General features: G+C 66.6%; 58 protein-coding genes and 1 pseudogene (2 of these 59 running past the window's edge). 21 read left to right on the forward strand and 38 right to left on the reverse strand.

All coding sequences use genetic code 11. The features are described from left to right. The 6 genes from AzCIB_RS04225 to AzCIB_RS04250 form a co-directional block, all read right to left on the reverse strand. Nucleotides 1-205, reverse strand: partial view of a phosphoglycerate kinase gene (locus AzCIB_RS04225; RefSeq protein ID WP_050414741.1) — the 5' end (the start) only. Its footprint begins 980 nt before the window's first position; the window shows 205 of its 1,185 coding nt (coding positions 1-205); it begins with the start codon at nt 203-205; its stop codon lies beyond the left edge, outside the window. Nucleotides 206-271: 66 nt separating this feature from the next. Next, nucleotides 272-1,288: a type I glyceraldehyde-3-phosphate dehydrogenase gene (gene gap / locus AzCIB_RS04230; protein ID WP_050414742.1), complete on the reverse strand. Its 1,017-nt coding sequence runs from the start codon at nt 1,286-1,288 to the stop codon at nt 272-274. Between the two features lie 97 nt (nt 1,289-1,385). Then, nucleotides 1,386-3,431, reverse strand: a complete 2,046-nt coding sequence (gene tkt, locus AzCIB_RS04235; RefSeq protein ID WP_050414743.1) for a transketolase — start codon at nt 3,429-3,431, stop codon at nt 1,386-1,388. 149 nt (nt 3,432-3,580) lie between these two features. After that, nucleotides 3,581-4,456, reverse strand: coding sequence for a phosphoribulokinase (locus AzCIB_RS04240; RefSeq protein WP_050414744.1), 876 nt, complete (start codon nt 4,454-4,456; stop codon nt 3,581-3,583). A gap of 46 nt (nt 4,457-4,502) precedes the next feature. Next, the gene (locus AzCIB_RS04245; RefSeq protein ID WP_050414745.1) at nt 4,503-4,772 is read right to left on the reverse strand and encodes a hypothetical protein; all 270 of its coding nucleotides are present in this window, start codon (nt 4,770-4,772) and stop codon (nt 4,503-4,505) included. Nucleotides 4,773-4,851: 79 nt separating this feature from the next. Continuing rightward, nucleotides 4,852-5,661 carry an inositol monophosphatase family protein gene (locus AzCIB_RS04250; RefSeq protein WP_050418214.1) on the reverse strand — a complete coding sequence of 270 codons (810 nt, stop codon included), beginning with the start codon at nt 5,659-5,661 and terminating at the stop codon, nt 4,852-4,854. 179 nt (nt 5,662-5,840) lie between these two features. On the opposite strand from AzCIB_RS04250, the gene AzCIB_RS04255 reads away from it, so the two are divergent. From AzCIB_RS04255 to AzCIB_RS04275, 5 genes are all read left to right on the forward strand, one after another. Beyond that, complete coding sequence (locus AzCIB_RS04255) at nt 5,841-6,563, forward strand: 16S rRNA (uracil(1498)-N(3))-methyltransferase (RefSeq protein WP_050414746.1); 723 nt, start codon at nt 5,841-5,843, stop codon at nt 6,561-6,563. A 12-nt stretch (nt 6,564-6,575) separates the two neighbouring features. Further along, nucleotides 6,576-8,063, forward strand: a complete 1,488-nt coding sequence (gene pap, locus AzCIB_RS04260) for a polyphosphate:AMP phosphotransferase (RefSeq protein WP_050414747.1) — start codon at nt 6,576-6,578, stop codon at nt 8,061-8,063. Between the two features lie 195 nt (nt 8,064-8,258). Beyond that, a complete protein-coding gene (argA, locus tag AzCIB_RS04265; RefSeq protein ID WP_050418215.1) occupies nt 8,259-9,575 on the forward strand; it encodes an amino-acid N-acetyltransferase in 1,317 nt (438 codons plus the stop codon). 58 nt (nt 9,576-9,633) lie between these two features. Further along, a complete protein-coding gene (locus AzCIB_RS04270; protein WP_198149611.1) occupies nt 9,634-11,364 on the forward strand; it encodes a sensor domain-containing diguanylate cyclase in 1,731 nt (576 codons plus the stop codon). Nucleotides 11,365-11,367: 3 nt separating this feature from the next. Next, complete coding sequence (locus AzCIB_RS04275; RefSeq protein WP_050414748.1) at nt 11,368-11,640, forward strand: oxidative damage protection protein; 273 nt, start codon at nt 11,368-11,370, stop codon at nt 11,638-11,640. A gap of 103 nt (nt 11,641-11,743) precedes the next feature. Here the strand turns inward: AzCIB_RS04275 and phoU are convergent, their stop codons facing one another. From phoU to AzCIB_RS04295, 4 genes are all read right to left on the reverse strand, one after another. Then, nucleotides 11,744-12,445, reverse strand: a complete 702-nt coding sequence (gene phoU, locus AzCIB_RS04280) for a phosphate signaling complex protein PhoU (RefSeq protein ID WP_050414749.1) — start codon at nt 12,443-12,445, stop codon at nt 11,744-11,746. Nucleotides 12,446-12,520: 75 nt separating this feature from the next. Continuing rightward, a complete protein-coding gene (gene rpiA / locus AzCIB_RS04285) occupies nt 12,521-13,189 on the reverse strand; it encodes a ribose-5-phosphate isomerase RpiA (protein WP_050414750.1) in 669 nt (222 codons plus the stop codon). A 22-nt stretch (nt 13,190-13,211) separates the two neighbouring features. After that, a complete protein-coding gene (moeA, locus tag AzCIB_RS04290) occupies nt 13,212-14,465 on the reverse strand; it encodes a molybdopterin molybdotransferase MoeA (protein WP_050414751.1) in 1,254 nt (417 codons plus the stop codon). 178 nt (nt 14,466-14,643) lie between these two features. Continuing rightward, nucleotides 14,644-15,270: a c-type cytochrome gene (locus AzCIB_RS04295; RefSeq protein WP_050414752.1), complete on the reverse strand. Its 627-nt coding sequence runs from the start codon at nt 15,268-15,270 to the stop codon at nt 14,644-14,646. 121 nt (nt 15,271-15,391) lie between these two features. Here AzCIB_RS04295 and yihA point away from each other — a divergent pair, with 121 nt between their 5' ends. Further along, the gene (gene yihA, locus AzCIB_RS04300) at nt 15,392-16,042 is read left to right on the forward strand and encodes a ribosome biogenesis GTP-binding protein YihA/YsxC (RefSeq protein ID WP_050414753.1); all 651 of its coding nucleotides are present in this window, start codon (nt 15,392-15,394) and stop codon (nt 16,040-16,042) included. 195 nt (nt 16,043-16,237) lie between these two features. Continuing rightward, nucleotides 16,238-17,254, forward strand: a complete 1,017-nt coding sequence (hemB, locus tag AzCIB_RS04305) for a porphobilinogen synthase (protein ID WP_050414754.1) — start codon at nt 16,238-16,240, stop codon at nt 17,252-17,254. Between the two features lie 27 nt (nt 17,255-17,281). On the opposite strand, the gene AzCIB_RS04310 is transcribed toward hemB, so the two are convergent. The 3 genes and pseudogenes from AzCIB_RS04310 to bioB form a co-directional block, all read right to left on the reverse strand. Then, nucleotides 17,282-17,941, reverse strand: a complete 660-nt coding sequence (locus tag AzCIB_RS04310) for a pyrimidine 5'-nucleotidase (RefSeq protein ID WP_050414755.1) — start codon at nt 17,939-17,941, stop codon at nt 17,282-17,284. 7 nt (nt 17,942-17,948) lie between these two features. Further along, nucleotides 17,949-18,843: pseudogene (locus tag AzCIB_RS04315) on the reverse strand (methyltransferase domain-containing protein). Nucleotides 18,844-18,857: 14 nt separating this feature from the next. After that, on the reverse strand, nt 18,858-19,850 hold the full coding sequence (gene bioB / locus AzCIB_RS04320; RefSeq protein WP_050414756.1) for a biotin synthase BioB: 993 nt from the start codon (nt 19,848-19,850) through the stop codon (nt 18,858-18,860). A gap of 57 nt (nt 19,851-19,907) precedes the next feature. Here bioB and AzCIB_RS04325 point away from each other — a divergent pair, with 57 nt between their 5' ends. Continuing rightward, a complete protein-coding gene (locus AzCIB_RS04325; RefSeq protein WP_353611533.1) occupies nt 19,908-20,618 on the forward strand; it encodes a ComF family protein in 711 nt (236 codons plus the stop codon). Between the two features lies 1 nt (nt 20,619). Next, nucleotides 20,620-21,087: a tRNA (cytidine(34)-2'-O)-methyltransferase gene (locus AzCIB_RS04330; RefSeq protein ID WP_050414759.1), complete on the forward strand. Its 468-nt coding sequence runs from the start codon at nt 20,620-20,622 to the stop codon at nt 21,085-21,087. A 64-nt stretch (nt 21,088-21,151) separates the two neighbouring features. Here the strand turns inward: AzCIB_RS04330 and AzCIB_RS04335 are convergent, their stop codons facing one another. From AzCIB_RS04335 to AzCIB_RS04360, 6 genes are all read right to left on the reverse strand, one after another. Continuing rightward, nucleotides 21,152-22,147 (reverse strand): NAD(P)H-dependent glycerol-3-phosphate dehydrogenase, encoded by a 996-nt coding sequence (locus AzCIB_RS04335; RefSeq protein WP_050414760.1) that lies wholly within the window; start codon nt 22,145-22,147, stop codon nt 21,152-21,154. Beyond that, nucleotides 22,144-22,590, reverse strand: a complete 447-nt coding sequence (locus AzCIB_RS04340; protein WP_050414761.1) for an SH3 domain-containing protein — start codon at nt 22,588-22,590, stop codon at nt 22,144-22,146. Before AzCIB_RS04340 ends, AzCIB_RS04335 begins: the two co-directional genes overlap by 4 nt. 5 nt (nt 22,591-22,595) lie before the next feature. Further along, nucleotides 22,596-23,063: a protein-export chaperone SecB gene (gene secB, locus AzCIB_RS04345; protein WP_050414762.1), complete on the reverse strand. Its 468-nt coding sequence runs from the start codon at nt 23,061-23,063 to the stop codon at nt 22,596-22,598. A 46-nt stretch (nt 23,064-23,109) separates the two neighbouring features. Continuing rightward, nucleotides 23,110-23,373, reverse strand: coding sequence for a glutaredoxin 3 (grxC, locus tag AzCIB_RS04350; protein ID WP_050414763.1), 264 nt, complete (start codon nt 23,371-23,373; stop codon nt 23,110-23,112). 2 nt (nt 23,374-23,375) lie between these two features. After that, nucleotides 23,376-23,792 (reverse strand): rhodanese-like domain-containing protein, encoded by a 417-nt coding sequence (locus AzCIB_RS04355; RefSeq protein WP_050414764.1) that lies wholly within the window; start codon nt 23,790-23,792, stop codon nt 23,376-23,378. A gap of 61 nt (nt 23,793-23,853) precedes the next feature. After that, the gene (locus AzCIB_RS04360) at nt 23,854-24,183 is read right to left on the reverse strand and encodes an ArsR/SmtB family transcription factor (protein WP_050414765.1); all 330 of its coding nucleotides are present in this window, start codon (nt 24,181-24,183) and stop codon (nt 23,854-23,856) included. Nucleotides 24,184-24,344: 161 nt separating this feature from the next. On the opposite strand from AzCIB_RS04360, the gene gpmA reads away from it, so the two are divergent. From gpmA to AzCIB_RS04385, 5 genes are all read left to right on the forward strand, one after another. After that, nucleotides 24,345-25,094 carry a 2,3-diphosphoglycerate-dependent phosphoglycerate mutase gene (gpmA, locus tag AzCIB_RS04365; protein ID WP_050414766.1) on the forward strand — a complete coding sequence of 250 codons (750 nt, stop codon included), beginning with the start codon at nt 24,345-24,347 and terminating at the stop codon, nt 25,092-25,094. A 14-nt stretch (nt 25,095-25,108) separates the two neighbouring features. Further along, nucleotides 25,109-26,524, forward strand: coding sequence for a murein hydrolase activator EnvC family protein (locus tag AzCIB_RS04370; protein ID WP_050414767.1), 1,416 nt, complete (start codon nt 25,109-25,111; stop codon nt 26,522-26,524). Nucleotides 26,525-26,568: 44 nt separating this feature from the next. Continuing rightward, complete coding sequence (locus tag AzCIB_RS04375) at nt 26,569-27,966, forward strand: S41 family peptidase (RefSeq protein ID WP_050414768.1); 1,398 nt, start codon at nt 26,569-26,571, stop codon at nt 27,964-27,966. Nucleotides 27,967-27,998: 32 nt separating this feature from the next. Continuing rightward, on the forward strand, nt 27,999-28,451 hold the full coding sequence (locus tag AzCIB_RS04380) for a hypothetical protein (protein ID WP_050414769.1): 453 nt from the start codon (nt 27,999-28,001) through the stop codon (nt 28,449-28,451). 64 nt (nt 28,452-28,515) lie between these two features. Then, nucleotides 28,516-29,274 (forward strand): HesA/MoeB/ThiF family protein, encoded by a 759-nt coding sequence (locus tag AzCIB_RS04385; RefSeq protein ID WP_050414770.1) that lies wholly within the window; start codon nt 28,516-28,518, stop codon nt 29,272-29,274. A gap of 12 nt (nt 29,275-29,286) precedes the next feature. On the opposite strand, the gene ribD is transcribed toward AzCIB_RS04385, so the two are convergent. The 9 genes from ribD to pmbA form a co-directional block, all read right to left on the reverse strand. Continuing rightward, the gene (ribD, locus tag AzCIB_RS04390; protein ID WP_050414771.1) at nt 29,287-30,381 is read right to left on the reverse strand and encodes a bifunctional diaminohydroxyphosphoribosylaminopyrimidine deaminase/5-amino-6-(5-phosphoribosylamino)uracil reductase RibD; all 1,095 of its coding nucleotides are present in this window, start codon (nt 30,379-30,381) and stop codon (nt 29,287-29,289) included. Next, nucleotides 30,362-30,877 (reverse strand): transcriptional regulator NrdR, encoded by a 516-nt coding sequence (gene nrdR / locus AzCIB_RS04395; RefSeq protein WP_050414772.1) that lies wholly within the window; start codon nt 30,875-30,877, stop codon nt 30,362-30,364. Before nrdR ends, ribD begins: the two co-directional genes overlap by 20 nt. Before the next feature lie 98 nt (nt 30,878-30,975). Continuing rightward, a complete protein-coding gene (gene glyA, locus AzCIB_RS04400; protein ID WP_050414773.1) occupies nt 30,976-32,226 on the reverse strand; it encodes a serine hydroxymethyltransferase in 1,251 nt (416 codons plus the stop codon). 97 nt (nt 32,227-32,323) lie between these two features. Then, a complete protein-coding gene (locus tag AzCIB_RS04405; protein WP_050414774.1) occupies nt 32,324-32,971 on the reverse strand; it encodes a histidine phosphatase family protein in 648 nt (215 codons plus the stop codon). Next, nucleotides 32,962-34,650, reverse strand: coding sequence for a TRAP transporter large permease (locus AzCIB_RS04410; protein WP_050414775.1), 1,689 nt, complete (start codon nt 34,648-34,650; stop codon nt 32,962-32,964). Before AzCIB_RS04410 ends, AzCIB_RS04405 begins: the two co-directional genes overlap by 10 nt. Next, nucleotides 34,647-35,255 carry a TRAP transporter small permease subunit gene (locus tag AzCIB_RS04415; protein WP_050414776.1) on the reverse strand — a complete coding sequence of 203 codons (609 nt, stop codon included), beginning with the start codon at nt 35,253-35,255 and terminating at the stop codon, nt 34,647-34,649. Before AzCIB_RS04415 ends, AzCIB_RS04410 begins: the two co-directional genes overlap by 4 nt. A gap of 135 nt (nt 35,256-35,390) precedes the next feature. Continuing rightward, a complete protein-coding gene (locus tag AzCIB_RS04420; protein WP_050414777.1) occupies nt 35,391-36,473 on the reverse strand; it encodes a TRAP transporter substrate-binding protein in 1,083 nt (360 codons plus the stop codon). 204 nt (nt 36,474-36,677) lie between these two features. After that, nucleotides 36,678-37,760: a TRAP transporter substrate-binding protein gene (locus AzCIB_RS04425; RefSeq protein WP_050414778.1), complete on the reverse strand. Its 1,083-nt coding sequence runs from the start codon at nt 37,758-37,760 to the stop codon at nt 36,678-36,680. Between the two features lie 148 nt (nt 37,761-37,908). Then, nucleotides 37,909-39,249, reverse strand: a complete 1,341-nt coding sequence (gene pmbA / locus AzCIB_RS04430) for a metalloprotease PmbA (RefSeq protein WP_050414779.1) — start codon at nt 39,247-39,249, stop codon at nt 37,909-37,911. 60 nt (nt 39,250-39,309) lie between these two features. Here pmbA and yjgA point away from each other — a divergent pair, with 60 nt between their 5' ends. Then, on the forward strand, nt 39,310-39,888 hold the full coding sequence (gene yjgA / locus AzCIB_RS04435) for a ribosome biogenesis factor YjgA (protein WP_050414780.1): 579 nt from the start codon (nt 39,310-39,312) through the stop codon (nt 39,886-39,888). A gap of 16 nt (nt 39,889-39,904) precedes the next feature. Further along, nucleotides 39,905-40,495, forward strand: coding sequence for a molybdopterin adenylyltransferase (mog, locus tag AzCIB_RS04440; protein WP_050414781.1), 591 nt, complete (start codon nt 39,905-39,907; stop codon nt 40,493-40,495). A 9-nt stretch (nt 40,496-40,504) separates the two neighbouring features. Here mog and msrQ read toward each other — a convergent pair whose 3' ends face one another. From msrQ to AzCIB_RS04460, 4 genes are all read right to left on the reverse strand, one after another. After that, on the reverse strand, nt 40,505-41,185 hold the full coding sequence (msrQ, locus tag AzCIB_RS04445; RefSeq protein WP_050414782.1) for a protein-methionine-sulfoxide reductase heme-binding subunit MsrQ: 681 nt from the start codon (nt 41,183-41,185) through the stop codon (nt 40,505-40,507). A gap of 8 nt (nt 41,186-41,193) precedes the next feature. Next, nucleotides 41,194-42,138 (reverse strand): protein-methionine-sulfoxide reductase catalytic subunit MsrP, encoded by a 945-nt coding sequence (gene msrP / locus AzCIB_RS04450; protein WP_050414783.1) that lies wholly within the window; start codon nt 42,136-42,138, stop codon nt 41,194-41,196. A 99-nt stretch (nt 42,139-42,237) separates the two neighbouring features. Continuing rightward, nucleotides 42,238-43,005, reverse strand: a complete 768-nt coding sequence (locus tag AzCIB_RS04455) for an anti-sigma factor family protein (protein ID WP_050414784.1) — start codon at nt 43,003-43,005, stop codon at nt 42,238-42,240. A 2-nt stretch (nt 43,006-43,007) separates the two neighbouring features. Then, nucleotides 43,008-43,511: a sigma-70 family RNA polymerase sigma factor gene (locus AzCIB_RS04460; RefSeq protein ID WP_050414785.1), complete on the reverse strand. Its 504-nt coding sequence runs from the start codon at nt 43,509-43,511 to the stop codon at nt 43,008-43,010. A 261-nt stretch (nt 43,512-43,772) separates the two neighbouring features. On the opposite strand from AzCIB_RS04460, the gene aroG reads away from it, so the two are divergent. Next, nucleotides 43,773-44,858 carry a 3-deoxy-7-phosphoheptulonate synthase AroG gene (aroG, locus tag AzCIB_RS04465; RefSeq protein ID WP_050414786.1) on the forward strand — a complete coding sequence of 362 codons (1,086 nt, stop codon included), beginning with the start codon at nt 43,773-43,775 and terminating at the stop codon, nt 44,856-44,858. 69 nt (nt 44,859-44,927) lie between these two features. On the opposite strand, the gene AzCIB_RS04470 is transcribed toward aroG, so the two are convergent. Next, nucleotides 44,928-45,479 (reverse strand): cob(I)yrinic acid a,c-diamide adenosyltransferase, encoded by a 552-nt coding sequence (locus tag AzCIB_RS04470; protein ID WP_050414787.1) that lies wholly within the window; start codon nt 45,477-45,479, stop codon nt 44,928-44,930. A 176-nt stretch (nt 45,480-45,655) separates the two neighbouring features. On the opposite strand from AzCIB_RS04470, the gene alaS reads away from it, so the two are divergent. After that, nucleotides 45,656-48,277 (forward strand): alanine--tRNA ligase, encoded by a 2,622-nt coding sequence (alaS, locus tag AzCIB_RS04475; RefSeq protein ID WP_050414788.1) that lies wholly within the window; start codon nt 45,656-45,658, stop codon nt 48,275-48,277. Nucleotides 48,278-48,434: 157 nt separating this feature from the next. Here the strand turns inward: alaS and AzCIB_RS04480 are convergent, their stop codons facing one another. The 5 genes from AzCIB_RS04480 to AzCIB_RS04500 form a co-directional block, all read right to left on the reverse strand. Further along, nucleotides 48,435-49,826: a phosphomannomutase/phosphoglucomutase gene (locus AzCIB_RS04480; protein ID WP_050414789.1), complete on the reverse strand. Its 1,392-nt coding sequence runs from the start codon at nt 49,824-49,826 to the stop codon at nt 48,435-48,437. 160 nt (nt 49,827-49,986) lie between these two features. Continuing rightward, the gene (locus tag AzCIB_RS04485; RefSeq protein ID WP_050414790.1) at nt 49,987-50,418 is read right to left on the reverse strand and encodes a YybH family protein; all 432 of its coding nucleotides are present in this window, start codon (nt 50,416-50,418) and stop codon (nt 49,987-49,989) included. 94 nt (nt 50,419-50,512) lie between these two features. Further along, nucleotides 50,513-50,713, reverse strand: coding sequence for a zinc-finger domain-containing protein (locus AzCIB_RS04490; protein WP_050414791.1), 201 nt, complete (start codon nt 50,711-50,713; stop codon nt 50,513-50,515). 13 nt (nt 50,714-50,726) lie between these two features. Beyond that, on the reverse strand, nt 50,727-51,647 hold the full coding sequence (locus AzCIB_RS04495; protein ID WP_050414792.1) for a branched-chain amino acid transaminase: 921 nt from the start codon (nt 51,645-51,647) through the stop codon (nt 50,727-50,729). 115 nt (nt 51,648-51,762) lie between these two features. After that, nucleotides 51,763-52,968 (reverse strand): citrate transporter, encoded by a 1,206-nt coding sequence (locus tag AzCIB_RS04500; RefSeq protein ID WP_050414793.1) that lies wholly within the window; start codon nt 52,966-52,968, stop codon nt 51,763-51,765. A gap of 195 nt (nt 52,969-53,163) precedes the next feature. Here AzCIB_RS04500 and AzCIB_RS04505 point away from each other — a divergent pair, with 195 nt between their 5' ends. The 3 genes in view from AzCIB_RS04505 to mnmA are tightly spaced (at most 16 nt apart) and all read left to right on the forward strand, a layout consistent with a single transcriptional unit that may run on beyond the window. Further along, nucleotides 53,164-53,619, forward strand: a complete 456-nt coding sequence (locus AzCIB_RS04505) for an NUDIX hydrolase (protein WP_050418217.1) — start codon at nt 53,164-53,166, stop codon at nt 53,617-53,619. An 11-nt stretch (nt 53,620-53,630) separates the two neighbouring features. Continuing rightward, nucleotides 53,631-54,353: a hypothetical protein gene (locus tag AzCIB_RS04510; RefSeq protein ID WP_050414794.1), complete on the forward strand. Its 723-nt coding sequence runs from the start codon at nt 53,631-53,633 to the stop codon at nt 54,351-54,353. Nucleotides 54,354-54,369: 16 nt separating this feature from the next. Then, on the forward strand, nt 54,370-54,880 hold the start of the coding sequence (gene mnmA / locus AzCIB_RS04515; RefSeq protein ID WP_050418218.1) for a tRNA 2-thiouridine(34) synthase MnmA. The gene runs 611 nt beyond the window's last position; only the first 511 of its 1,122 coding nucleotides appear in the window; its start codon is at nt 54,370-54,372; the stop codon falls past the right edge of the window.

Here is a 54,880-nt window from a genome sequence, read left to right on the forward strand (position 1 = left end):
ACTCGCCTTCGGTCGGGCGACCGAGATGGGAGGTGACCAGTACGGCCGCGCCGTTATCGAGGCAGTACTTGATCGAGGGCAGTGACGCGCGGATGCGGGTGTCCTCGACGATGTTGCCGGCCTCGTCCTGCGGCACGTTGAGGTCGGCGCGGATGAAGACGCGCTTGCCGGCGACGTTGAGGTCGGCGAGTTTCTTGACTTGCATGGATTCGTTCCCGATGGAAAAACGCCCCGCTTAGCAGGGCGTTACGTTACGTGCTGGGTCGCGTGCTTATTTGGCGTTATGGAGCGCGCGGGCGGCGTCGAGCATGCGGCAGGAGTAGCCCCACTCGTTGTCGTACCACGCGAGCACCTTCACGAGGTTGCCGTCCATCACGCGCGTCTGGGTCGCGTCGAAGATCGAGGAGTGCGCGTCGTGGTTGAAATCCATCGACACCAGCGGATCTTCGTTGACCGCCAGCACGCCCTTCAGCGCGCCCTTGGAGGCTTCCTTCATTAGCGCGTTGATCTCCTCCTTCGAGGTCGCACGGCTCGCCGTGAAGGTCAGGTCGACCAGCGACACGTTCATCACCGGCACGCGCAGGGCGAAGCCGTCGAACTTGCCCTTCAGCGCCGGCAGCACCAGGCCAACGGCCTTCGCGGCGCCGGTCTTGGTCGGGATGATGTTCTGTGCGGCGGCGCGGGCGCGGCGCAGGTCCTTGTGGCGCACGTCGACCAGCACCTGATCGTTGGTGTAGGCGTGCACCGTCGTCATCAGGCCCTTCTCGATGCCGATGTTGTCCTGCAGCACCTTGGCAACCGGCGCGAGGCAGTTGGTCGTGCACGAGGCATTCGACACGACGGTCATCGCCGAGGTCAGCACGTCGTGGTTCACGCCATAGACGATGGTCGCATCGACGTCATCGCCGCCGGGAGCGGAGATCAGCACCTTCTTCGCGCCCTGCTTGAGCAGCACCTCGGCCTTGGCCTTGGCGGTGTAGGCGCCGGTGCACTCGAGCAGCACATCGACGCCCAGGTCGCCCCAGTTCACGCCCAGCGGATCCTTGGTCGAGAAGAAGGGGATGCGGTCACCATTGACGATCATCACGTTGTCGCCTTCGGTCTCGACCGGGAAGGCGAAGCGACCGTGGGTGGTGTCGTACTTCGTCAGGTGGGCGTTGGTCGCCAGGTCGCCAGAGGCGTTGATCGCAACGATCTCGAACTGGTCGCGCAGGCCCAGTTCGTACAGGGCGCGCAGCGTGCAGCGGCCGATGCGGCCGTAGCCGTTGATGGCGAGTTTGATGGTCATCGAGGATTCTCCCGGAGCAATGATACGAACGGCACAATCTGATAGCCGGCGCCGCGGACTGCCGGCGCCGACTGCGCCGGGAGCACGGCGACGACGCTTACTTCACGATCTGCTTCACGGCTTCAGCGACCGCGTCGGCAGTGATACCGAAATATTTGAACAGCTCGCCGGCGGGGGCGGACTCGCCGAAGCGGTCGATGCCGATCACCGCGCCTTCGAGGCCGACATACTTGCGCCAGCCGTCGGTGACGCCCGCCTCGACGGCGACGCGCGGCAGGCCCGCGGGCAGCACTTCACCTTGATAGGCGCGGTCCTGGCGGTCGAACACGTTGGTCGAAGGCATCGATACGACGCGCACGGCGATGCCGGCGTCGGCGAGCGCCTTCTGCGCGGCGATCGCGAGGGCAATTTCCGAGCCGGTGGCGATGATCACGGCCTGCGGCTTGCCGCCGTTCAGGCTGGCCGGTGCGTCCGACAACACGTAGCCGCCCCGGCGGATCGCCGCGATCTGCTCGGACGAGCGGGCCTGGAAGGGCAGGTTCTGGCGCGAGAACAGCAGCGCAGAGGGGCCGTCCTTGCGCTCGATCGCGTGGGCCCAGGCCACGGCCGATTCGGTCGTGTCGCAGGGGCGCCACACGTCCATGTTGGGGATCAGGCGCAGCGTCGCGGTCTGCTCGACCGGCTGGTGCGTCGGGCCGTCCTCGCCGAGGCCGATCGAGTCGTGTGTGAACACGAAGATCTGGCGGATCTTCATCAGCGCAGCCATGCGCAGCGCACTGCGCGCGTACTCGCTGAACATCAGGAAGGTGGCGGTGTAGGGAATCAGGCCGCCGTGCAGGCTGATACCGTTGGCGATCGCGGCCATGCCGAACTCGCGCACGCCGTAGTAGATGTAGTTGCCGCCGGCTTCCTTCGTGACGCCCTTGGCGCCGGACCACAGCGTGAGGTTGGAGCCGGCCAGGTCGGCCGAACCGCCGACGAGCTCAGGCAGCTTGGGCGCGAAGGCCTCGATGCTGTTCTGGCTCGCCTTGCGGGTGGCGATGGTCTCGGCCTTGTCGACGATCTTCGCGATCACGGCGTCGACGTGCGCCGACCAGTCGGCCGGCAGTTCGCCCTGCGTGCGGCGCGTGAACTCGCCGGCTTCCTGCGGGAAGGCCTTGGCGTAGGCGGCGAAGCGTTCGTTCCAGCCGGCTTCCAGCGCCGCACCCTTGTCGCGCGCGTTCCATGCCGCGTAGACGTCCGCGGGGATTTCGAACGGGGCGTGCGTCCAGCCGATGTGCGCGCGCGTCGCGGCGATTTCGGCGGCGCCCAGCGGCGCGCCGTGCACGTCGTGGCTGCCCTGCTTGTTCGGGGCGCCCGCGCCGATCACGGTCTTGCAGCAGATCAGCGTCGGCTGGGTCGTGTTGGCCTGGGCGGCGCGGATTGCCGCGTCGATCTCGGCCGCATCGTGGCCCTGCACGTTGGCGATGACCTGCCAGCCGTAGGCTTCGAAGCGCTTCGGCGTCTCGTCGGTGAACCAGCCATCGACGTGGCCGTCGATCGAAATATTGTTGTCGTCGTAGAAGGCGATCAGCTTGCCCAGGCCCAGCGTGCCGGCGAGCGAACAGGCTTCGTGCGAGATGCCTTCCATCAGGCAGCCGTCGCCGAGGAACACGTAGGTGTGGTGATCGACGATCGCGTGGCCGGGGCGGTTGAATTCCGCAGCGAGCATTTTCTCGGCCAGCGCCATGCCGACCGCGTTGGTGATGCCCTGGCCGAGCGGGCCGGTGGTGGTCTCGACGCCGGGCGTGTAGCCGTATTCGGGGTGGCCCGGGGTCTTGCTGTGCAGCTGGCGGAAGCGCTTGAGCTCCTCGATCGGCAAGTCGTAGCCGGTCAGGTGCAGTAGCGCGTAGACCAGCATCGAGCCGTGGCCGTTCGACAGCACGAAGCGGTCGCGGTCGGCCCACTTCGGGTTCGCCGGGTTGTGACGCAGATGGTGACGCCACAGCACTTCGGCGATCTCGGCCATGCCCAGCGGAGCACCCGGGTGGCCCGAGTTGGCCTGCTGGACGGCATCCATCGCCAGGGCGCGGATCGCGCCGGTGACGGGGTTGAAGACCGGGGGCCGCACGTTGCGCGGGTTCTCGTTGCGGGCTGCCTGCATGGATCTCTCGGGCCTGGTGGCCGGCTGGGAAAAGCGCGGATTATCGCCGAAAAAGGGGGCACTTGGGTAGCGCCTGCTGCACTGCAAAATTCGCACAAACCCCTGTGCGCTCAGGTCAAATGTCGCTCCGTTGCGCGTCCTGCGGGGCTTCAGATCGCTTCGCGCCGGCGCTCCATCAGCTTCCAGATCAGCGGCGTGAGGATGAGCTGCATCGCGAGGTCGAGCTTGCCGCCCGGAATCACGATGCTGTTCGCGCGCGACATGAAGGCATCGTGGATCATGCGCAGCAGGTAGGGGAAATCGACGCCGCGCGGGTCCTTGAAGCGGATCACCACCATCGATTCGTCGAGCGTGGGCACTTCGCGCGCGATGAAGGGGTTGGACGTGTCGACGACCGGCACGCGCTGGAAGTTGATGTGCGTGCGCGAGAACTGCGGGACGATGTAATGCACGTAGTCGTACATGCGCCGCAGGATCGTGTCCTGCACCGCCTCGGGCGAGTAGCCGCGCTCGCGCGTGTCGCGGTGCAGCTTCTGGATCCATTCGAGGTTGATCGTCGGCGCGACGCCGATCAGCAGGTCGACGTGGCGGGCGACATCGACCTTGTCGGTCACGAGCGCGCCGTGCAGCCCCTCGTAGAACAGGCAATCGGTGCCGACGGGGAGATCCTCCCACTCCGCGAAGCTGCCGATCGGCAGGCCGGTGCGTGCCGCGCGTTCGGCGTCGTGGATGTAGCCGCGATGGCGCCCCGTCGCGGACTTGCCGTAGGCGCGGAACAGCGCTTCCAGTTCCTCCACGAGGTTCGCCTCGGGGCCGAAATGGCTGATGCCCCGCTGGCCCGCCCGCTCGGCTGCTTCGATCAGCTTCGTCATCTCCTCGCGGGTGTAGCGGTGGAAGCTGTCGCCCTCGACGATGGCCGCATTCACGTTCTCGCGATGGAAGATCGCCTCGAAGGTGTGCTTGACCGTCGTGGTGCCGGCGCCCGACGAGCCGGTGACGGCGATGATGGGGTGTTTGGTTGACATGTTGGTTGCCGTTGCGGGGAGGTCGTGGGCGCGCGGTGCGCGGCTGTCATGCGTCGGTGAGGCGGGAGCCCTTGTTGCGGGCGGAATGGACGCGGTGCGCGGCGACGACCAGCACGTGCACTTCCTCGAAGGAGAGTTCGGGGTAATGGTCGCGCAGCACGCGATAGGCGAGGTGGTCGAGCGTCGAGTTGCCCCAGCGGTTTTCGCGGGCGAAGAAAGGCATGATCAGTTCGCTTGCCTCGATGAATATTTCGCGCACGCGTTGATGCGAGCGGCGCTCCTGCAAACCGGATGGTGCGGAGGGGGACGAAGTCATGAGTCGGTTCCGAGAGCGTAGCGACAGGGGATCATGGCGGGATTCATGTGTGTTCGCCTTGCAGGCTCGAACCGGGCGATCAGGAGTGGGCGCTTACCCAGTTGCGCCACTCCGTAAACAGACAGGGGCTGGCGGCCGCGATCACGCCGCGCTTGATCGACGGTCCCGCGATCCCGGTGCTGCCGTCCAGTGCGGCTGCCTTGCCGCCCGCCTCATCCAGGATCAGCTTGCCGGCCGCATAGTCCCACAGCATCTGCCCGCCATGCAGATACACGTCCAGTCGTCCCGCGGCGACAAAGCACCATTCGAGCGCGCTGGAGCCGAAATTGCGCTGCGAGAAATAGGGCGGTCGCACCGCGAGCTCGTCGCCGAGGTGGTGGCTGATGCGCTTGAAGTCGATGCCGGCCACCGCATCCGACAGATGTGCCGCAGCCACGCGCAGCGGCAGTTCGACGCCGTTCAGGAAGGCACCGGCGCCTTTGGCTGCGTAGAAGGATTCGTCGGTGACCGGGTTGTAGACGACGCCGAAGCGCGGCTCGTGATTCACCAGATAAGCGATCGAGACGGCGAAGAAGGGAATGCCGTTGGCGAAATTCGTCGTGCCGTCGATGGGATCGATGCACCACAGGCCGCGTCGTCCGTCGCTCCACAGGTGTGCCTGTTCTGCGGCGCTCATCTCTTCGCCGAGCACGGCGCCGGGCGCCAGCTTGGGCAGTTCCTCGGAAAAGCGGCGTTGCGATTCGAGGTCGGCCTCGGTGAACAGTGTGCCGTCGGCCTTGCGATTGCGCGCGGTCTTGAGGTAGCGCGGCAGGATCACCTCGCGGGCAACATCGCGCACCAGCGATTCGAGCGCCCGCGCCTGCGCGAGCCGTTGGCTGGTCGTGGGCATCAGCGGCGCTCCACGCTCATGTGCGAAGCGATGACTGCGGACTTGCGCGTCCGCGCATTCCTGCGTGCCGTGTCGGCTGGCGCCGGGGAGGCGCATGAGGGGCGGTCGGGAACACAGGAAATCATGGCCGTGCCGAAGGCAGGTCTCGCGGGAATGCAGTGTCCTTATAATACACCACGATGATTTCGCGCTTCTTTTGCCCCCTTCCGATGCCGGCTTCCGGCGAGATCCAGCTGCCCGAGGCGCTGGCCCATCATGCTGCACGCGTGCTGCGGCTGCGCGACGGCGATCCTGTCGTCCTGTTCGACGGTGCTGGCGGCGAAGTGCTGGCAGTGCTGCGGCTGCGCGGCAAGCAGTGTTTCGCCGAGCTGCAGGAGCGGCGCGAAGTCGAACGCGAGTCGCCGCTGCGGCTGGTGCTGGTGCAGGCCCTCGCGAGCGGCGACAAGATGGACTGGATCGTGCAGAAGGCCGTCGAGCTGGGCGTTGCCGCCGTCGTGCCGGTGCAGGCGGAACGTTCCGTGCTGCGGCTTGCCGGTGAGCGTGCGGCCAAGCGCGTGGAGCACTGGCAGCAGGTCGCCGTGTCGGCGTGCGAGCAGAGCGGACGCAACCGCATACCGGTCGTCGCGCCGATCGCCGGACTGCGCGACTACCTTGCCCGCCCCTGCGAGGGCGTGCGCCTGATCCTCGATCCGGCGGCCACGCAGCGCCTGCTCGACGCCGGGCGCCCGGCGGGGGAAGTGCATCTGCTGATCGGTCCGGAAGGGGGCTGGTCCGACGACGAACTCGCGGCCTGCCGCAGCGCGGGCTGCGCCGGCATGGGGCTGGGGCCGCGCGTGCTGCGCACCGAGACCGCGGGGCTGGCCGCGGTCGCCGCGCTGCAGGCCGTGTGGGGCGATTTTTGAGGAGGCTGGAAGATGTTCGAATCGGCTGAACTGGTCCACAAGATCGACAAGGACGAATACGACGCGGCCGAACCGGAGCTGCGCGCGCAACTGCTCGATGTGCAGTTCGACCTCCTGGAAGCGAAATCCTTTGCCGTCGTGGTGCTGATCAACGGCATCGACGGCGCCGGCAAGGGCGAGACGGTGAATCTCCTCAACGAATGGATGGACCCGCGCCACATCCAGACGCTGGCTTTCGATTCGCCGACCACCGACGAGGCCGAGCGTCCCTTCATGTGGCGCTTCTGGCGTGCGCTGCCGCCGCGCGGGCGCATCGGCATTCTGTTCGGCAACTGGTACACGGACCCGATGCGCGAGCGCGTCGAGAAGGTGTCGAAGAGGGCCGACCTCGATCAGCGCCTCGACGAGATCAACCGCTTCGAGGCGATGCTGGTGCGCGAGGGGGTGGTGCTCCTGAAACTGTGGTTCCATCTGTCGAAGGACGGGCAGCGCAAGCGCCTCAAGGCGCTGGAAAAGGATCCGCGCACGCGTTGGCGGGTCACCGAGCAGGACTGGCACTCCTACGAGCGGTACGACCGTTATCGCGAAGTGGCGGAGCACGCGCTGCGTCACACCAGCACTGGCGATGCGCCGTGGATGATCGTGGACGGTTCCGATTCGTACTACCGCGAGCTCTTCGTTGCGCGCACGCTGCTCGATGCCATGCGCAAGCGGCTCGATTCCGGCGCGCGTCATTGGGTGGCGCGCCAGACGGCGCCCCCGCTGCCGCCCGCGCCCGATTCGCGCAACCTGCTCAACAGCCTCGTGCTGCGGCAATCGCTGGACAAGAAGGAATACCAGGCGCTCCTCGAACGCTACCAGGGGCGGCTCGCGCTGCTCACGCGTGACGAGGCCTTCCGCGGCCGCTCGCTCGTGCTCGTCTTCGAGGGCGCGGATGCCGCGGGGAAGGGCGGCGCGATACGCCGCGTCACCGCCGCGCTCGACGCGCGCCAGTACAACGTCGTGCCGGTGGCCGCGCCGACCGAAGAGGAGCGTGCCCAGCCCTACCTGTGGCGCTTCTGGCGGCACCTGCCGCGCCAGGGCAGAGTCGCGATTTTCGATCGCTCGTGGTACGGCCGCGTCCTCGTCGAGCGCGTGGAGGGCTTCTGCTCGGAGGCGGACTGGATGCGCGCGTACTCGGAGATCAACGACTTCGAGGACCAGCTGGCCGACGCCGGGGCGGTGGTGGTCAAGTTCTGGCTGCAGATCGGCAAGGACGAGCAGCTGGAACGTTTCCGCGAGCGCGAAGCCGAAGCGCACAAGCGCTTCAAGATCACCGCCGAGGACTGGCGCAACCGCGAACGGTGGGACGACTACGCCCGCGCCGTGTGCGACATGGTCGACCGTACGAGTACCGAGACCTCGCCGTGGACCCTGGTCGAGGCGGACAACAAGCTGTTTGCCCGTATCAAGGTGCTGCGCACACTATGCGAACGGCTCGAATCCGCACTGCAGCGCTAACGGACGGGACTGCGTGCGGATGCCCCGATCGCGTGCGGAGCTCGCTCCGCGATGCGCCGTGTATTCCGCTAGAATGGACCGGGCATACGTGCCCTGCGCCGCACCCGGCGAGATTTCCGATTTTCTGATGGTGACGATTTGAGCGGCCAGTCCAATCCCAACTCCAACCCCAATTCGAATCCCGCGGCATCCGACATCGCGGCGTCGACGGAGCAGTTCGTGGCCTGGGTGCGCGGGGCCGCGCCCTACATTCATGCCTTTCGCGGGCGCACCTTCGTTCTCGCCTTCGGCGGGGAAGTCGCCGCCGGCGCGCGCGCCCAGAGCCTCGCCTACGACTGCAACCTGCTGGCCGCGCTGGGCATCCGCCTCGTTCTCGTGCATGGTGCGCGGCCGCAGATTGAAGCCGAGCTCGCGCGCCGCGGACTGGAGCAGCGCTACCACAACGGGTTGCGCGTCACCGACGCCGATGCGCTCGAATGCGTGAAGGCCGCGATGGCGGTGACGCGCATCGAAGTCGAGGCGCTGCTGTCGCAGGGGCTCCCGAACACGCCGATGGCAGGCAGCTACATGCGCGTGACCGGAGGCAACTTCATCACGGCCCGTCCGGTCGGTGTCGTCGACGGCGTCGACTACCAATACACGGGCGCCGTGCGCAAGATCATCGCCGAGGAGATCAACGCCGACCTCGACCAGCAGAACGTCGTGCTGATCTCGCCGATGGGCGTGTCGCCGGCGGGCGAGATATTCAACCTCAGCATGGAAGAGGTCGCCGAGGCGGTCGCCGTCGCGGTGAAGGCGGAGAAGCTGATCTACCTGTGCGACGCCCCGGGCCTGCTGGATGCGGACCAGCGCCTGATCGATTCGGTGACGGCCGACGAGGCCGAGCGCATGTTCAACGCCGGGGAAGGGCTCACCGAGGATCTCGATCTCTACCTGCCGTGCGCGATCCGCGCGGTGCGCCGCGGCGTGGCGCGCGTGCACCTCATCGACCACGACAAGGACGGCGGCCTGCTGCTGGAGTTCTTCACGCACGCCGGGGTGGGCACCGTCGTGTCGCGCGATCCGCTGTTCCGCCTGCGCGACGCGAGTTTCGAGGATGTCGCCGCGCTGGTCGCGCTGATCTCGCCGATGGAGGCGGACGGCACGTTGGTGCGGCGCGGGCGCGAACTGCTCGAGCAGGAGATCGACCGCTTCTCGGTCGTCGAGCACGACGGCGTGCTGGTCGGTTGCGCGGCGCTGTACCCGTTTTCCGACGAGCGTGCCGCGGAACTCGCCTGCCTTGCCGTCACGCCCGAGTACCGCCGCGCGGGTCTTGGCGACCAGCTGTTGCGCCGCATCGAGGAGCGCGCGCGCAAGCAGCGCCTCGAGCGCTTGTTCGTGCTCACGACGCGCACCGCGCACTGGTTCCGCGAGCGCGGTTTCAGCGAGATCGGCCCCGAGGCGCTGCCGCAGAAGAAGCGCGATCTGTACAACTACCAGCGCCGCTCGAAAGTGTTCGTGAAGAAGCTATGACGGACGCGCGCGCATTGTCCGGCCGATGGTGTGCGTGCGGCATGCGTGCGGAGGCCTCGTGAGCGGCAAGGACGCCCCTTCGCGTTCTGCGCCGGCCCTTGCCGGCGTGGCGGGAGCGCTCCTTGCGGGCCTTGGCGCGCTGGCAGGTGCGCACTTCGGCGTCGCCGGCGAGTGGGGTCTGCTGGCCCTTGTGCTCCTCGCGGCAGGGGGGCTGGGTGCCACGGCCGTGCTTATCTACGACAACGCGGCGGTGCGTCGGCAGACAGGCGACGACGCGGCGATCGCGTCGCGCCTCGACGCGCTGGACGCAGTGGTCCATCTTTCCTCCGGTGCCAGGGGGGGCGAGCCGGCGGCCGATCATGCGAAGCGGCTGGATGCGGTCACCGTCGGCGTGTCCCGTCTGCGCGAAATCGCCGAAGGCGTGCATGGCGTCGAAGCCCTGTTCGACATGCGCGGACGCCTGACCTGGATCAGCCCGTCGATCGAACGGCTGACGGGCTGGAGCCCCGCAGCCTGCCTCGAAGCGCCCGATGCGCTCGCCCTGCTGGTGCACGAGTCCGACCGTCGCTATTGCCAGCGTATGGCGCAGCGCGTCGCCGAGGGAAGTCCCGGCGAGGATTTCGAGATGCGCCTGTTGCGCGAGGATGGCCACATCTGCTGGGTCGCCTGCCACTGGCGGCCGCTCGGCCGAGAGGGAGGGCAGCCGGCCGGCCTCCGCATGTCGGCCGAGGACATCCAGGCGCGCAAGGAAGCCGAATACAAGCTCCTCGAAACCGTCACCGAGCTGCGGCGTGCCCAGGCGCTGCGCGAGCGGTACCTGGCGCGCTCGAACGACGAGCGCCAGCGCCTGTCCGCGCTGCTCAACGTCATCCGCCTGGGCATCCTGTTCATGGACCGCGATCACCGCGTGCTCTATTACAACCGTGCGATGCTCGACATCTGGGGCTTTCCGCCCGACGAGAATCTCATCGGCATGCGCGACGTCGTGCTGCAGAGCCGCGTTGCCGAGCTGATCGAACAGCCCGAGGCCTACTTCGAGCACATCGACGCGGTGCTGCGCACCTACGTGGTCAGCGAGCCCCACGAAGTGAATTTCAAGGATGGTCGCATCGTCACGGATATCGCCGCGCTGGTCGAGGCCGTGCAGGGGCGCCGCGGCATCGGGCGCGTGTGGATCTACGAGGACGTCACCGAGCAGCGCCGCACCGCGCAGCGTCTGGTCGAACTGGCGGAGCACGATCCGCTGACCGGCCTCTACAACCGCCGGCGCTTCCACGAGGAGCTCGACCGGCAGCTCGCCGAAGCCTCGCGCCGTGGCGGCCAGGTCGGGCTCGTGGCGATCGACCTCGACGGCTTCAAGCCGATCAACGACGAGTTCGGCCACCAGGCCGGCGACGAGGTGCTGGTCGCCCTGGCGGAGAGGGTCGGCGACGTCATCCGCCGCAACGAGATGTTCTGCCGCCTGGGCGGCGACGAGTTCGGCGTGGTGGTGCCCGATGCGGGCGAGAAGAAGCTGTGCGAGCTGGCGCGCCGCATCATCGAAGTGATCGAGGGGCTGTGTTTCGAATTCGGCGGGCGCTCCGTGGGCATCACCGCGAGCCTCGGCATCGCGATCTACCCGCGCCATGCCGCCTCCGCGGAACAGCTGATCGCGGTGGCCGATCAGGCCTTGTATCGCTCGAAGAGCGGCGGCCGCGATCAATGGACCATGGCAGAGAGCTGTGCGGGGGAATCCGCTAGAATGACGCCCACCGAATCCGATGAACCCGATTGCAGAAGAGAGGACTGAACGATGGCCCGTATGGTCAATTGCATCAAGCTTGGTCGCGAGGCGGAAGGGCTGGACCTGCCCCCGGTTCCCGGCGCGCTCGGAAAGCGCATCTTCGACAGCGTCTCGAAGGAAGCCTGGCAGCAGTGGGTCAAGTACCAGACCATGCTGATCAACGAGAACCGCCTGAACCTGATGGATGCGCGCGCGCGCAAGTATCTGTCGGAGCAGATGGAGAAGCATTTCTTCGAAGGCGGCGCCGACCAGGTCGGCGGCTACGTTCCGCCCGCGCAGTGAGCCTGCGTCGCGGATCGCGGCGCGACTGAATGAAAAAGGGATGGCCGCGGCCATCCCTTTTCGCGTAAACCGCCGCCGCAGCGTGCGCGCAGCGAGATTCCCGTCAGTTGGGGCCGGAAGCGCGTTCCAGCGCCTCGACACCTTCATGGCGTACGTCGCGGCCCTTGACCATGTACACGACGTATTCGGAGAGGTTCTTCGTGTGGTCGCCGATGCGCTCGATCGACTTGGCGATGAACAGCACGTCCAGCGAACGCGTGATCACGCGCGGATCTTCCATCATGTAGGTGATCAGCTGGCGCATGATGCCCTTGAAGATCGCATCGACCTCCTTGTCGCGCCGCACGATTTCCGGCGAAGCCGTCGGGTCCATGCGGGCGAAGGCGTCGAGCGCGCCCTGCAGCATCTCGACGACCATCGTCGACACGTGGCGAAGCTCCACCTTGGGGACGAAGGCGGCGTCCGAGTCGATGATCTGGCGGCCGGCCTTGGCGATCTTTTTGGCCTCGTCGCCGATGCGCTCGATGTCGGTGATCATCTGGATCATCGTCATGACCATGCGCAGGTCTCCGGCGGCCGGGGCATGGCGCGCGATGACGTGGATGCAGGCATCGTCGAGCGCGACTTCCTCGTCGTTGACCTTGCGATCATCTGCGATGACCTGTTCCAGCAGTTCGTGATTGCCCGTCCCGAGCCCTTCGATCGCACGCGTCAGCTGCTGGGCCACGAGGCCGCCCATTTCCAGCAGGCGCTTGCGGATGGCTTCCAGCTCCTTGTCGAACTGGGTGTAGGTGTGCTTGCTCATTGTCATGTTCCGGTCCCGAGAGTCCGCGAGGGTAGCAGTCGAATGTGACGAATATATTGCACGGATGCTTGCGATTCAGGAAGTCGCTGCGACGCGCCGCTCGACGCCCGTCGACGTGGCCATCAGCAGCAGGTCGGCGCCGCGCAGCGCAAACAGCCCGTTGGTCACGACGCCGGTGATCTGGTTGATCTCCGTTTCCAGGGCTTGCGGCTCCGGAATGCGCAGCCCGTGCACGTCCAGGATCAGGTTGCCGTTGTCGGTCACGAAACCCTCGCGCAGTACCGGACGTCCGCCGATCCGGGCGAGGCGGCGCTCGACGTAGGCGCGCGCCATCGGGATCACCTCCACGGGCAGCGGGAAGGCCCCCAGGCAGCTTACGAGCTTCGACTGGTCGCAGATGCACACGAAACGCTCGGCAACCGCGGCGACGATCTTCTCGCGCGTCAGCGCGCCGCCGCCGCCCTTGATCATCGCGAAGCCGCCGTCGATCTCGTCCGCCCCGTCCACATAGAGCTGCAGTTTGGTCACGTCGTTGAGGCCGATCAGCGGAATGCCGTAGCCCTCGAGCCGGCGTGCGCTGGCTTCCGAACTCGATACGGCACCGGCGATGCGGCCGCGCATCTCGGCCAGGCCGTCGATGAAATGGTTGACCGTCGAGCCCGTGCCGACGCCGACGATCATGCCGTCCTCGACGTAGTCCAGCGCCGCGCGCGCCGCGGCCTTCTTCAGTTCGTCCTGATTCATTAGGTATTCCTGTGGGTGGGTCTTACACGAGGCCGTCGAAGATCTGCACCTGCACCGTCTCGCCGGCGAGGACGTCGCCGCGCTCTTCCGGCAGCACGATGAAGCAGTTGGCTTCCGACATCGAACGCAGCACGCCCGAACCTTGGGCGCCGGCAAGCCGTACCGTCTGGCGGCCGTCGACGAGGGCCAGGCGGCCGCGCATGAATTCGCGTCGTCCGGGCTGCTTGCGAATGGTTTCTGCGCACACCACGTCGAACAACGCCGGCTCAGGCAGCGGCGAGACCCCGGACAGGGCTTGCAGGGCGTCCTGGACGAACTGGTAGAAGGTCACCAGTACCGCGACCGGATTGCCGGGCAGGCCAAACAGCCACGCATCACCGACGCGTCCGAAGGCCATCGGCCGTCCGGGCTTGATGTCGATCTTCCAGAACGCGACCTCGCCGAGGCGATTCACGAGCTCGCGGATGAAGTCCGCTTCCCCCACCGACACGCCGCCGCTGGTCAGGATCACGTCGGCGTTGGCTGAAGCGTCGCGGAAGGCCGTTTCCAGCGCCTGCGGGTCGTCGCGCACGACGCCCATGTCGATGAGATCGCAGCCCAGGCGCGAGAGCGCACCGAAGAGGGTGTAGCGGTTGCTGTCGTAGACCTCGCCGGGCGCGAGCGGCTTGCCGATCGACGCGAGCTCGTCGCCGGTGGAGAAGAAAGCCACGCGCAGCCGGCGGCGCACGACGACCTCGGCGATGCCGAGCGAGGCGACGAGGCCCAGCTCGGCCGGTCCGCAGCGCTTGCCCGCGGGGAGGGCGATGCCGCCCAATGCCAGGTCCTCGCCGGCGCGGCGCAGGTTGTGTCCGGCGCGCTGTCCCGCCGGCACATGCACCTTGCCGTCGGCGGCGCGCGCCACCTCCTGCACGACGATCGTGTCGGCACCCTCCGGAATCGGCGCCCCGGTCATGATCCGGACGGCCTGCCCGGCGCCGACGATGCCGGAGAAGGGCTTGCCGGCGAACGCCGTGCCGACGACCGTCAGGGCGCTCTCGCCCTGCGGCGCGAGGTCGGCGTGGCGCACCGCGTAGCCGTCCATCGCCGAGTTGTCGTGGGCCGGCACGTTACACGGCGCGATGACGTCCTCGGCGAGCACGCGCCCTAGGGCGCTGCGGACATTGACGCGTTCCCATCCGCCGACCGGCGTCAGCCGGTCGAGAATGGCCCGCCTCGCCTCGGTGGCGGAGTAATTGGGCGAGCGGGCGGAGGTCGGGCTCCCGGGGTTCTGTGCCATGGCTTTAGTTCCTGGATGCGGCGTTCGCTCGGTCTTGCGGAAGACGCATTATCGTCCGATCTTGCGCGCCGTGGGACCGGCGGTCGCAAGGGCGCACATGCTGCCGGTGCCGGAAAAAGAAAAGGGGTGGCCATGCCACCCCTTTCACCCCTTTCGAGATTGCTGCGGCGCCGGACGGTCAGCGCAGGCCGGCGGCGTAGTCGGCGACCGCCTTCATTTCCGGATCGGTCATCTTCAATGCGATGGTCTGCATCATCAGTGCCGGGTCGTTCTTGCGCACGCCATCGCGGAAGGCCTTCAGCTGCGCTTCGGTGTAGTCGGCATACTGGCCCGCGATGCGCGGGAACTGGGCCGGCAGGCCGGCGCCGGCCGGGCCGTGGCAGCCAGCACAGGCGGGAACGCCCTTGGTCGGGAGGCCCGCACGCCAGATGTTCTGACCGAGCTTCGCGAGGTCGGGATTCTTGGCCGAGTCAGGCTGCAGCGTCTGCGACGAGAAGTGGATCGCGAGCGCCTTCATGTCCGCTTCCTCGAGTGCCGCCACCATGCCGCCCATGATCGGGTTTTCGCGCTCGGCGGGCTTTCCGTTCCAGCCCTTGAAGTTCTTCAGTTGCTTGAAGAGGTAGTCGGAATGCTGGCCGGCCAGTTTCGGGTTGACCGGAATCGGGCTGTTGCCGTCGGCGCCGTGGCACCCGACGCAGAGGGTTTCTGCAGTCTGTTTCGCCTTGGCGAGATCGGGTGCCTGGTCCTGGGCGTGAAGGCCGCCCGTAACCAGCAGCAGCGAGAGCAGCAGGGAACGCTTGATCATGGTGTCCTCAGAAAGCCGTGAGTGGATATCGCAAACGCGGTATTCTATAACAGCTGGCCGGATTTGCGCGATGCAATGTGGGCTGTCCGGCATAACCATCTGCGTTTTCCCCTCCCTCCCGATGTCCCTCTTCCGCAACGCAAAATTCGAGATTTCCATTGCAAAATCGGGCGATCTGCCGGTTCCGGACGGGCCCGAGATCGCTTTTGCCGGCCGTTCGAACGCCGGCAAGTCGAGTGCCATCAATACGATTGCCGACCATACGCGCCTCGCATATGTGTCGAAGACGCCCGGGCGCACGCAGCTGATCAACTTCTTCCGCCTCGATTGCGGGGCGGTGCTGGTCGACCTTCCCGGCTACGGCTACGCCAAGGTGCCCGAGGCGATCCGTCGGCAGTGGGTGGGCCTGCTGGAAAACTACCTGCGTCAGCGCGAGAGCCTCGTCGGGCTCGTGCTGATCATGGATTCCCGCCATCCGCTGACGCCGCTGGATCGCCAGATGATCGACTGGTTCCTGCCGAGCGGGCGGCCGATTCACGTGCTGCTGACTAAGGCCGACAAGCTCACGCGCAACGAGGCGGCGGCCACGCTGGCCGCGGTGCGCCGCGAACTGGTCCCGCTGGGATCGCAGATCACGGCCCAGTTGTTCTCGAGCCTGAAGAAGGTCGGGGCGGAAGAGGTCGAGCACACCGTGGCGGGCTGGCTGAATCTGCCGACGGAAGAGTTGCCTGCGATTCCGGCCACGGCGCGTCTGGGTGGCGCCGGAAAATAAAAGACCCCGGGCCAAAGGGGATAAAGCCCGGGGTCAAACGCCTTAATGGGATTAAGGCACCCGCTCAGGGAGGTGAAGCGGGGGACGGCTCGTCACCATCCGAAACTTCAGAGTAAATGCACTTTGAAGAAGTTCCCACCCGAATTCGTTACCTTATATTTCATGTCGATTAACTGAACTGGAGCTGGATCGAACATGCGTCCCACCGGAATCTTTCCTGCGACCCGCATGCGGCGGATGCGCCGCGACGAGTTCTCCCGCCGCCTGATGCGCGAATCGCACCTGTCGGCCGACGACCTGATCTACCCCGTGTTCGTGCTCGAGGGCAACAACGTCACGCAGGCCGTGCCGTCGATGCCGGGCGTGACGCGCGTGTCGCTCGACAACCTGCTGCGCGTTGCCGAGGAGGCGGTGTCGCTGGGCGTTCCCGCGCTGGCCCTCTTTCCGGTGATCGAAGCCGCCGGCAAGACCGAGGGCGCCGAAGAGGCGTGGAACCCGGACGGACTGGTGCCGCGCGTCGTGCAGGCGCTGAAGGCGCGCTTCCCGGAGCTCGGCGTGATCACCGACGTCGCGCTCGATCCCTACACCAGCCACGGCCAGGACGGCCTGATCGATCCGGATGACCCGTGCGGCTACGTGCTCAACGACGAAACGCTCGAGGCGCTCGCGAAACAGGCGCTGTGCCATGCGCAGGCGGGCGCCGACGTGGTCGCGCCGTCGGACATGATGGATGGACGCATCGCACGCATCCGCGCCGAGCTCGACAGCGACAATCGCATCTACACGCGCATCCTCGCGTATTCGGCGAAGTACGCGTCGAGCTTCTACGGCCCCTTCCGCGACGCGGTGGGTTCGGCCGGCAATCTCGGCAAGGGCAACAAGTACACCTACCAGATGGACCCGGCGAACACCGACGAGGCGATCCGCGAGGTCGCGCTCGACATCGCCGAGGGGGCCGACATGTTCATGGTCAAGCCCGGCATGCCCTACCTCGACATCGTGCGCCGCGTGAAGACCGAACTGCAGGTGCCGACCTACGCCTACCAGGTGAGCGGCGAGTACGCGATGCTCAAGGCGGCCATCGCCAATGGCTGGCTGGCGGAAGAGGCGTGCGTGCTGGAAGCGCTGCTGTCGTTCAAGCGCGCCGGTGCGGACGGCATCCTGACCTACTTCGCGCTCGATGCGGCGCGCTGGCTGAAGGCCGCCGGCTGAGGCGGGGTGTGTCCGGCCCCGGTATCCCTACCGGGGCAGCAGGCGGCCGGCCGCGCGGCGCAGATCGAGAATCGAAGTGATCCTGACGTCCACATAGGCCGGCCTTTTCATTTCGCGGCCGACCAGCACCGTCTTCATGCCCAGCCGGCGGGCGGTGCGCAGGTTCTCGGCTGAATCCTCGACCAGAATGCAGCACTGCGGCCGCAGCTGCAGATCGTGCAGCAGGTGGCGGAAGGCGCGCGCCTGCGGTTTCGGGTGGAAGCGCATCTGCTCGATGCCATAGACCGCGTCGAAATGACGGCGGATCCCCATCGCTTCGAGCACGGCGCCGGCATAGCGCTGCGGTCCGTTCGAGAACACGATCTTGCGCCCGGGCAGGCGGCGCAGCAGCGCACCGAGCGCGCGGTCGAAGACCATCATCGCGTGCAGCCGTTCGAAGCGGTGCGTCTCCGCCAGGAAGTGGTGCGGATCGACGCCGTGATGGCGCATGAGGCCGGTCAGCGTCGCGCCGTAGCGCCGCCAGTAGCGCACCCGCAGTGCGTTGGCGTCCTCGTCGCTCAGCGCGAGGTGCCGCACGAGGTAGGCCGTCATGCTCAGGTTGATGTGCGGGAAGATGTGCGCGCTGGCGTTGTGCAGCGTGTTATCCAGGTCGAAGAGCCACACCGGCCCCGCGCACGGTCTGCTCACGTCTGTCTCAGCCCCTGCCGGGGCGCGGCTGGAAACGGACGATGGCGCGGCCGTCCTCGGTCGTCTTGGGCTGGGCCTTCCACGCATGGCCCTGCACGACTTCGAAGGTTGCGGGCAGGCGATCATCCCGCCGCAGCGCCTCGAGAGTCTGCCGGGCGGCCTCCCAGCCGCCTTTCCCCGACAGGCCGCGCGGGCGGGCGACGCTCGCGTTGGCGCAGCCCGACAGGCGCAGGTCGCGCAGCAGTTCGTCGACGTCCGCGTAGGTCAGCGTCAGCACTTCCATGTCCATGACCGGGTCGGAAAAGCCGGCCTGCACCAGGGCGTCGCCCAGGTCATGCATGTCGATGAAGCGGTGCACGCGCTCGCCCTGCGCGGCGGGCAGTGCGGCGCGCAGCTCGCGCAGCGTGTCCGGGCCCAGCGTCGAGAACATCAGCATGCCGTCCACTTCCAGCACGCGATGAACTTCGCGCAGCGCGGGAAGCGGGTCGGCGAGCCAGTTGAGCATGAGGTTGGACCATACCAGCGACATGCTGGCGCGCGCGAAGGGCAGGTTCGCTGCGTCGGCGCAGGCGAGCGCCGGGCCCTGGGGTTTTCCCAGTGCGCGCAGGCGCTCGAGCAGGCCGCGCGCGCCGCGCGCGCGGGTGAGCATCGGCAGCGCGAAGTCTGCGCCGACGCCGTTGTGCCGCTGGGAAGCGCCGCACGAGCGTATCGAGGTCGGCGCCGGTGCCGCAACCCAGGTCGAGGATGCGCTTCGGTTCGAGGCGGATGTAGTCGAGCCGCTCGTCCATGCGCCGCGCGACTTCGCGTCCGAGCACGGCGACCTCGTCGCAGCTTGCCGCCGCGCGCCCGAAGCGCCGGATCAGGAGTTTGCGGTCGAGTGCGAAGTCGGCGTCGCCGGCCATTCCTTGCGAAGCGCTCAGATCGGACGAATGCCGAGGCGCGCGAACAGCTTCTCGTCGCGGTCGGCTTCGGGGTTGTCGGTCGTCAGCAGGCGTTCGCCGTAGAAGATCGAGTTCGCACCGGCCATGAAGCACAGGGCCTGCATCTCGTCGCTCATCTGCTCGCGGCCTGCGGACAGGCGCACGAAGCTGGTCGGCATCATGATGCGCGCCGCGGCAATCGTGCGCACGAATTCGAAGGGATCGAGCTTCTCGGCTTCGGCGAGCGGGGTGCCGGGGATCGCGACGAGGTTGTTGATCGGCACCGACTCCGGCGGACGATCCATGTTCGCGAGCTGCGCGAGCAGGCCGGCGCGGCCGCTGCGGCCTTCGCCCATGCCGATGATGCCGCCCGAGCACACATTGATGCCGGCATTGCGCACCTGGTCGATGGTGTCGAGACGGTCGGCGAGGGTGTGCGTCGTGATCACCTTCTCGTAGTACTCGGGCGCGGTGTCGACGTTGTGGTTGTAGTAGTCGAGGCCGGCGTCCTTGAGCTGCTGCGCCTGGTCGCCCTTGAGCATGCCCAGGGTGACGCAGGTTTCCATGCCCAGCGCCTTCACTTCGCGCACCATCGCGAGGACGGTCTCCAGTTCGCGCTCCTTCGGGCCCTTCCACGCGGCGCCCATGCAGAAGCGGCTGGACCCCTTGGCCTTCGCTGCCTTGGCCTTCTCGACGACCTCGGCGACCGCCATCAGCTGCTGGCGGTCGAGGCCCGTCTTGTAGCGGGCCGACTGCGAGCAGTAGCTGCAATCCTCGGAACAGCCGCCGGTCTTGATCGAAAGCAGCGTCGAGCGCTGCACGGCATTGGCGTCGAAGTTCTCGCGGTGTACCTGCTGGGCGCGGAAAACAAGATCCATGAACGGCAGTTCGAACAATGCTTCGGCCTCAGCGACGCTCCATTGCTTGCGGGCGGCGGTGTTGGCGGCGGACTGGGTGTCGAGGTTGCGGCACGCGGAAGTCATTGTCATGAAAGCAGTTCCGGGATGTAATGCGAAGCTTCCCATATTCGTTCATTCGGCGAAAACTTGTCAAACGTACTTCACCGTATGGAGGCGATGGCGCGAATCCTCGCTTCCAGGCTCATGCCGAACGAGTGCTTTGTGTGCGGCCAGGGGGCTGGCTCCGCGCTGGTTTGCGGGGCGTGCCGCGCGAGCCTGCCACGGCTGGCGACGGTGTGCCCGGTGTGTGCGATCCCGTCCGGCGAAGACCTGATCTGCGGCAGTTGCCAGCGCGCGCAGCCCGCTTTCGATGCAACCATCGCCGCCTTGCCCTACGTGTTCCCGGTCGACCGCCTCGTCCAAGCGCTGAAATACGGACGGAGGCTGGCGCTGACGCGCTTCCTCTCCGGCCTGCTGGAGCCGTTCACGCCGCCGCAAGGGCCGGCGGTCGTGGTGCCGATGCCGCTCCACCCCGGCCGCCTGCGCGAGCGCGGCTTCAACCAGGCGGCGGAGATCGCGCGGCCGCTCGCCCGTGCCTGGGGGCTGCCGTTCGAAACGGCCGCTGTCGAGCGCGTCCGCGACACGGCGCCGCAGGCCTCGCTGCCGTGGCTCGAACGGCGCCGCAATATGCGCGGCGCCTTCCGTTGCCATAGCTCGTTCGACGGCAGGACCGTCGTGGTCGTCGATGACGTTATGACCACCGGCGCGACGCTCGACGAGCTCGCGCGCACGTTAAAATCGCACGGCGCAGCCCGCGTAGTGAACCGGGTCGTTGCGCGTACTCCATCGCCGGTCTGACATGCTCGACATCGTTCTCTACCAACCCGAAATCCCGCCCAATACGGGCAATTCCATCCGTCTCGCAGCCAATACGGGCGCCCATCTGCATCTGGTCCGTCCGCTCGGTTTCGATCTCTCCGACCGGCAACTCGCGCGTGCGGGTCTCGATTACCACGATCTCGCGAGCGTCAGCGTGCACGACGATTTCGACGCATGCTGCCGCGCCCTGGCCGGGCGGCGCATGTTCGCGCTGAGCACGAAAGGGGAGCAGCGTTACGACAAAGTCGAATACCGCGAAGGCGACGTGCTGCTGTTCGGGCGGGAAACCAGCGGCCTGCCCGCGGACGTGCTGGCGAAGCTGCCGCAGGGGAGCACGCTGCGCATCCCGATGTGTCCGTCGAATCGCAGCGTGAACCTGTCGAACGCCGTGGCCGTCGTCGTGTTCGAGGCGTGGCGGCAGCTGGGATTCGCCGGCGCCGCGCAGTAGGGAAGAAAGGGGCCGCCGCCGGCGGTCGGCTATGGGCGGGTCGGTCCCGCCGCTAAGCTGCGGCCTATTCCTGGCGCGGTTCGCGCGACAGCAGCTGCTCGACGACTTCACGTGGCCCCAGGCGGTTGCCGTGGAGCAGCTCGTCGACGGCGGCGCACAGGGGCATGTCGACGCCGCGACGGGCGGCGAGGCTTGCGACCTCGCGCGCGGTGGACACGCCTTCGGCGACATGTCCCAGTTCCTGCAGGATCTCGGGGAGGGTCTTGCCCTGCGCGAGCGCGAGTCCGACGCGGCGGTTGCGCGACAGGTCGCCTGTGCAGGTCAGGATAAGGTCGCCCATGCCTGCCAGGCCCATCAGCGTGTCGGCGCGGCCGCCGAGTGCCGTGGCCAGGCGCGCGATCTCCGCGAGCCCGCGCGTGATGAGTGCCGCGCGCGCGTTGAGGCCGAAGCCCATCCCGTCGGAAACCCCGGCGGCGATCGCGAGCACGTTCTTGATCGCGCCGCCGATCTCGGCGCCGACGACGTCGCTGTTGGCGTACATGCGCAGCCGCGGTTGGTGCAGCTGGTACACCCACTCCCGGGCGAAATCGATGTCCGCCGACGCCAGCGTAACCGCCGTCGGCATGCCGCGGGCGACTTCCGCGGCGAAGCTGGGGCCGGTCAGGACGCCGCAGGGCGCGTCTGCGCCGAGTTCTGCGGCGACGATCTCGTGCGGCAGGCGCCCGCTGCCCGCTTCCAGTCCCTTGCACGCCCAGATCAGCGGCGTCTGCGCCTGGATGTCATGCAGGCGGCGTGTGGTCTGGCGCAATCCGGCAAGCGGCGTGACGACCAGATGAAGGTCGGCGTCGCGTGCCGCGGCCTCGAAATCCGCTGTCAGTTCGAGCGCCTGCGGTAGCGGCACGTCCGGAAGGTAACGGGCGTTGACGCGCTCGGCGGCGAGCGTGGCGACGTGGTCGGCGTCGCGCCCCCACAGGATCACGCGATGCTGCGCGGAGAAGGCAAGCGCCAGCGCAGTCCCCCATGCGCCGGAGCCGAACACGGCGATGCGGATCGGGCTCAAAGCCCCCAGACCTCGGTCACCCGGACGAAGCCATTCGCGCCGTCCTTGTGGCGCACGGGGAGCCAGCCCTCGTTCGCGTTTCCGGTGACCTCGAGGACCACGTCCTTCGCGCTCTCGAACGCGACCGGCGCATCGGTTGCCGGGCGCTGCCGTGCCACGGCGCGGGCGCTCGTCACCATCACCGTGCGCTTGTCCGACAGGGTCCGGCGCTCGATCCAGTTGATCGAGCCGCCCGCATCGCGCACCTTGGCCCACTTGTCGAGGCTTACGACCACTTCGAGCGGTGTGCCGGGCGCAATGATGAACAGCCGCTTGCCCTTGTCCGACGGCGAGTCGTACAGGATGGCCGGTTCCGCAACCGAGCGGTATTCGATGGCGTGCGCACCCGCCGCCGGCAGGACGAGGGCGGCGGCGAGCGCGATGCAGCGGAGCTGGGTGTGCATCGGAATTACTGGATCGGCAGTTCGCCCGACTCGCGGGCTTCGGATTGCTGCTGCTGCGCCTGGTACAGAGCCTCGAAATTGACCGGGGCCAGCACCACGGGTTGGAAGCCGGCGCGCGTGATCGCGTCCGAGATTGCCTCGCGCGCATACGGGAAGAGGATGTTCGGGCAGCCGATCATCGTCACCGGTTCGAGGTCGCCTTCGGGAATGTTGCGAATCTGGAAGATGCCGCCCTGGGCAACCTCGACGAGGAACACGGTGCGTTCGTCGGCGAGCTTGGCCGAGACGGTGACCGTCAGGGTGACTTCGTAGACGCCCTCGTCGACGCCGCTCGCCTCGGTGCGCAGCTGCACGTTGATCTGCGGATTCTCGCGCTCGAGGAAGATGCGCGGGGCGCCGGGCACTTCCAGCGACAGATCCTTCACGTAGAGTTTTTCGATCGAGAAGACGGGGGCTTGGGCGTTTTCGGACATGAGGGTGCCTGGGAGTATTGAAATGGTGAAAGGGAGGGGAGGGGGCTCAGGCCTGCTGCAGCAGCGTGTCGAGCTTGCCCTGGTGTTCGAGTTCGTAGAGGTCGTCGCAGCCGCCGACGTGCGTGTCGCCGATGAAGATCTGGGGCACGGTGCGACGCCCGGTGAGGCCGATCATTTCGTCGCGGCGGGCGGGATCCTGGTCGACGCGGATCTTCTCGATGTCCTGCACGCCCTTGCGCCGCAGCAGCTGCTCGGCGCGCACGCAGTAGGGGCACACCGCCGTCGCGTACATCCGGATCTTCGCTTGCATCGTCATTTCCTCTTGCGGCTGAGCGGCTGACCCGCCTTCTCCCATTCGACGATGCCGCCGCGCAGGTTGAAGAGCTTTTCGAAGCCGGCCTTTCTCAGAGTGGTGGCCGCGGTCGCGGACCGGTTTCCCGTTGCGCAGCAAAGGATGATGGGGCGGTCCTTGAACTTTTCCAGCTCGCTGCTGCGGCGTTCGAGCTCGCCGAGCGGGATGTGGCGCGCGTTGGGGATGTGGCCACCGACGAATTCGCCCTGGTCGCGCACGTCGACGAGCTGGGCATCCTCGCGGTTGATCAGAAGGGTCGCCTCGACGGGCGAAAGCTGCGACTTGTCGCCCTGGCTGCGCGCCAGGTCGAACAGCAGCCATGCGCCGCTTGCTGCCGCGAGCGCGGCCCAGTACCAGTTTTGCTGCAGGAATTCCACGTAGGTTTACTCCGTCTTGTCTTCTTGTCGTGTGGCGGGCGTGGCGCCGCCCGCCCGGCTGTCACTTCCGGCCGGGCTGGTCGTTGCAGAACACTTCGCGCATCAGCGCGATGAGTTGCAGGGTGCGTTGGTCGCAGATGCGGTAATAGACGCGGTTGGCATCCTTGCGGGTCTGCAGAACGGCCTTGTCGCGCAGGATCGCGAGATGCTGCGAGATGTTGCTTTGCGAGGTGCCGACCGCCTCGACGATGTCCTGGACGCACACTTCGTTCTCGCCCAGCACGCACAGGATCTTCAGGCGCAGCGGGTGGGCGATGGCCTTGAGCGCGCGCGCAGCGGTTTCGATGTGCTCGTGCTTGTCGATGAGGTCGATGATGGTCTTGGTGTCCACGATGGCGGGAAGTGCAGATCAAGCGAGTAGTATAAAATACCGCGGCCCGTAATAGCGCGCCATCGGTGCCTCCGTGCTCAGCCAGACCCTTCGGGGCGTCGGCGTCGTGCCGGTCAGGAGGCGTCGTCCCTTTTCGCTCCCAACACATCCTCTGAGCGCTCATGTACCGAATCGTTCTGCTCCGTCACGGCGAATCGACCTGGAACAAGGAAAACCGCTTCACCGGCTGGACCGACGTCGATCTCACCGAGACGGGTGTCGAGGAGGCGCGCGCCGCGGGTCGGCTGCTCAGGCGTGAAGGCTACAGCTTCGACCTCGCCTTCACGTCGGTGCTCAAGCGTGCCAACAAGACGCTCAACCTCGTGCTCGAGGAGCTCGACGCGCTGTGGTTGCCGGTCGAGCATTCCTGGCGCCTGAACGATCGCAGCTATGGTGCGTTGCAGGGGCTGAACAAGGCCGAGACCGTCGCCCGGTTCGGTGAGGATCAGGTGCTGGCGTGGCGGCGCGCGTACGATGTTGCGACGCCGGCGCTGGCCGAGGGCGATGAGCGCCTGACGATGAACGATCCGCGCTATGCGTCGCTGCCGCGTGCGCAGTTTCCCCGTACCGAATGCCTGAAGGACACGGTGGTCCGGTTGGCTCCGTACTGGGAAACCGTCATCGTTCCGCAGATACTGGCCGGTCGCCGCATCCTGATCGTCGCGCACGGCAACAGCCTGCGTGCCCTCGTCAAGTATCTCGACAAAGTTCCGGACGAGGATATCGTCGGCCTGGAAGTCCCGATGGCGCAGCCGCTGGTGTATGAGCTGGACGCCAATCTGCGTCCGATCAAGAGCTACTACCTGGCCGACGAGGACACGATTCGCGACGCGCTGGCCGCGGTGGCTGCGCAGGGCAAGGCCAGGAGCTGAGACTGCAATTGCCGATGAAGGAAACTCCGCGACTGCGTAGCCTGCGTCTTGCGCTGGCAGCGTGCGCCCTCCTTGCGGGCACCGTCGCGCACGGGACCGACGCCCCGGACGTCGCGCAGAAGCGCTCCGACCTCGAGGAGGTGCGCCAGCGCATCCGCGAGCTGCAGAAGGAGATCGCGGATACCGAGGAATCGCGCTCGAGCGCCTCGGAGGAGCTCGCGGAGGCCGAGCGGGACGTTTCGCGGGTGCAGCGCGCGCTGCAGCAGCTTGCCTCGAACCGCGCAGCGGCGGAACGGAACCTCGCCGTGCTGGAGGCGGAACGGCAGGCGGTCGAGGGACGCATCGTCGGCCGGCAGTCCGAGCTTGCGGACTGGCTGCGGCGGCATTACGTGCATGGCGCGGCTGGCGGCGTCGCTCCCTTCCTGTCGACGCGCGACCCGAACCAGCTCGCACGCGATGCGCACTATCTCGAGCATCTCGGCAAGGCCCGCCTCGAACTGATCGACACCCTGCGCTCTGACCTCAAGGAAAAGAGCCGCCTGGGCGAGGCGATCATTGCGCGCCGGGACAGACTGGTTTCGCTCGAGGCCGAACAGCAGGCGCGGCGCAAGGAGCTCGAATCCGTGCAGGCGCGGCGCAAGGAAGCCGTGACCGGCCTCGCGGAGCAGTTGCGCTCCCAGCGCAAGGAGGAGCGGACGCTGCGCCAGGATCAGGAGCGCCTCGGGCGCCTGGTCGCGGTGCTGGCGCGGCGTGCCGCCGAGCGCGAAGTGGCGCGCGCCGCCGCCGCGGCAAAGGCTGTACGCGAGCAGGCGGCGCGTGAGCTGGCCGCGCGGGAAAAGGCGGCACGGGAACAGACCGCGAGGAGCGACACTGTCCGGGACGCGGCCGCACAGACTTCCGGTGCTGCGGTCGCCGCGGGCGGTGCCGACGCCGACGCCGCCCAGCAGCGGCAGACCCGGCCGGGCGCTGCGCGCTCCGAGCCTGTCGTCGGCGAGATCCGCCAGTCGGCCGGACCGACGCCTACCGGCGTGAGCTTTGCGCAGTTGCGCGGCAAGATGAGATTTCCCGTGCGTGGAGAACTCGTGGGGCGCTTTGGTGCTCCAAGGGCGGAAGGCGGAACGACGTGGCGGGGCGTCTTCATCCGTGCGGGGGGGGGCTCGCAAGTACGTGCCGTGGCAGGCGGTGAGGTGGTCTTCTCGGACTGGCTGCGCGGGTACGGCAACCTCATCATCGTCGACCACGGCGGCGACTACCTGACCATTTATGGCAACAACGATGCGCTGCTCAAGGAGCTCGGCGACAACATTGCCGGAGGCGAGGCGATTGCCAGCGTGGGCGCCAGCGGAGGTGGTAGCGAATCGGGTTTATACTTTGAAATCCGCCATCGGGGTCAGCCGCTCGATCCCCTGAAGTGGGTGCAGTTCAACTAGATTTTCCGGCGTGGGCCGGGCGATGTTTCCTCGATGGAGTGCTCATGCGCAACAAGCTTCAGAAAGCAGGATTGGTGATGACCGGCGTGGTGGCCGGCGTGCTGATCAGTCTCAATTTCTCCGCCAGTGCCGATAAGGCCACGCAGGCACCGCTGCCGGTGGAGGAGTTGCGCGCATTCGCCGACGTGTTCAACGCGATCAAGCAGGGCTACGTCGAACCCGTCGAGGACAAGAAGCTCATCAATCACGCCATCAGCGGCATGCTGAGCGGGCTCGACCCCCACTCCGCCTATCTCGACGCGGAAGCCTACAAGGAACTGCAAGTTGGCACGCACGGCGAGTTCGGCGGCCTGGGCATCGAGGTCGGCATGGAAGACGGCTTCGTCAAGGTGATCTCGCCGATCGAGGACACGCCGGCCTATCGTGCCGGCGTGAAGTCGGGCGACCTCATCGTCAAGCTCGACGACACGCCGGTCAAGGGCATGAACCTCAATGACGCGGTCAAGCGCATGCGCGGCAAGCCCAAGACCGACATCACGCTGACGATCGCGCGCAAGGGCGAGCAGAAGCCCGTCGTGCTGAAGATCACCCGCGAGGTGATCAAGGTGCAGAGCGTCAAGTCCAAGGTCGTCGAGCCGGGCTATGGCTACCTGCGCGTCGCGCAGTTCCAGGAGAACACCGCGCAGGCGGTGGTCGAGCACCTCGGCAAGCTGGCGAAGGGCAACGAGCTGAAGGGCTTGGTCCTCGACCTGCGCAACGACCCCGGCGGCCTGCTGCACGGCGCTGTTGGCGTCGCCGCGGCCTTCCTGCCGACCAATACGCTGGTGGTGTCCACCGACGGCCGCACCGAGGACGCGAAGCGCGAATACCGCGCGAGCCCCGAGGACTACCTGCGCGGCACACGCGAGGACTTCCTCAAGACGCTGCCGCAGGGCGCGCGCACGCTGCCGATGGTGGTGCTCGTGAATGCAGGGTCCGCGTCGGCGTCGGAGATCGTCGCGGGCGCGTTGCAGGACCACAAGCGCGCGGTGGTGATGGGCACGCAGACCTTCGGCAAGGGTTCCGTGCAGACCATCCTGCCGCTCAACGCCAGCACCGCCATCAAGCTCACGACCGCGCGCTACTACACGCCGAGCGGCCGTTCGATCCAGGCCAAGGGCATCGAGCCGGATATCGTCGTGGAGGAAAGCGCCAATGGCTCCTCGCGTCGCCTGCGCGAGGCGGACCTCGACGGACACCTGGGCAACGACAAGGATCCGGACGCAGAACGCAAGCTCAAGGAGGCGCAACGGCCTGCCGGTGAAGGGAGCAAGGCGCCGGGCGGTGACGACGAGGCGGCATCGCCGCACCGTTTCGAGTTTGCCGGCAAGGATGACTATCAGCTCGGCCAGGCAGTAAATCTTCTCAAAGGCCTGCAGATCGTCCAGAATAAAAAACAATGAGCCGATAAGGCCTACTGGATGGGGAGGCTGGGATGCGCCGAGAAACCGCCTACAAACTGGCCGGGCGCCATCACGAGCATCCCGTGGTGGCGGCAGGGCTGTTCAAGGAGCGGGAGATCCGCTTCTCCGAGTGCCCGCCGCGCCAGGCGGAGCAGGCGCTGCGATCGCTGCGCCTGCTCAAGGGGTTGCATGCGGCGCCCCACGGCGAGCGCCTGCATTCCATCGTCGTTTCCTATTCGGTGCTCGAGCTCTCGCTCGAGGTGCTGGAGGACGCGCTGCGCGACGCGGGATTCCACCTCGACAACTCGCTCTACGTGAAACTGACGCGCGCCGTCGTGTACTTCTGCGAGGAAACGCAGCGGCACAACGTCGAGTCGCCCGAGCGACTGCTCAAGAAGTCGAACGAGGTCTACGTGAAGGTGTACGAACATCACCTCCACGGCGACCACGACGACACCCCGCCGGAATTTCGCGAATACAAGTGAGCCCGGTCCGACCGGGCGTTGATGTGCCGGCGCGACGTCCGGTACCGTGTGGGTCTTTGCTCCGATGAATGACGATCAGCTTCTCCGCTACAGCCGCCACATCCTGCTCCCGGAAATCGGTGTCGAGGGCCAGGAGGCGATTCTTGCCGCGCGCGTGCTCGTTGTCGGGGCGGGCGGCCTCGGTTCGCCGGCGGCGATGTATCTGGCCGCCGCGGGCGTCGGTACGCTGGTCCTGTGCGACGGCGATACGGTGGATCTCACCAACCTGCAGCGTCAGATTCTGCACAGCGCGGAGGGCGTCGGGCGCCTGAAGGTCGAATCGGGGCGCGATACGCTGCTGCGCCTGAATCCGTTCGCCCGGGTCGAAACCGTGGCCGAGCGGCTGGAGGGGGGCGCCCTCGAGGCGCAGGTGGCGGCCGCCGACGTGGTGCTCGACTGTTCGGACAATTTCGCCACGCGCCATGCGATCAACCGCGCCTGCGTGCGTCATCGCAAGCCGCTTGTGTCGGGTGCAGCGATCCGCTTCGACGGCCAGGTCTCGGTCTTCGACCTGCGCCAGGCCGAGAGCCCGTGCTACCACTGTCTGTTTCCCGAGGGGCAGGAGGTGGAGGAGATCCGCTGCGCGGTGATGGGGGTGTTCGCCCCGCTCACCGGCATCATCGGTGCGACCCAGGCCGCCGAGGCGCTGAAGCTGCTGGTCGGCTGCGGCACGACGCTGGATGGGCGGCTGCTGTTGCTCGACGGTCTCGGCATGGAATGGCGCAGCGTGACGCTCGGGCGCGATCCCGGCTGCGCCGTGTGCGCCGGTCGCGGCGAAGCCTGAGTCCCGCGGCCGTCAGGACACCAGCGGACGGGCAATGACCCGCAGGTCGCCGCCGATGCGGCGCACGTCGCGCAGATCGAGCCGCACGGCCTTGTCGAGGGCGGCGAGTTCCGGCAGGTTGAACAGCCCCTGTGCGGAGTCGCCCACGAGCATGGGCGCCATGTAGAGCAGGAGCTCGTCGACGCAGCCTTCCCGCAGCAACGAGCCGTTGAGCTTGAAGCCCGCTTCGGCGTGGACTTCGTTGAAGCCGCGGCGTCCGAGTTCCAGCATCAGGGCCGGCAGGTCGACCTTGCCCGCGGTATCGGGCAACACGACGACTTCGACGCCGCGTTCCGCAAGGGCGGCGATCTTGCCTTCGTCCGCAACTGCGGCGGCGACGAGGCACTGCCCATCCTGCAGCAGCTTGGCCGAGAGCGGCACGTCGAGGCGCGCGTCGACGAGGACGCGCTGCGGCTGGCGTTCGCAGGGCACCGCGCGCACGTTGAGCTGCGGGTCGTCGCCGCGCACCGTGCCGATGCCGGTGAGCACGGCGCATGCGCGCGCGCGCCAGCGATGGCCGTCGCGCCGTGCCGCGTCGCCGGTGATCCACTGGCTGACGCCGTTGTTCAGCGCAGTCTTGCCGTCCAGCGTGCTCGCCGCCTTGAGACGCAGCCACGGGCGTCCGCGTGTCATGCGCGAGATGAAGCCGATGTTGAGTTCGTGTGCCTCGCCGGCCATCAGGCCGCTGCTCGCCGCGATGCCCGCCTCGCGCAGCATGGCGAGGCCGCGGCCGGCGACGAGCGGGTTGGGGTCCTCCATCGCCGCGACGACGCGGGTGATGCCGGCGCGGATCAGTGCCTCGGCGCAGGGCGGCGTACGGCCGTGGTGGGCGCAGGGCTCCAGGGTCACATAGGCGGTTGCCCCGCGTGCAGCGTCGCCGGCTGCGTTGAGGGCATCGATTTCGGCGTGTGCCTCGCCAGCGCGCCGGTGCCAGCCCTCGCCGACGACTTCGCCGTCGCGCATCAGTACGCAGCCGACGCGCGGGTTGGGCGTGGTGGTTTCCAGGCCGCGTGCCGCGAGCCGCAGCGCGCGGGCCATTGCGCGGTGGTCAGTTGCCGAAAAGGTCATTCTCGGCGCCTTCAGGGTCGGGATTGTCCTTGCGCCCGCGCTTCGGGCGCGTCTGCACTTCGCGGATCACTTCGGAGAATTCGTCGACGTCGGCGAAATTGCGATACACGGAGGCGAAGCGGATGTAGGCGACCTTGTCGAGCTTCTTCAGCTCCTTCATCACCAGTTCGCCGATCTTCTCGCTCGGGACTTCGGTTTCGCCCAGCGACAGGAGCTTGGCCTCGATGCGGTCGACCGACGACTCGAGCGCCTCGAGCGTGACCGGCCGCTTGCGCAGCGCGAGCTTGAGGCTGCTCGTGAGCTTGTCGTGGTCGAACTCGGTGCGCATGCCGTTGCGCTTGATGATGTGCGGCATCTTGAGGTCGATGCGCTCGTAGGTCGTGAAGCGCTTGTCGCAGTGGGCGCAGCGGCGCCGGCGGCGGACCACCTCGCCGTCTTCGTTCTCGCGTGTGTCGGTGACTTGGGTATTCGGGTCGCCGCAGAACGGACACTTCATGGTGTGTGTCGGCCTCTTTCAACGGGCACAAAAAAACGGGGTGTGCCGTGCAAGGACGGCACACCCCGGATGTTCACGCAGGACTCGCTGTCCGCGGATTACTTCCCATACACCGGGTGCTTGGCGCACAGTTCGGCGACCTTGCCGCGAACGCGGGTGAGGACGGCTTCGTCCGCGGGCGCGTCGAGCACATCGGCGATCAGGTGCGCGATCTGCTCGGCTTCGATCTCGGTGAAGCCGCGGGTGGTCATCGCCGGCGAGCCGATGCGGATGCCGGACGTGACGAAGGGCTTTTCCGGGTCCTTCGGGATGGCGTTCTTGTTCACCGTGATGTGCGCGGCGCCCAGCGCGGCCTCGGCGGCCTTGCCGGTGATGTTCTTCGCGCGCAGGTCGACGAGGAACACGTGGCTTTCGGTGCGGCCCGAGACGATGCGCAGGCCGCGCTCTTCGCCGAGCACGCGCGCCATGACGCGGGCGTTGGCGATGACCTGTTCCTGGTAATTACGGAACTGCGGCGTCAGCGCTTCCTTGAAGGCGACGGCCTTGCCGGCGATGACGTGCATCAGCGGGCCGCCTTGCAGGCCCGGGAAGATCGCGGAGTTGATGGCCTTCTCGTGCTCGGCCTTCATCAGGATGATGCCGCCGCGCGGGCCGCGCAGCGTCTTGTGCGTGGTCGAGGTGACGACGTCGGCGTGCGGAACCGGGTTCGGGTAGTAGCCCGCGGCGATCAGGCCGGCGTAGTGGGCCATGTCGACCCAGAAGATCGCGCCGACTTCCTTCGCGACCTTCGCGAAGCGCTCGAAGTCGATGCGCAACGAGTAGGCGGAGGCGCCGGCGATGATGATGCGCGGCTTGTGCTCGCGGGCGAGGCGCTCCATCTGGTCGTAGTCGATCTCTTCCTTCTCGGTCAAGCCATACGCGACGACGTTGAACCACTTGCCGGACATGTTTAGCGGCATGCCATGGGTGAGGTGGCCGCCTTCGGCAAGGCTCATGCCCATGATGGTGTCGCCGGGCTTGGCGAAGGCCATCAGCACGGCCTGGTTGGCCTGCGAACCGGAGTTCGGCTGCACGTTCGCGGCGTCGGCGCCGAAGAGCTTCTTGAGGCGGTCGATCGCGATCTGCTCGGCAACGTCGACGTGCTCGCAGCCGCCGTAGTAGCGCTTGCCCGGATAGCCTTCGGCGTACTTGTTGGTCAGCTGGGAACCCTGCGCTTCCATCACGGCGTTGGAAACGTAGTTTTCCGAGGCGATGAGTTCGATATGGTCTTCCTGACGGCGGTTTTCGGCCTGGATGGCTGCCCACAGTTCCGGATCGACCTTGGCGAGGGTGTCTTGCGCAGAGAACATGAAACGGTCTCGAAGGGGTGATTAAAGGCGGATATTAGCACGCACGCGGAGTGCGGATGAAACGCAGGCCGGCGCCCGGTGCAGGGGAGGCACGGCTTCAGGCGTTGGGTAGTTCGTCGCGCGCACCGTCGAGGTGGCGCTTGTCGGCCCAGCTGACGAGGTGCCAGCGCGTGCCGTCGTATTCGATCCAGTTGAGGGCGGCGTTCGGGATGGCGAAGTCGCGCGGCGCGTCGAGCGCCTTGCCGGCGGCGAGGCGATGGACGATGTCGAGCACGCCGCCGTGCGTGACGATCAGGACCTGCTCGCCGTGGTGGTTGGAAGCGAGGTCGGCGAGCATGGCCTCGATGCGGCCGGCGAACTCGGAAAGGCTTTCGCCGCCTCCCGGAAAGGTGAAATGCGGGTCGCGCTGCTTGAAACGGAGATAGTCGTCCGGAAAGCGGGCTTCAGCCTCGGCGTAGGTCAGTCCCTGGAAGGCGCCGTAGTGGCGCTCGCGCAGGCGGTCGTGGAATTCGACTGCGGCTGCCCGATCGCGGGTGATGGCGGCAGCGGTCTGGCGCGCTCGCTGCAGGTCGCTGCAATAGACTGCGGCGAAGTGCACGGTGGCGAGGCTCGCCGCGGTAGCCGCGGCCTGCGCCTCGCCGGTGCGGTTCAGGGGCACGTCGAGGTGCCCCTGCAGCCGCCGTTCCGCATTCCACTCGGTCTCGCCGTGCCGGACGAGGCACAGGCGGGTGGGTCTCACTTCCATGCGCCTCCGCCGCCGCTTTCTCCCCATCCTCCCTCGCCTGCGGGCTGCTGGATCTGGATGGTGTCGAGGTCGACCTTCGACTTCTCGTCGAGACCGCCCGTCACGAGCTCGGGGAAGATGATGATGAGCGCGACCATGACGATCTGGATGATCACGAAAGCGATCGAGCCGCGATAGATGTCACCGGTCTTGAAGCCCTCGATGCGCTTGTTCGTGATGCGGTCGAGGTAGGCGTTGGCCGGCGCGACGCTGCGGAGGTAGAACAGCGCAAAGCCGAAGGGCGGTGTCAGGAACGAGGTCTGCAGGTTCATCGCGATGATCACGCCGAACCATATCAGGTCGATCCCCATCTTGTCCGCGACCGGTCCGAGGAGCGGCATCAGGATGAACGCGATCTCGAAGAAGTCGATGAAGCAGCCGAGGAAGAAGATCACCGTGTTGACGAACAGCAGGAAGCCGAGCTGGCCGCCGGGCAACCGGTCGAACAGGTGCTCGACCCAGATCTGGCCGTCGACTGCGGTGAACACGAAGCTGAAGATCGTCGAGCCGACGAGGATGAACATCACGAAGATCGACAGCCGCGAGGTCGATTCGAGGGCCTGGACCAGGGTCTTGAAGTCGAGGCGCCTGCGCGATGCGGCCATGATCATCGCGCCGACTGCACCCATCGCACCGCCTTCGGTCGGCGTCGCGACGCCGAGGAAGATCGTGCCGAGGACGAGGAAGATCAGGATCAGCGGCGGGATCAGTACGAAGGTGACGCGCTCGGCGATGCGCGACAGCAGGCCGATCCTCAGCCCCTTGTTGATGAGGGCGAGGACGAGGGCGAGGATCGTGCCGAAGGTCAGTGCTACGACGATGACTTCGTCGAGGGCTGGCGCGATCACGTCCGGCCCCTTGAGCCAGTGGAGGATCGTGTCGTAGTTCTTGCCCAGGGCGATCGACGCTGCGGTGACGACGATCGCAAGAACGCCGAGCGAGCGCAGGCCCGAGCTGCCGTCCGGTTCGCGGTAGGCGAGCGCTTCGGGGGGCAATGCCGGCACCATTTTGGGCTTGAACATTGCCAGGCCGATGATGAACAGCGCGTACAGGCCGACCAGTGCGAGCGCGGGGATCATCGCGCCCTTGTACATGTCGCCGACGCTGCGGCCGAGCTGGTCGGCCATGACGATCAGCACCAGCGAAGGCGGGATCGCCTGTGCGAGGGTGCCCGACGCGGTGATGACGCCTGCGGCGATCGGGCGGCTGTAGCCGTAGCGCAGCATGATCGGCAGCGAGATCAGGCCCATCGAGATCACCGAGGCGGCGACGACGCCGGTCGTCGCGGCGAGCAGGGCGCCGACGAAGATGACGGCGAGCGCGAGACCGCCGCGCACCGGGCCGAACACCTGGCCGACGGTCTCGAGCAGGTCCTCGGCCATGCCGCTGCGTTCGAGCACCAGTCCCATCAGCGTGAAGAACGGGATCGCCAGCAGCGTGTCGTTCTGCATGATGCCGAACACGCGCAGCGGCAGTGCCTGGAACAAGGTCGAGGGGATCAGCCCGAGTTCGAGGCCGACGAAGCCGAAGAACAGGCCGCAGGCCGACAGCGAGAAGGCGACCGGGAAGCCGGACAGGAGGAAGAAGATGATGACCCCGAACATGATCGGGGCGATGTTGGCGGAGACGAATTCGATCATTTCTGGGACTCGCCGGCTGCGTTGTTCTGGGGGACGTCGCCGACTGCGGCGTGAACATGGTCTTCGGTGGTGTCTGCCCCGGAGTGGGCGAGGCAGTCGGGGCCGCTGCCCGTCAGGAACGCGATGCGCTTGATCAGTTCGGATATGGCCTGCAGGCCGAGGAGACCGAAGCCGGCCGGCACCATCGCGTAAACGGGCCAGCGGATCAGGCCGCCGGCGTTCGACGACATTTCGCCCGACACATAGGCGGCGTGCACCACGGGCCACGAGAAGCTGATCATGAAGTAACACAGCGGCAGCAGGAAAACGATGATGCCGATGATGTCGACACAATTGCGCACGCGTGCGCTCAACTTGCCCGCCACCACGTCGATTCGCACGTGGGCGTTCTGCAGGAAGGCGTAGCCCGCGCCAAGCATGAACACGGCGGCGAATAGATACCACTGGATTTCGAGAAAGGCGTTCGAGCCGATGTTGAATGCTTTGCGCGCGACGGCGTTCAATGCGCTGATGGTCGCCGTGGCAAAGATGAACCAGATGACGATCCTGCCGATGAGCCGGCTGAGTGCGTCAATCGATTTTGACAAATTGAGCAGAGTTCCCATCGGGTATTCGCCTGAAACGTGTGGGGCGACGGCGTCGGCCATTGGGCCGGGCTCGCCGGGGATCGGATGCTACCGTGCTGCAGCCTGTGGCGGAAGTGCAAACGGCCCGCCGAAGCGGGCCGTCCGGGGTGCTGCTTAAAGTTTCTGTGCTGCCATGTACTGGTCGTAGCTGCCTTCGGCGATGCCCTGCCACTGGTAGGCGTCGGCGAGGAAGCGCGAGTAGTCGGCGTAGACCTTCTTCCACTGCGGGTTCTTGCTGTTCAGCTCGGCGTAGACTTCGCGCGAGGCCTTGAAGGCGGCGTCCATGACGTCCTTCGGCAGGCGCTGCAGCTTGGCGCCCTCGGCGATGAGCTGCTTGAGGGCGGTCGGGTTGCGCGCGTCGTAACGCGCCAGCACTTCGATGTGGGCGTCGGAGGCGGCCTGGCGCACGATGGACTGGTATTCCTTCGACAGGCCGTTGTAGGCCTTGGCGTTGACCAATAGCGAGAATTGCGTGCTGCCTTCCCACCAGGCCGGGTAGTAGTAGTTCTTGGCGACCTTGTGCAGGCCGAGGCGCAGATCGTCATAGGGGCCGATCCACTCGGCGGCGTCCACGGTGCCTTTTTCCAGCGCCTGGTAGATCTCGCCAGCCGGGATGTTCTGCGGTACGGCACCGAGCTTCGTGATGACGCGGCCGGCGAAGCCCCCGATGCGGATCTTGAGGCCGTTGAGGTCGGCGACCGACTTGATCTCCTTGCGATACCAGCCGCCCATCTGTGCGCCGGAGTTGCCCATCATGAAATTCACGATGTTGAACTGGGCATAGAACTCGCGCAGCAGCTTCATGCCATTGCCTTCGTTCATCCACGCGGCCATCTGGCGCGCGTTCATGCCGAAGGGGATGGCGCAGTCGAGCGCGAAGGTCTCGTCCTTGCCGAAGAAATAGTAGGGCGCGGTGTGCGCGCACTCGATGGTGTCCTGCTGCAGCGCGTCGACGACGCCGAAGGCCGGGACGAGCTCGCCGGCGGCATGCACGCTGACTGTGAACTTGCCGCCCGTCGCTTCGGTGACGTTCTTGGCGAAGGTCTCTGCGCCGCCGAAGAGGGTTTCGAGCGATTTCGGGAAGCTCGACGCCAGACGCCAGCGGATGGCCTGTTGTGCGCCGACGATCGCCGGTGCAGTGCCCGCAGCGATGATCCCGGCGAGGCCGGCGTTTTTCAGAAATTTGCGACGTTCCACGAGATGTCTCCTCTCACGTGTGTTGCTGGTTGTAATGGCACTGAGAGTACTTCGTTCGGAGTAGGTCGAAAAAGCCGCGGAAAACCCTAACAAACGGCGGCGTGGCTTGCCGTGGCAGTGTTGCGGGGAGGGTCTCGCGCGCCGTCGCGGCGCGCGAGACCGGGGGCAGGGACCGGTGCGGTCCGCCCCCATGCTGCCGGCGGATCAGAGCTTCTGTGCCGCCATGTACTGGTCGTAGCTGCTCTCGGCGATCCCAGTCCACTGGTACTGATCCTTCATGAAGCGGGAGTAGTCGTCGTAGATCTTCTTCCAGTTTGGATTCTTGTCGTTCAATTCGGCATAGACCTCGCGCGAGGCCTTGAATGCTGCATCCATCACGTCCTTGGGCAGGCGGCGGAGCTTGGCGCCTTCGGAGATCAGCTGCTTGAGCGCCGGCGGATTGCGTGCGTCATAGCGCGCCTGGGTGATGACATGCGACTCGGTGGCAGCGGCGCGTACCACTGCCTGGTATTCCTTCGACAGCCCGTTGAAGGCCTTGGCGCCGACGTACAGGGTGGTCTGGGCGCTGCCTTCCCACCATGCCGGGTAGTAGTAGTAGGGCGCGACCCGGTACAGGCCGAGCTTGAGGTCGTCGTGCGGGCCGACGAATTCGGTCGCGTCGAGCGCGCCCTTTTCCAGCGCCGAGTAGATTTCGCCCGCGGGGATGTTCTGCGAGACCACGCCGAGCTTCGCCAGCACGCGGCCGCCGAAGCCGCCGACGCGGAACTTCAGGCCGTTAAAGTCGGCGACCGACTTGATCTCCTTGCGGAACCAGCCGCCCATCTGCGCTCCGGTGTTGCCCATCGGGAAGCTGATGATGTTGTACGGGGCGTAGAACTCGCGCAGCAGCTTCCCGCCGTTGCCGTCGAACATCCAGGCGTTGAGCTGGCGCTCGTTCATGCCGAACGGGATCGCGCAGTCGAACGCGAAGGCTTCGTCCTTGCCGAAGAAGTAGTACGGGGCGGTGTTGGCGCACTCGATCGTGCCCTGCTGGATCGCGTCGACGACGCCGAAGGCGGGGACGAGCTCGCCCGCGGCATGCACGGTGACCTGGAACTTTCCGCCTGTCAGCTCCGATACGGTCTTGGCGAACACTTCGGCCGCGCCGATCAGGGTGTCGAGCGATTTCGGGAAGCTCGAGGCGAGGCGCCAGCGGATGTTTTCCTGCGCATGGACGATTGCCGGTGCGGTGCCGCTGGCGAGCACGCCGGCAAGGCCGGCCCCTTTGAGAAACTTGCGACGTTCCACGATCTCTCCTTGTTATCCGTGCGGGATTCGAGACAATGACATTAGGATGGTCCGGGGTGCGATGCGGTCGCCCCGGATCGCGCGCCGAATCATAGCCCAGCACGATGGAATTGCCACGACTGCGGTGGCGGTCACGCGCCGGAAGCGCTCAGTGTCCGGCGACCTTCATGCGCTCGATGAGGATCGAGCCGCACAGTTTCGAGCCGCGCGGCAGCGCGTCGTTGCCGATGGCGACGATGTTGCGGAAGATGTCGCGCAGGTTGCCGGCGATGGTGATTTCTTCCACGGCGTGCTTGATCTTGCCCTTCTCGACCCAGAAGCCCGCCGCGCCGCGCGAGTAATCGCCGGTGACGTAATTGACGCCCTGGCCGAGGAGTTCGGTGACGACTAGGCCGCGATCCATGTGCTTGACCAGCGCGGCGAAGTCCATGTCGCCCGGCTTGACGATGAGATTGTGCGAGCCGCCCGCGTTGCCGGTGGTCTGCAGGCCGAGCTTGCGCGCCGAGTAGGTCGACAGGAAATAGCCCTGCAGCACGCCGTCGGTGACGACTTCGCGGTCGTGCGTGGCCACGCCGTCGCTGTCGAAGGCGCTGGAGCCGAAGCCCTTGGGCAGGTGCGGGCGCTCGGAGATATTCACGAGGGGCGAGAACACGGGCTGGCCGAGGCTGTCGAGCAGGAAGGAGGATTTACGGTACAGCGAGCCGCCGCTCACTGCATACACGAAGTTGCCGATCAGCGACACGGCGAGCGCCGCGTCGAACAGCACGGGCACTTCGCAGGTCTTGATCTTCTTCGCGCCGAGGCGCGCGAGCGCACGTTCGGCGGCGCGCTGGCCGACCGATTCGGCCGACATCAGCTCGGCGGCGTCGCGGCGCGTGTCGTACCAGTATTCACGCTGCATGCCGTCGCCTTCGCCGGCGATGACCGAACACGACAGGCTGTGGCGCGAGCTGGCGTAGCCGCCCATGAAGCCGTTGCTGTTGGCGGAGACGAAGTGCGATTCCTGCGTCGAGACGCTGGCACCTTCGGAATTCGTGATCTTCGGGCTGGCCGCGAAGGCAGCGTCCTCGCAGCGACGTGCGGCGGTGATGGCCTCTTCGACGCTCGGGCGCCACGGGTGGTGCAGGTCGAGGTCGGGGCAGTCCGTGGCCATCAGCGCGGCCTCGGCGAGTCCGGCGCAGGGGTCGGGGGCGGTGAAGCGTGCGATCGAAACCGCCGCGTCGACGGTGGCCTTGAGGGCTGCTTTCGAGAAGTCCGACGTGCTCGCGTGGCCGCGCTGCTGGCCGAGGTAGACGGTGACGCCGATGCCCTTGTCGCGGTTGTACTCGATCGTGTCGACTTCGCCCTTGCGCACCGTCGCGGACTGGCCGAAGCCTTCCGAGACGTCGGTTTCGCAGGCCGACGCGCCGCGCTTCTTCGCGAACTTGAGGATGTCGCTGGCGATTTCCTGCAGGCGGTCGGAGGGGAAGGAGAAGCCTTGATCGGACATGGGGGGAGACCGTTGAGCAAAGGCTATAATCTTACCCCGTTCCCACCGACTGTACTTTCCATGAGCCACGCCCACCACGACGAGATGCTTCCGGACGACGATTCGGGCGTTCCGGAGCCGCCCAGCAAGAGCCAGCGCAAACGCGACATGCATGCGCTGCAGGATCTGGGTGAGCAGCTGGTGGCGTTGTCGCTGGACCAGCTGAAGAAGGTGCCGATGTCCGAGTCGCTCGCCGATGCGGTGCGCGAGGCGAAGCGCACCACCAGCCACGAGGGGCGCCGGCGCCAGATGCAGTATGTCGGCAAGCTGATGCGCAACGTCGATCCGGCGCCGATCCAGGCGCAGCTGGACGTCTTCAACGGCATCTCGAAGGCGGAGATCGCACGCCAGCACCGGCTGGAGCGCCTGCGCGTCGATCTGCTCGAAGACGAGAAGACGCTGCAGGCGATCGGCGAGTTGTGGCCGGAGGCGGACTTCCAGCAGCTGCGCACGCTGCGCCGCAACGCGCTCAAGGAGCGCGAGCTGAACAAGCCGCCGCGCGCTTTCCGCGAAATTTTCCGCATCCTGCGCGATCTGGATGCCGGGGCGGGCGACGGTGGCGGCGAGGACCCCGCGGCCGACGATGCCGCCGACGAATAAGCCGCAGGGAGATGCAATGAGCGACGAAATCACCATCGGCCTGGTCTCGATCAGCGACCGGGCTTCCGACGGGACCTACGAGGACCAGGGCATCCCGGCGCTGAAGGACTGGCTCGCGAAGGCGCTGACTTCGCCGTGGCGTGCGGAGACGCGGCTGATTCCGGACGAACGGCCGATGATCGAGCGCACGCTGCTCGATCTCGTCGACACCGTGGGCTGCTCGCTGATCCTGACGACCGGCGGCACCGGGCCGGCCGTACGCGACGTGACGCCGGAGGCGACGCTGGCGGTGGGCGAGAAGGAGATGCCCGGTTTTGGCGAGGAGATGCGCCGTATCAGCCTGAACTTCGTGCCGACGGCGATCCTGTCGCGGCAGGTCGCGGTGATCCGCGGCAAGTCGCTGATCGTGAACCTGCCGGGGCAGCCGAAGTCGATCCGCGAGACGCTGGAAGGCTTGCGTGCGGCCGACGGCTCGGTCGCGCACGTCGGCATCTTCGCAGCGATTCCCTACTGCATCGACCTCATCGGCGGGCCTTACGTCGAGACCGACGAGGCCGTGATCAAGGCTTTCCGGCCGAAGAATGCGATCCGGCCGAAGCAGGACTGAGTCACATACCTAGCGCAACGACTTCATTACGAGCGGGATGACCTTCCCGCCCGGCATCGGGCGCGGCATGCTCGCGGCGATCTGCCGGCGGCGTTCCAGCTCGCGCCACCAGCCGCGCATGCCGAGCAGGGCGGCGAGGGTCAGGCCGTAGATCATCGGTTCGAGGATGTCGGCCTTCACCAGCCACCAGTAATGCACGATCGCGAGGATGCCGATCGCGTACACGGAGCGGTGCAGCGACTGCCAACGACGTCCGCCGAGGCGCCGGATCGCGTAGTTGTTCGACGTGACAGCGAGCGGGATCAGCAGCACGAAGGCGGCGAAGCCCACAGTGACGAAGGGCCGCTTCATGATGTCGTGCGCGATCGATTGCAGGTCGAAGAACTGGTCGAGCCAGAAATACGTCGTGAAGTGCAGACTGGCGTAGAAGAATGCGAACAGACCCAGCATGCGGCGCAGACGCAGCAGCCAGTTGAGTCCGCTGAGCTTGCGCAGCGGCGTGACGGCGAGCGTGATGAGCAGGAAGCGCAGCGTCCAGTCGCCGCTGCCGCGCGTGATCGCCTCGATGGGATTCGCGCCGAGGGCGTCGTCTAACCAGCGCTGCGTGTAGAGCGCGAACGGTACGAGGCACAGGGCAAACAGCAGGGCCTTGATCGCGGCGAGCTGGGCGGCGGACGGGGTCTTTGTCATCGGGCGGGTCAGAAGAGCTTGCGCAGGTCCATGCCCTGGTACAGGCTCGCAACCTGTTCGGCATAGCCGTTGAACATCAGCGTCGAGCGCTTGCGGAATTCGCCTATCCGTCGCTCGGTCGCCTGGCTCCAGCGCGGGTGGTCGACGTTCGGGTTCACGTTCGAATAGAAGCCGTACTCGCTCGGCGCGGACTTGTTCCACGCGGTGCGGGGTTCCTTGTCGACGAGACGGATCGCGACGATCGATTTTGCGCTCTTGAAGCCGTATTTCCACGGCACGACGACGCGCACCGGCGCGCCGTTCTGGTTCGGCAACACCTCCCCGTACAGGCCGAGCGTGAGCAGCGTCAGCGGATGCATCGCCTCGTCCATGCGCAGGCCCTCGGTGTAGGGCCAGTCGAGCACCGGGCGGCGCAGCATGATCTTCGGGTCGTAGTGGGTGATGAACTCCACGTACTTCGCGCTACCTTGCGGATCGACCTGCCTGAGCAGCGCCGACAGCGGAAACCCGACCCACGGGATCACCATCGACCACGCCTCGACGCAGCGCAGGCGGTAGATGCGTTCCTCGAGCGGCGCGAGCTTGAGCAGGTCGTCGATGTCGAAGGTGCGAGGCTTGCCGGCCAGTCCCTCGACGCGCACCGCCCACGGGCGCACCGTCAGCTTGCCGGCGTTCGCGGCGGGGCCTTCCTTGTCAGTGCCGAATTCATAGTAGTTGTTGTAGGTCGTGACCGACTTGTACGGCGTCTGGGTCTCGTCGCTGCTGAATGGCGAACGCGTCAGCGGGTCGAGCTTGGCCGCGGCGGCGCGTGCTTCGGATGGAAGGCCGGCCCACATCGCGGCACCGGCGGCGAGGGTCGCGCCGGCGCCGATGAGGAAGCGCCGCCGGTCCTCGAACAGGGCTCGTGGGGTGATTTCCGACGGCAGGATGTCGCTGAGCCTGAGGATTAGCATTGCGTCACGTCATGGGGAGAAAGATTGCTCATTCGGCATCTGCGTGATGCCGAAGTTCCGGCTAATTGGGGAATTTGGCCCGCGCGATGCGGGCGACCGTCAGGGAGCGATCTGGTGATAGACGCTGTTCGCAAGCGGCAGCAGCGTGTCGCGGCCGAACTGGCCGGACAGGGCGTAGGCGAAGCGGCCGTCCACCCAGTAGAACACGCCCACGTCGCCCTGCTGCGCGTAGCGGAACGCGGTCGTGCCGGCGCTGTCGTCGCGCACGCTGAGGTACAGCGTGAGGCGGCGGCCGCCGTCGTTCTCGTACATGAATTGGGCGCCGGGACCGTCGGTCGCCGGCAGCAGACGTCCGCCGAGCAGCGCGAAGCCCTGCTCGCGCAGGTCGGGCAGTTTCACCGGGGCCCCGAGGCGCTTCGTCAGCCAGGCGACGAGATGCTGTTCCTGGTCCGCGCCGACTTCGACGGGATGGCGGACTTCGGGCGAATACACCGCGTGGGCGACCGCGGCGCGATGCGGCAGGGATGCGAGGGTGTCGCTATCGGGGCCGGAGGCCTGACCCAGGTGGTAGCCGACCCCCGCGCCAGCAAGCGCGCCGACGGTCATCCAGGCGGCAACGGCGGCGAACCGGAGCGTCCGCGCAGGCCGGCGCCGTTCGAGCGAGGCACGCAGGCGTGACGGGACAGGCTCGGCGAGGAGCGGATCGTAGGCGCTGCGCAGCGCTTCGCTGTCCGAGCGCCACCCCTCGATGCGCGCGGCGCGTGCAGGATCCTCGGCCAGCCAGGCGTCGACCTCGGCGCGGCGGGCGGCGTCGAGTCGCCGGTCGACCCAGGCGTGGAGATCGTCTTCGCAGATCGGGCGGGGCATGGCTATTTCACAACCTTCAGATAATCGGGTACGGCGGATTGTCCGGCGAGCACCTGACGCAGGCGCTCGCGCGCGCGCGACAGGCGCGACATGACGGTGCCGATGGGCGTGCCGAGGATGCGGGCGGCGTCCTCGTAGCTCATGTCTTCCAGCGCGACGAGCAGCAGCACTTCGCGCTGCTCGGGGGATAGCTGCTGCAGCGCGCGTTCCAGTTCGCGCAACTCGATGCCGTCCTGCTGTTGGGGGCGCACCGCGACCTCGGGCAGGTCTTCGGGGGGACGGAAGTCCATGGCGCCCGCGGCGCGGTACTGGTTCACAAACACGTTGTGCATCATCGTCAGCAGCCAGGCGCGCAGGTTGCCCGGCCGCCACAGTCGCCCTTTGATCAGGGCGCGTTCCAGCGTGTCCTGCACGAGGTCGTCGGCACGTGCGGCGTCGCCCGTCAGGCCGCGCGCATAGCGGCGCAGGCGCGGAATCTCGGCGAGAAGGGCGTCGTCGGAGAACATGCGAGGCAGCGGTCAGGGGCGGGTGGTGTGCCGCGCGTCGTTGACGCCGTCGTCGGAGATGTCGCCGGACAGGCGGCGCGTGTTCATGATCGGGCTCCTCGATGGCGGCTGGTAATGCATGAACAGGTCTGCCGCGGGGTTTATTCCGCCGCGGCTCCGTCGCCCGCGGTCGAGCCGTGTCACGTGGCCCGGAGGCACGGCGGACGCCAATCTTCGGCTAGAATCGAACGCTTGCCAACGCCACTCTGCAGAGTTTTCGCCATGTCCGCTTCAGTCAAGATCCACATCGACGACGTCCGCATCAAGGAAATCAAGGAGCTGGTGCCGCCCGCGCACGTGCTGCGCGAGTTTCCGGCGACCCCGAAGTCGGCGGAAGTGGCGTACGAGGCGCGTCAGGCGATCCATCGCATCCTGTACGGCGCTGACGATCGCTTGCTGGTCGTGATCGGACCGTGTTCGATCCATGATCTCGACGCGGCGCTCGAATACGGGCGCAAGCTGAAGGCCGAGGCGGCCCGCTTCAAGGACGAACTCCTCGTCGTGATGCGCGTGTATTTCGAGAAGCCGCGCACCACGGTCGGCTGGAAGGGGCTGATCAACGACCCGTATCTGGACAACAGCTTCCGCATCAACGAAGGCGTGCGCATTGCACGCAAGTTGCTGTGGGAAATCAACGAGATGGGTCTTCCGGCCGGGACCGAGTTCCTCGACATGATCACGCCCCAGTACATCGGCGACCTGATCTCGTGGGGGGCGATCGGTGCGCGCACGACCGAGAGCCAGGTGCACCGCGAGCTCGCGTCGGGGCTGTCGTGCCCGGTCGGGTTCAAGAACGGTACCGACGGCAACGTGAAGATTGCCGTCGATGCGATCAAGGCCGCGCAGTCGCCGCACCATTTCCTGTCGGTGACCAAGGCCGGGCATTCGGCGATCGTCTCCACGATGGGCAACGAGGACTGCCATCTGATCCTGCGCGGCGGCAAGGCGCCGAACTACGATGCGGCGAGTGTCGACGCGGCGTGCAAGGAACTGGCGGCGTCAGGGGTGCCGGGCAAGGTCATGATCGACTTCTCGCATGCCAACAGCCGCAAGCAGCACCGGCTGCAGATCGACGTCGCACGCGATGTCGGTGCACAGATGGCGGCAGGCGAGGATCGCATCATTGGCGTCATGGTGGAGTCGCACCTGAAGGACGGGCGCCAGGATCTGGTGCCGGGCAAGGAGCTCGAGTACGGCAAGAGCATCACCGATGCGTGCATCGGCTGGGAGGACAGCGTGGCCGTTCTCGAGATCCTTGCCGAGGCGGTGCGCCAGCGGCGCGTGAGCCACGGCGCCGATCTGGAATAAGGCGGGTTTCCGCGCCGGAGTGTTCCGGCGCGGATAAATGTTTCCGTCGCTCCTGCCGGCCTGTCCGGGTCAGGCGTTCTTGCGCTTCTGCCACAGCACGTCGCCGCGGCCGCCGGCGCGGTTGAGCACGCGGCCGAGCACGAACAGCAGGTCCGAGAGACGGTTGAGGTACTGGCGCGGACCGTCGTTCACCGCCTCCTCCAGCGCCAGTGCGACCAGCGAGCGTTCGGCACGCCGGCAAACCGTGCGTGCGTGATGCGCGAGCGCGGCGGGGCGGGCGCCGCCGGGCAGGATGAAGTCCTTGAGCGGCTCCAGCGGTTCGTTGAAGCGGTCCAGTTCCTGTTCGAGCTTCTCGACCTGCTTCGTCGTGATCATGCTCATGCCCGGGATGCACACTTCGCCGCCGAGGTCGAAGAGGTCATGCTGCGCGTCGGTCAGCAGCGAGCGCACGTCCTCGGGCAGTTCCTCGCACAGCAGCACGCCGATGGCGGCATTGAGTTCATCGACTTCCCCGAGGGCATGGATGCGCAGGCTGTTTTTCGACACGCGCTTGCCGTCTCCCAAACCGGTGGTGCCGGCGTCGCCGGTGCGGGTGTAAATCTTCGAAAGTCGATGTCCCATGGGGTTGATCCGTTATTTTGAGCTGGAAAGGCCGAAATTATAGGCGATGGCTGCGCTGCGCATGGGGCTGGGCGTCGCCTGTGCCCGTTTCATCGGCTTACCGGGCGGGCATCGGTTAGAATCGTCGCTTCCGAACGACGCGGCGCCGATGCGGGCCGCACAACCGAATGCCAGCCATGAAAAGCGCCGAAATCCGCGAGAAATTCCTCAAGTTCTTCGAGTCGAAAGGCCACCAGATCGTTGCCTCCAGTTCGCTGGTGCCGCACGAGGATCCCACCCTGCTGTTCACGAACGCGGGGATGAATCAGTTCAAGGACGTGTTCCTGGGCTTCGACAAGCGTCCGTACTCGCGCGCGACGACCTCGCAGAAATGCGTGCGCGCCGGCGGCAAGCACAACGACCTCGAGAACGTCGGCTACACGGCGCGGCATCACACCTTCTTCGAGATGCTGGGCAACTTCAGCTTCGGCGATTACTTCAAGCGCGATGCGATCGCTTATGCGTGGGAGCTGCTGACCGGGGAATTCAAGCTGCCGAAGGACAAGTTGTGGGTCACGGTGTACGCCGAGGATGACGAGGCCTACGACATCTGGACCAAGGAAGTGGGCGTGCCGGCCGAGCGCGTGATCCGCATCGGCGACAACAAGGGCGCGCGCTACGCGTCGGACAACTTCTGGATGATGGGCGACACCGGTCCCTGCGGTCCGTGTACAGAGATCTTCTACGACCACGGCCCCGAGATCTGGGGCGGGCCCCCGGGATCGCCCGAGGAGGACGGCGACCGCTACATCGAGATCTGGAACAACGTGTTCATGCAGTTCAACCGCGACGAGGCGGGCGTGATGCATCCGCTGCCCAAGCCCAGCGTTGACACCGGCATGGGGCTCGAGCGCGTCTCGGCGGTGCTGCAGCATGTGCATAGCAACTACGAGATCGACCTGTTCCAGACCCTGATCAAGGCTGCGGCGCGCGAGACGAAAGTTGCAGACCTCGACAGCCCGAGCCTGAAGGTGCTGGCCGACCATATCCGCGCCTGCTCCTTCCTCATCGCCGATGGCGTGATTCCCGGCAACGAGGGGCGCGGCTACGTGCTGCGCCGGATCATCCGCCGCGCGATCCGTCACGGCTACAAGCTGGGCGCGCGGGCGGCGTTCTTCCATCGCCTCGTCGCGGATCTGGTCGTCGAGATGGGCGAAGCCTATCCTGATCTGAAGACCGCGCAGGGACGCGTCGCCGAGATACTCAAGCAGGAGGAGGACCGCTTCTTCGCGACGATCGAGAATGGCATGACCATCCTCGAGGCGGAACTGGCGGCGATGGCTGCGGCCGACGTGAAGGTGTTCAACGGCGAGACGGCGTTCAAGCTGCACGACACCTACGGTTTCCCGCTCGACCTGACCGCGGACGTGTGCCGCGAGCGCGACGTGACCGTCGATGCGGTGGCCTTCGACGCGGCGATGACGCGCCAGAAGGAGCAGGCGCGTGCGGCCGGCAAGTTCAAGATGGCGGCGAACCTCGACTACGACGGTCCGGCGACGACCTTCCACGGTTACGAGCGGCTGGAGGAGCGCGGCAACGTGCTGGCGCTGTACAAGGATGGCGCGCCGGTGAATGAGCTGGTCGAGGGCGACATGGGCGTCGTGGTTCTGGACAACACGCCGTTCTATGCCGAATCGGGCGGCCAGGTCGGCGACCGCGGCGAGCTGCGCGGCGCGGTCGGCATCTTTGCGGTCGAGGACACGCAGAAGATCCAGGCCACGGTGTTCGGCCATCATGGCGTGCTGAAGACGGGCCGGCTGTCGGTCGGGCAGGGTGTGGCGGCGAAGGTCGATGCGGCGGCGCGTGCGCGCACGCAGCGCAATCACTCGGTCACGCACCTGATGCACAAGGCGCTGCGCGAGGTGTTGGGTGCGCACGTGCAGCAGAAAGGGTCGCAGGTCGATCCGGACAAGACGCGCTTCGACTTTGCGCACACTGCACCGATGACGCCGGAGGAGGTCCGCGAGGTGGAGGAGCTCGTCAATGCCGAGATCCTCGCCAATGCGGCGACCGACGCACGCGTGATGCCGATCGAGGATGCGCAGAAGACGGGCGCGATGATGCTCTTCGGCGAGAAGTACGGCGACGAGGTGCGGGTGATGTCGATCGGTTCGACGCGGGAGTTGTGCGGCGGCACGCACGTCGCGCGCACGGGCGACATCGGCCTGTTCAAGATCCTGTCGGAAGGCGGTGTCGCGGCCGGCGTGCGCCGCGTCGAGGCGGTGACGGGCGAGCTGGCGCTGCACTACGTGCAGGAGCAGGAGCGTCGCGTGCAGGGCGTGGCGGCGTTGTTGAAGGCGCAGCCGGACGAGGTCGCCGAGCGCGTCGCGGCGGTGCTGGACAATGTGCGTGCGCTGGAGAAGGAGCTTGCGCGGCTGAAGTCGAAGCTGGCGGCCAGCCAAGGCGACGATCTGGTGGCCCAGGCGACCGACGTGAAGGGCATCAAGGTGCTGGCGGCGATGCTGGACGGTGCCGACGTGCCGACCCTGCGCGAGACGATGGACAAGCTGAAGGACAAGCTGAAGTCGGCGGCGATCGTGCTGGCGTCTGCGGCCGACGGCAAGGTGAGCCTGATTGCGGGCGTGACGGCGGACCAGACGGGCAGGGTGAAGGCCGGGGAGCTGGTGAACTTCGTCGCACTGCAGGTCGGCGGCAAGGGTGGCGGGCGACCCGATATGGCGCAGGCGGGCGGCACCGAGCCGTCGAAGCTGCCGGCAGCGCTGGCGGGGGTCGCGGATTGGGTGGCCGGCAAGCTGTAAGCGCCCGGTTCCTCGCAAAGCCTTGAAAAAGCCCCGTCGGTCTTTGGCCGGCGGGGCTTTTGTACTTCTTTACTGCGGAAAGGAAAAGGCCCCGATCCCCGGTGGTTGCCGGTGATCGGGGCCTTGTGTTTGTTGTTATTGTTGTTATCGGATGTTCTTAGAACGGCAGCTTGAGGCCGGGCCAGATCTGATCGATCGCGCTGCGGAAGGCGTGCTGGATGCGGGCGATCGCTGCCTCGTTGTCAGCTTCGAATCGTAGCACGACGACTGGCGTCGTGTTCGACGGACGTGCGAGTCCGAAGCCGTCGGCGTATTCGACGCGCACGCCGTCGAGGGTGATGATTTCGGTGGCGCCGTCGAAGCGGGCGGCTTCCTTGAGGCGGCGCACGAGTTCGAAGGGTTCGCCCTCAGCCATCTTGATATTGAGCTCGGGCGTGCTGACGGCATCGGGGAGGCCCTTCAGTACGGCGCTGGGGTCGGCGTGGCGCGACAGGATCTCCAGCAGCCGGGCGCCGGCGTAGAGGCCGTCGTCGAAGCCGAACCAGCGTTCCTTGAAGAACACGTGGCCGCTCATCTCGCCGGCGAGCGGAGCGCCGGTTTCCTTGAGCTTGGCTTTCACGAGGGCGTGGCCGGTCTGCCACATCGTCGGCTTGCCGCCGTGCTGGCGCACCCAGCCGGCGAGGTTGCGGGTGCATTTGACGTCGTAGATGATCTCGCCGCCCGGCACGCGCGACAGCACATCGGCCGCGAACAGCATCAACTGGCGGTCCGGGTAGATGATTTGGCCGTCCTTGGTGACGACGCCGAGGCGGTCGCCGTCGCCGTCGAAGGCGAGGCCCAGTTCGGCGTCGGTTTCCTTCAGGGCACGGATCACGTCCTGCAGGTTCTCGGGCTTGGACGGGTCGGGGTGGTGGTTCGGGAAGGTGCCGTCGACCTCGCAGAAGAGTTCGACGGTTTCGCAGCCGAGGCGGCGGAAGAGTTCGGGCGCGATAGCGCCGGCGACGCCGTTGCCGCAGTCGATGACGATCTTCATCGGGCGGGCGAGCTTGACGTCGGAGACGATGCGTTCGAGGTAGGCGTCGACGACGTTCTCCTGGCGCAGCTGGCCGGCGCCGTGTGCGAGGTCGTTGTCGGCGATGCGGCGGCGCAGGTCCTGGATCAGGGGGCCGTACAGCGTCTGACCACCCAGCACCATCTTCAGGCCGTTGTAGTCGGGCGGATTGTGGCTACCGGTGACGCTGACGCAGGAGTCGGTGCCGAGCTGGTAGGCGGCGAAGTAGGTGAGCGGGGTGGGTACGCAGCCGATGTCGACGACGTCTACGCCCGCGGCGCGGATGCCGTCGGACAGTGCGCCGGCGAGCTCGGGGCCGGAGAGGCGTCCGTCGCGGCCGACGGCGATCGCGCGCTGGCCGCGCGCCACGGCTTCGGAGCCGAGGGCGTGGCCGATGGCGCGTACCGCGTCGGCGGTAAGGGTGCTGTCCACGATGCCGCGGATGTCGTAGGCCTTGAAGATTTCAGCTGCCGGGACGGTGTAGGAGGTCGAAGTCATGTTCGGCGTGTTCTTGTGCAGAGGTCGGGTTCAGGACCGGGCCGGACGCTCGTGTGCGTCGGGTCCGCCGAGGTGCGCAGGATAGCGCAGATGCGTGAATCAGGTGCGGCGGGGCGCCGGAAAAAGCATAAGGGCATGTTGCGGCGCCGCATCCGCAGTGTCAGTGGACGATGCGCGGGCCGTCGTGCATGCCGGCGTGGTGCATTTCGGGGGCCGGCGAGGCGTGGTGCATGATCATCTTCCATCCGTGCGGGCCGCTCGCGTAGACGTTGGTCGCGATCATCGGCTGGGGGACGCGGTCGTCGCCCGGGAGGGCAAAGTGTTCGATGACGTTGTGCGTCGCGAGCAGGGAGTTGCCCGCGGTGACCCGCTGGGAAACACTGACCTTGAGGCGGGTGCCGCCGGAAAACAGCTGGCGCCAGGATTCGTGTACGGCGCGCAAGCCGACGAGGCGGGCGCCGTCCGGGTGGATGCACACAACCTCGTCATGTTCGGACCACACCTGCATCATTGCGTCCATGTCGGAGCGCGCGAGCGCATCGTAGAAGGCGGCCTCGGCCTCCAGGGCGGTGGTGAAGACGGGGTTGGTCATTTGGGCTGGGGACTGTAGACGTGAGCGAAAGACTGGTCCGGAAATGCGATGGGGGCATTGCTGCCCCCATTGTCGGTTCGTGCGTTCCGTTCGGTCAGTGGTGACCCTTCGGGTGCTCGCCGGTGAACACGTACTTGGCGCTGCAGTACGGGCAGACGGCTTCGCCTTCGGCCAGCACGTCGAGGAACACGCGCGGGTGGCGCGCCCACAGCGGCGCATCGGGGCGCGGGCAGTGCAGCGGCAGGTCGTGCGCGGTGACGGCGATGGTTTGGTTCTTGTCCTGGTTTTCGGCCATGGCGGAGGAATCCTCAGATGAAAGAGAGCCAGCGCTCGAATTCGGGGGCGCGACCGTTGACGATGTCGAAGAAGCGCGCCTGGATCTTCTCGGTGATCGGGCCGCGCTTGCCGGCGCCGATGCTGCGGTTGTCGAGCTCGCGGATCGGGGTGACTTCGGCTGCGGTACCCGTGAAGAAGGCTTCGTCGGCGATGTAGATGTCGTCGCGGGTCATGCGGCGGGATTCGAAGCGCAAGCCCAGTTCGCGCACGATGTTGATCACCGAGTCGCGGGTGATGCCGGTCAGCGCGGAGGCGATTTCGGGCTCATAGACCACGCCGTCCTTGATGACGAAGAGGTTTTCGCCCGCGCCTTCGGCGACGAAACCCTGGGTGTCGAGGAGCAGCGCCTCGTCATAGCCGTCCTGCGTGACTTCGAGGTTCGCGAGGATGGAGTTGGCGTAGGTGCTGGCGAGCTTGGCGCGCGCCATGGTGACGTTGACGTGCTGGCGCGCGAAGGACGAGGTCTTCACGCGGATGCCCTTCTCGAGGCCTTCCTCGCCGAGGTAGGCGCCCCACGGCCAGGCGGCGATGGCGACGTGCACGCGCGCGCCGCGGGTCGAGATGCCCATCTTTTCCGAGCCGTAGAAGGCGATCGGGCGCAGGTAGCAGGATTCGAGCTTGTTCGCGCGCACGACTTCCAGCTGGGCTTCCATGAGTTCTTCCTTGGAGAAAGGAATGTCCATCATGTAGATCTTGCCGGAGTTGATCAGGCGCTGGGTGTGCTCGGGGAGGCGGAAAATCGCGGTGCCCTTGGCGGTCTTGTACGCGCGCACGCCCTCGAATACGGACAGGCCGTAGTGCAGGGAGTGGGTCAGGACGTGCGTCGTCGCCTCGCGCCACGGCACGAGTTTTCCGTCCTGCCAGATGAAACCGTCGCGGTCAGCCATGGACATGGTGGGATTCTCCAGCGGAATTGTGTTCAGAGGGGGATCCGCCCCGGAGGGCGGAACGAATTCGCGATTTTAGCGCAATCCCGGCGGGTTTGCCGGGATGCAGGGCGCTTGCGGCTTACTGCGGGTGCCAGCCGATGAAGATCATCATCGCGATGAAGCCGGCGACATAGGCGACCGGAATGTGCCAGCCCTTGCGCAGCCACAGGACGGCCGAACGGGCTTCCGGATACATGTTGGACAGGGCGACGCCGGCCGAGGAGCCGAACCACAGCATCGAACCGCCGAAGCCGACGGCATAGGCGAGGAAGCCCCAGTCGTAGCCGCCCTGGCGGATCGCGAGCGCGGTGAGCGGGATGTTGTCGAACACGGCGGAGACGAAGCCCAGGGCGAAGGCGCTCATCCACGAGGCGGGCGGCAGCTCGTTCACCGGCATCATCGATGCGCAGCCCACCAGTGCGAGCAGGAAGATCGAGCCCTTGGCGGTCTCCGGCAGGATCTCCCAGTCGTGGCGGCGCAGCTTCGCGGTGATCAGGATCGCGACCCACACGGCGACGCCGATGAAGGGGAAGCTGCTGGCGATGCTGGGCGCGGCGATGTTCACGGTGACGTTGGTGCCGATCGCGAGGCCGAGCATCAGCGCGACGATGGTAATGCGGCCCCAGTCGATGCGGGTGTGCTCGTGCGCGTGCCTGTTGATCGGCGACCAGGCGTGCTGCTGCTTGGCGGCGATGGTGCCGAAGATGCACAGCGCGACGGCGGCGCCGAGGGCGGCTTCGAGCACGGCGAGCGGCGAGATGCCGGCGATCCACATCATCGTCGTCGTGGTGTCACCGACGACGGAGCCGGCGCCGCCGGCGTTGGACGCGGCGACGATGGCCGCGAGGTAGCCGATATGCACCTTGGCGCGGAAGAGCTGGTGTGCCATCGCGCCGCCGATGAGCGCCGCGGCGATGTTGTCGAGGATCGCCGAGATGAAGAAGATCATCACCAGCAGGGCGAACGGGCCTTTCCAGTCGTGCGGCAGGAACTTGGGCAGGATCACCGGTACGTGGCTCTTCTCGAAGTGTCGCGCGAGGATTGCGAAGCCCATCAGCAGGCAGAACAGGTTGGCGAAGGTGACCCATTCGTGGCCGAGGTGGGCGAACCAACCGGCGACCCCGGCACCCGCGGCGAAACCGGTGAACACGATCTTGTACAGGCTGATGACGGTGAAGCCGGTCAGCGCGACGTACAGGGTGTAGTGGTGGAACAGCGCGACGCCGAGCAGCGTGAACGCGAACAGGATGAAATCGACGGGAATGCCAGCGAGTGAGGGAGTCATGATCGTTATGAGTTGGTCTTGTTCGGGCGAGGGGTCTCCTCCGCACGATCTTTTTCTTGGTTTGACGTGGAGAGCCTTGAATGATAATGCCTGTCAGGCTCTTGTGCGCGTCGCGCAGGATGCTTCCGCTTGCACTTTCGCGCGTCGTGGCGTGCGTGGCGCGTTAAAATCGCGCTTTTGCCTGCGATGGCCGCGATGGACAGAGTGTGGAAGCCGAATGTCACGGTGGCATCGGTGATCGAACGCGACGGACGTTTCCTGGTGGTCGAGGAAGAGACGGCCGACGGACTGCGTTTCAATCAGCCGGCCGGCCACCTCGAGGCGGGTGAGTCGCTGGTGGAGGCGGCGGCGCGCGAGACGCTGGAGGAAACGGCGCACCGCTTCGTGCCCGAGTATGTGGTCGGGATCTATCAGTGGCCCGTGCCTCAGGGTGAAATCACCTATCTGCGTTTCACCTTCGGCGGCACGGCCGGTGCGGAGGAGACAGGGCGCGAGCTCGATGCCGGCATCGTGCGGGCGTTGTGGCTGACGCGCGACGAACTGCTGGAGTGCCGCGCGCGGCATCGCAATCCGCTGGTGCTGCAGTGCGTCGATGACTGGATTGCGGGACGCCGCTACGCGCTCGACCTGATTCGGCATTATCCAGGCTGAGTGCCGACGCGATGCGTGTCGCGCTGCTCACCTGCGTGTCCACCTGCTTGCTCGCCGGGTTGCCGTTGGCGCAGGGGGCGGACGCGGTCGAGGTGTGCTTCGACTACGGTTGCGCGAGCCGGGTCGAGGTGGTGCTGGCCGAGGACGGGCTCGCCGATGTCGCGGACGTGCTGGCGCAGGCCGCGGATGCAGACTCGGAGCGCGCCGCCATTGCCCGGGCGGTGGGCATGATGCAGCGCCTCTCCGCCGGGCAGACCCCGATCGCGGCGGATCGCGGCGGCAATTACCGCGACGATGAGGTCGCGGGGCGCATGGACTGCATCGACCACTCGACCACGACGACGCATTTTCTCGAGCTGATGGCCGCGCGCGGCTGGCTGCGCTTTCATCGTGTGCTGGCGGTTGAGCGGCGGGCGCCTTATCTGGTGCTGCAGCACTTTTCCGCGGTGATCGAGGAAACGGATGCTGCGGGGCCGCGGCCGGCCGTGCCGGATGCGTCCGCGCCGGTCCCTGACTACATCGCACCCATGCTGGCGATGTGCGACTGCGGCGAAGTGCTGGCCGACATCGGGCCGGCCCTCGTCGCACGTCCGGAGCTGGAGTCGGATGAGGTGCCGGGGCACAATCCCGGCGCGCGCTTTGCGGTCGACAGCTGGTTCGTGGATCATGGCGAACCTGCGGTGGTGCTGCCGCTGGCGGAATGGCTGAATGGAGAAGGACCGAATGTCCAGTAAGAAGGACCCGAACGGGATGAAGGTGGTTGTCGGCATGTCCGGCGGCGTCGATTCCTCGGTGACCGCGCTGCTGCTGAAACAGCAGGGCTATCAGGTGACCGGCCTGTTCATGAAGAACTGGGAAGACGATGACGACGACGAGTACTGCTCGACGCGTCAGGATCTCGTCGACGTCGCGTCGGTGTGCGACGTGATCGGCATCGATCTCGAGGTCGTGAATTTCTCGGCCGAGTACAAGGACCGCGTGTTCGCCGATTTCCTGCGCGAATACGAGGCGGGGCGCACGCCGAACCCGGACATCCTGTGCAACTCGGAGATCAAGTTCCGCTGCTTCCTCGATCATGCGATGCAGCTTGGGGCGGACAAGATCGCGACCGGGCACTACGCGGGCGTGCGCGAGTGGGTCAATGACGGGCGCGCCGAATACCAGCTGCTGAAGGCCGAGGACGGCACCAAGGACCAGAGCTACTTCCTCTACCGCCTGACGCAGGCGCAGCTCGCGAAGACGCTGTTTCCGCTGGGCAGCC

The organism is Azoarcus sp. CIB (assembly GCF_001190925.1).
Taxonomy (GTDB): Bacteria; Pseudomonadota; Gammaproteobacteria; order Burkholderiales; family Rhodocyclaceae; genus Aromatoleum.

Bases quoted from the DNA above. Each gene is read 5' to 3' on its own strand.
- gap (WP_050414742.1), bottom strand. From the start codon at position 1,288: ATGACCATCAAACTCGCCATCAACGGCTACGGCCGCATCGGCCGCTGC.
- tkt (WP_050414743.1), bottom strand. From the start codon at position 3,431: ATGCAGGCAGCCCGCAACGAGAACCCGCGCAACGTGCGGCCCCCGGTC.
- AzCIB_RS04240 (WP_050414744.1), bottom strand. From the start codon at position 4,456: ATGTCAACCAAACACCCCATCATCGCCGTCACCGGCTCGTCGGGCGCC.
- AzCIB_RS04245 (WP_050414745.1), bottom strand. From the start codon at position 4,772: ATGACTTCGTCCCCCTCCGCACCATCCGGTTTGCAGGAGCGCCGCTCG.
- AzCIB_RS04250 (WP_050418214.1), bottom strand. From the start codon at position 5,661: ATGCCCACGACCAGCCAACGGCTCGCGCAGGCGCGGGCGCTCGAATCG.
- AzCIB_RS04255 (WP_050414746.1), top strand. From the start codon at position 5,841: ATGATTTCGCGCTTCTTTTGCCCCCTTCCGATGCCGGCTTCCGGCGAG.
- pap (WP_050414747.1), top strand. From the start codon at position 6,576: ATGTTCGAATCGGCTGAACTGGTCCACAAGATCGACAAGGACGAATAC.
- AzCIB_RS04275 (WP_050414748.1), top strand. From the start codon at position 11,368: ATGGCCCGTATGGTCAATTGCATCAAGCTTGGTCGCGAGGCGGAAGGG.
- phoU (WP_050414749.1), bottom strand. From the start codon at position 12,445: ATGAGCAAGCACACCTACACCCAGTTCGACAAGGAGCTGGAAGCCATC.
- rpiA (WP_050414750.1), bottom strand. From the start codon at position 13,189: ATGAATCAGGACGAACTGAAGAAGGCCGCGGCGCGCGCGGCGCTGGAC.
- moeA (WP_050414751.1), bottom strand. From the start codon at position 14,465: ATGGCACAGAACCCCGGGAGCCCGACCTCCGCCCGCTCGCCCAATTAC.
- AzCIB_RS04295 (WP_050414752.1), bottom strand. From the start codon at position 15,270: ATGATCAAGCGTTCCCTGCTGCTCTCGCTGCTGCTGGTTACGGGCGGC.
- yihA (WP_050414753.1), top strand. From the start codon at position 15,392: ATGTCCCTCTTCCGCAACGCAAAATTCGAGATTTCCATTGCAAAATCG.
- hemB (WP_050414754.1), top strand. From the start codon at position 16,238: ATGCGTCCCACCGGAATCTTTCCTGCGACCCGCATGCGGCGGATGCGC.
- bioB (WP_050414756.1), bottom strand. From the start codon at position 19,850: ATGACAATGACTTCCGCGTGCCGCAACCTCGACACCCAGTCCGCCGCC.
- AzCIB_RS04330 (WP_050414759.1), top strand. From the start codon at position 20,620: ATGCTCGACATCGTTCTCTACCAACCCGAAATCCCGCCCAATACGGGC.
- AzCIB_RS04340 (WP_050414761.1), bottom strand. From the start codon at position 22,590: ATGCACACCCAGCTCCGCTGCATCGCGCTCGCCGCCGCCCTCGTCCTG.
- secB (WP_050414762.1), bottom strand. From the start codon at position 23,063: ATGTCCGAAAACGCCCAAGCCCCCGTCTTCTCGATCGAAAAACTCTAC.
- grxC (WP_050414763.1), bottom strand. From the start codon at position 23,373: ATGCAAGCGAAGATCCGGATGTACGCGACGGCGGTGTGCCCCTACTGC.
- gpmA (WP_050414766.1), top strand. From the start codon at position 24,345: ATGTACCGAATCGTTCTGCTCCGTCACGGCGAATCGACCTGGAACAAG.
- AzCIB_RS04370 (WP_050414767.1), top strand. From the start codon at position 25,109: ATGAAGGAAACTCCGCGACTGCGTAGCCTGCGTCTTGCGCTGGCAGCG.
- AzCIB_RS04375 (WP_050414768.1), top strand. From the start codon at position 26,569: ATGCGCAACAAGCTTCAGAAAGCAGGATTGGTGATGACCGGCGTGGTG.
- AzCIB_RS04380 (WP_050414769.1), top strand. From the start codon at position 27,999: ATGCGCCGAGAAACCGCCTACAAACTGGCCGGGCGCCATCACGAGCAT.
- AzCIB_RS04385 (WP_050414770.1), top strand. From the start codon at position 28,516: ATGAATGACGATCAGCTTCTCCGCTACAGCCGCCACATCCTGCTCCCG.
- ribD (WP_050414771.1), bottom strand. From the start codon at position 30,381: ATGACCTTTTCGGCAACTGACCACCGCGCAATGGCCCGCGCGCTGCGG.
- nrdR (WP_050414772.1), bottom strand. From the start codon at position 30,877: ATGAAGTGTCCGTTCTGCGGCGACCCGAATACCCAAGTCACCGACACA.
- glyA (WP_050414773.1), bottom strand. From the start codon at position 32,226: ATGTTCTCTGCGCAAGACACCCTCGCCAAGGTCGATCCGGAACTGTGG.
- AzCIB_RS04405 (WP_050414774.1), bottom strand. From the start codon at position 32,971: ATGGAAGTGAGACCCACCCGCCTGTGCCTCGTCCGGCACGGCGAGACC.
- AzCIB_RS04410 (WP_050414775.1), bottom strand. From the start codon at position 34,650: ATGATCGAATTCGTCTCCGCCAACATCGCCCCGATCATGTTCGGGGTC.
- AzCIB_RS04415 (WP_050414776.1), bottom strand. From the start codon at position 35,255: ATGGGAACTCTGCTCAATTTGTCAAAATCGATTGACGCACTCAGCCGG.
- pmbA (WP_050414779.1), bottom strand. From the start codon at position 39,249: ATGTCCGATCAAGGCTTCTCCTTCCCCTCCGACCGCCTGCAGGAAATC.
- yjgA (WP_050414780.1), top strand. From the start codon at position 39,310: ATGAGCCACGCCCACCACGACGAGATGCTTCCGGACGACGATTCGGGC.
- mog (WP_050414781.1), top strand. From the start codon at position 39,905: ATGAGCGACGAAATCACCATCGGCCTGGTCTCGATCAGCGACCGGGCT.
- msrQ (WP_050414782.1), bottom strand. From the start codon at position 41,185: ATGACAAAGACCCCGTCCGCCGCCCAGCTCGCCGCGATCAAGGCCCTG.
- msrP (WP_050414783.1), bottom strand. From the start codon at position 42,138: ATGCTAATCCTCAGGCTCAGCGACATCCTGCCGTCGGAAATCACCCCA.
- AzCIB_RS04455 (WP_050414784.1), bottom strand. From the start codon at position 43,005: ATGCCCCGCCCGATCTGCGAAGACGATCTCCACGCCTGGGTCGACCGG.
- AzCIB_RS04460 (WP_050414785.1), bottom strand. From the start codon at position 43,511: ATGTTCTCCGACGACGCCCTTCTCGCCGAGATTCCGCGCCTGCGCCGC.
- aroG (WP_050414786.1), top strand. From the start codon at position 43,773: ATGTCCGCTTCAGTCAAGATCCACATCGACGACGTCCGCATCAAGGAA.
- AzCIB_RS04470 (WP_050414787.1), bottom strand. From the start codon at position 45,479: ATGGGACATCGACTTTCGAAGATTTACACCCGCACCGGCGACGCCGGC.
- alaS (WP_050414788.1), top strand. From the start codon at position 45,656: ATGAAAAGCGCCGAAATCCGCGAGAAATTCCTCAAGTTCTTCGAGTCG.
- AzCIB_RS04480 (WP_050414789.1), bottom strand. From the start codon at position 49,826: ATGACTTCGACCTCCTACACCGTCCCGGCAGCTGAAATCTTCAAGGCC.
- AzCIB_RS04485 (WP_050414790.1), bottom strand. From the start codon at position 50,418: ATGACCAACCCCGTCTTCACCACCGCCCTGGAGGCCGAGGCCGCCTTC.
- AzCIB_RS04490 (WP_050414791.1), bottom strand. From the start codon at position 50,713: ATGGCCGAAAACCAGGACAAGAACCAAACCATCGCCGTCACCGCGCAC.
- AzCIB_RS04495 (WP_050414792.1), bottom strand. From the start codon at position 51,647: ATGTCCATGGCTGACCGCGACGGTTTCATCTGGCAGGACGGAAAACTC.
- AzCIB_RS04500 (WP_050414793.1), bottom strand. From the start codon at position 52,968: ATGACTCCCTCACTCGCTGGCATTCCCGTCGATTTCATCCTGTTCGCG.
- AzCIB_RS04505 (WP_050418217.1), top strand. From the start codon at position 53,164: ATGGACAGAGTGTGGAAGCCGAATGTCACGGTGGCATCGGTGATCGAA.
- AzCIB_RS04510 (WP_050414794.1), top strand. From the start codon at position 53,631: ATGCGTGTCGCGCTGCTCACCTGCGTGTCCACCTGCTTGCTCGCCGGG.